The sequence below is a fragment of the uncultured Candidatus Kuenenia sp. genome, from assembly GCF_900696675.1.
Lineage (GTDB): Bacteria > Planctomycetota > Brocadiia > Brocadiales > Brocadiaceae > Kuenenia > Kuenenia stuttgartiensis_A.
The window spans coordinates 1-57,671 of record NZ_CAADGZ010000005.1 but is presented as its reverse complement, the minus strand read 5'-3'; the positions used below and the strand labels follow the sequence as shown (position 1 = coordinate 57,671).

The following is a 57,671-nucleotide window of genomic DNA, read 5'->3' as shown; positions in this document are numbered from 1 at the left end:
CGCCATGGCGCTGGACTACTTAAATAAGATTGCTTCCCGAAAGACGATTACCTTTATCGTGTCTGACTTCATTGCGGAAGAAAATGCTTATGCGCGTTCATTAAGAACCGCAAATAAGAAACATGATGTGATCGCGGTTAATATTATTGATCCGAGAGAACAGAAATTGCCCAATGTAGGTTTTATCGAATTAGAGGATGCGGAATCAGGCGAGAGAATAATAACAGATACCTCGAATTCAAGTGCAAGAAAAGAGTATAGCATGATGGCCCTACGGCAAAAAGAAGAACGGTCTCAATTATTTCGTTCAACAGGTGTTGATGAAGTTGTCGTTAATACTCAAAAAAATTACGTAGAACCCATAATTCGTTTTTTCAGAATAAGAGAGAAGAGGATTTAAAATCTTTTCACATGGTAGTTATATGCCCAACATAAAGCGCTTTATGCCCCTTTATAGACTATTTATCGTACTAATGGCAGCAGTATATACCTTACTTTCCTGGAGCGCAATCCAGGCAAGCGAATCGGGCGACCTTAATAACGTACCGATTGAGGTTGCAGCGAGTGTTGAGAAAAGCGATGTGACGATTGGCGACAAAATAAACGTAATAATTCAGGCAAAGAGTCCTGTTGGTGTAAATGTTACAATACCCGATCCCGGAGACCGTATCGGAGAATTTTTTGTAAAAGATGCGGGCGAGACAAAGGAAGCCGTCGGAGGAAAAGAGGGGGACAGGATTGTTGAACGCCGCTATATTTTGCGTTCTTACAAAACCGGGCTGCAAATAATTCCGCCAATAAAAATAAAATACCATGCAGAAGGTTACGGAGAGGGGGAAGTTGCTACAAATGAACTTGAAATAAACATCAAAGGCATGATAAAAGAAGGTGAAGAGATCACTGACATTCGTGACATTGCCCCTCCTCTCGGCGTTGACACAAACTATGTGCGTTTACTCCAATGGATTTTTGCAGGAGTTGCGGCAATTGCCCTGTTCATGCTCGCCTACCGGATATTGAAAAAGCAAAAGGGCGGAAAGCGTGTTCAAACAAGAGTAGCAGCAAAGAAGCTGCCACATGAGACAGCTTATGAATTGCTTGAGATATTATTAAAAGAAGACCTTGTCGGGAAAGGTCTGGTAAAAGAATATTATTACCGCATTACCAATATTTTGCGGCATTATATAGAAGACCGGTTTGGATTGTCCGCCCCCGAACGTACTACGGAAGAATTCCTGGTTGAAATGGCATATACAAATAAATTAAATACCGCTCATAAAAAATATATTCAGGAATTTCTTGAGAAATGTGACCGTGTAAAATATGCAAAATACGGCCCTTCTTTATTGGAAAGTCAGGAAACATACGATCTTGCAAGGCGGTTGGTAGACGAAACAAAGAGCGAAGGGGAAGAGAAAAAAGAAGAGGCAGTGATTGTTGATGCGAAATGATAATAGCAGATGTGTCGTTAATTACTGTTTTGTATCGCGTTAACCTTTTTAAAAAGGATGAAAAATGGTAAAAGCGCCGGAAAAATTTATGGAAACATATTTAAGTCGTGAAAAAGAGCTTAGTGGTAAAAAGGAAAGGAGACCTTCCCGTGAGCATGCAGCGGTATTCTCCCCGGAAAAAACGAACAGACTTAAAAGGAATATGCAAATAATCTGGGGAATTTATGGCACTCCGGAAATTAAGGAAATCCTGGCAAAAAAAGAGAGGATTCATTTTTTAGATTTGAAAAATGCCAGGGCTTGCCTGAATCTTTACTATGTAAACAGAGGGGTACTGGCTGAATACGAAGTAGATATGGGAGACCAAAGAGATCTTGCCGGCGCCAGGATATACAAGCAATCGGAAACGCTTATTAGTAGGTATTTCTATACGGAAAAGGGAGCGGAAGAACTATTGAAGTCAACAAATGAGGCGTACCAGGCTTTTGTCGATGCTCTTTCGGCAAATGATATAGAAGAAAATGCCCTATGGGATGCAATTGCAAAGCAAGAAAGCATTAAACTATCGCCGGGATATTAAAAACCTTCATGCATGCTGCTAAATCCTCTCTATCGAGAGGGGCCTGGGAGGGGTGTTATCTGTCCCGTTCCCAAACTCCAGCCTGAGAACGAGCATTTTTACATTTTCAAAAACCAAACTATTACCGTATATTTAATTTATATTATTAATACGTTTTTCCATGATATGTTGTTTTAAATGATTCTTCGAGACCCTTTATTACTACTGTTACTGGTTATTATTCCCTTTCTGCTGTATGTTTATTTCCGGCAAAAAGGAACACATCCGCTGATTTTTTCTTCAATAAGAAATCTAAAAAAATTAAAACCTTCACTTGCACAAAGGTATCGCCACATCATTGTTGTTTTACGCTCGCTGGCTATTGCATTATGTATTATTGCATTAGCGCGTCCGCAGCAAGGCAATGAACAAACAAAGGTAAAGACAGAAGGGATAGACATTGTTCTCGCCGTGGACATTTCAGGAAGTATGCTGGCGGAAGATTTCGAGATGGACGGCAAACGCCAGAACCGTTTGTATGTGGTAAAGCAGGTGGTAAAGGATTTTATAAACAAACGCTCAACCGACCCTATCGGCCTGGTGGTATTTTCGGCTAATGCCTACACACAATGCCCTTTAACGCTCGACTATGGGATATTACTGCAGTTTTTGGAAAAAACAGAGATTGGGCTACTTGAAGACGGCACAGCAATCGGCTCTGCGATTGCTTCCTCTGTAGACCGTTTGAGAAATACAAAAGCACAAAGCAAGGTGATTGTGCTTTTAACGGACGGCAGAAATAATTCAGGGCAAATTGACCCTCTTACCGCAGCGGAACTTGCACAGGCATTTAATATTAAAATTTATACGATCGGGGCAGGGTCAAAGGGATTGGTCCCTTATCCTGCAAGGGATTTATTTGGAAACAGGGTGATGAGACAGGTAAAGATAGATATTGATGATGAAAGCCTGGCGGAAATAGCAAATATTACCGGAGGCCGGTATTACCGGGCTACCGATACGGGGTCGCTCAAAGAAATTTACCAGCAAATAGATGCGCTCGAAAAAACAGAAACGGAAATAACCCATTACAAGGAATACAAGGAATTGTTTCATTATTTTCTGCTTCCGGCATTTGGGTGTTTATTGATTGAATTGTGCCTGAAAAAAACAAAATTAAGGAAAATTCCTTAATAACTGTGCCTGTTTTTACACATACTACAGAAAACAAAACTATTATATCGGGAATACAATTTACCACATATGCAATACGGCAATCTTAATTACTTATACCTGCTTTTCATTGTACCTGTTCTGGCTATAGGGTATATACTCTTCTTTCAAAGAAGAATGAGAGATTTAAACCGGTTTGCCAGTCTCGATCTGTTGAAGATGGCAGGCTTTTCCCTTAGCAGAAAAAAACAATGGCTCAAGGCTGTTCTGATGATTATTGGAGTCCTCTTTCTTATCATCACACTCATAGAGCCCAAATGGGGATATCATTGGGAAGAGGTGGAAAAAAAGGGCATTGATATTATGATTGCGGTTGATACTTCCCGAAGTATGCTGGCAGATGATGTAAAACCAAACCGCCTGGAAGTCGCAAAACGGGAAATTGAAGACCTGTTGAAAATACTGGAAGGCGACCGTGTCGGGTTGATTGCATTTGCGGGTAGGGCGTTTACTTATTGTCCACTCACCTCTGATTATAGCGCATTCCGGCTTTTTTTGAATGATTTGAATGTAAACATTATCCCCGTAGGCGGGACTGCAATAGCCGAGGCGATTTATAAGGGCATCGACGCCTTTGGCGAAAACGAGAACAACCATAAAGCAATGATAATAATTACCGATGGGGAAAACCACGAAACCGATCCATTAAAAGCGGCAAGTAAAGCAAAAGAAAAGGGGATAGTCATCTATACGGTCGGCGTTGGCAAAAAAGAAGGGTCGTACATCAAAATCATTGATGAACAGGGAAAAGAGACTTTATTAAAAGACGCACATGGGCAGGTAGTAAAATCAAGGCTGGACGAAATAACCCTGAATAAAATAGCGCTTGAAACAGGCGGACTTTATACACCCGCATATGGTACTAAATGGGGACTGGCGAAGATTTATAATGAAAGCTTCGCACAAATAGAAGGGTCTGTTTACAAGACACAAAGGGTTAAAAAATATGTAAACCGGTTTCAGATCCCCCTTTTCTTTGCCATTATTTTCATATGCCTCGAATGTTTTGTGAAAGAAACGAAATACTCTTGAGAGAAAAAAGGATTCTATGACGAATGTGCTGCCTTTCATTATAAGCGGTTGGTTGTTTCTCGGCTGGATAGACCCCTTTGCCGATCAGGTCCGGCAGGGAAATGAACTCTATAAAAACGGAAATTATGACCAAGCCCTGGAAAAATATCTTAACGTACAGGTAGATTCCCCAGATGTTCCGCAATTGAGTTTTAATGTTGCTGATACGCAATACAAGCGGGGTAAATACGATGAAGCACTTAAATCATTTGAGAAGGTGCTGAAAACGGGAACCCCGGAAATGCAGGCGAAAACCAGTTTTAACATAGGAAACACACTCTATAAGCAGGGGAAGATGGGCGAGGCATTAGACTGGTATAAAAAAACGGTTGATATTATTGATGAAATAGCACCAAAAAAAGGCGGTGAACTTGAACAATTAAAAAACGATGCAATGTATAATCATGAATTTGTCGAAAAAAAATTAGAGGAACAGCAACAACAGGGGCAGGATAATCAACAGGAACAGGAACAAGAACATAAACAAAGTGAACAGGAACAGCAAAATGACCAGAACGAAGGCGATGATCAATCTGCTGAAAATAAAGAACAAGAGGGTAAGGAACAAGAACCGGATGGAGGTAACCAGCCATCCGAAGATAAGCAGGAAGAAGATTTAAACAAGGAGAATGAACAACCTTCTCACGCGAATGAAGAGCAGCAGCAGCAGAAAGATAAACCTCCTACACAGCAGCAGGATGCGCAAACCCAGGAAGAGGGAAATCGACAAATGTCGAAAGAAGAAGCGGAGCGTATTCTTGATGCGTTGAATCAGGTTGAAAAAGAGGCGAGACCAGTAAACAGAGAAAAACAACACCAGCCACACAGGTCGGTAGAAAAAGACTGGTAATTCCTAAGCTGGTAAAGCCGGAACCAAAAAAGTACTAATACATCGTTCCGTTAAAATGTGTACGTAAAAAAATGTCATTGCGAGGAGTGGAGCGACTAAGCAATCTCTTGTTCCTAAAAGACTTAAGATTGCTTCGCTGTCGCTCGCAATGACGGTATCAATGTAGATATTTTAATTAAACATTATACTAGATAAAAAATATGAAGCACGAAATACGAAACAAATTCTAAATTTCAATTCCACCCCCTGCACCCCCGCCAGCAGGGGACATTTTCCCCTTTTGGAGGGGGTTGAGAGGGAGGATTTTAGAATTTGTTTCGCATTTCGGATTTTACCATTAAATGTTTTGCCAAAAAGCACGCACTGACGAATGGAAGTGTGCAAAGAAATTACTGATAAGGTGCTAATTCAGAGTGGAGCGGTAAATAGGAATTTATTTGGTATAGGAAATATTTTAAAATGAAGAAACTTACAGGCTTTGTTTGGCTTTTTATGTTACTGGCAATTATTTTCGGAGGCATGGAAAAGGTATATGCCTCGGAGATTGGTTTAACCGTCACGGTAGATAAAAACATATTAACATTGGACGATAAGTTGAAACTCACATTGACCGTCTACGGCGCACAGGATGTATCTCAGCCAACATTCCCGGAAATAGAAGGCTTTAGCGTGTTGTATGGACCTCAAATTACCGCACAGACGCGAATAATCAACGGGGAGGTATCGATAAGCAAGGGATACACCTATATGTTGCAACCCGTTGCAAAGGGCAAATACACCATCGGCTCATCAACTCTGACGCACAACGGAAGGCAATATACCTCAAATCCGATAAATATTGAAGTGATAGAATCAAAACCTTCCACAGGCACAAAAACGATTGATCTTGATAAGTTGGTTTTTGTGGAATTGTATACGGATAAAGATGCGGCATATTTATATGAACAGGTAACCCTTTACTTCCGGCTCTATTTCCAGAAAGGATTGCCGGTTGCTGATATTGATTACACTGCGCCTGCTACAAGAAATTTTATGGAAGAAAAACTGGGTGACCAGCGCCAATATGAAGTAGTAAGGGATGGCATACTCTATAGTGTACTGGAACTGCGCACCGCGATATTTCCAATAGTGTCTGGAGAATTGGCAATAACGCCGGCAAAAGTAAAATGTAACTTAATTGTTCAGGAACAGAGGAATCGCAGGGGGACGCCGTTTGATGATTTTTTTAACGATTCATTTTTTGATGACTTTTTTGGCAGTGGACAAAGGAAATATCCCGTAGAAAGGACAACAAACCCTGTTCTCTTAAAAATAAAACCTTTGCCGGAAGACGGAAAACCAAAGGAATTTAAAGGCGCCGTGGGAAATTTTAATATGGAAGCTTCCGTTAAAACATCCCGGGTAAGGATAGGAGACCCGATAACATTGTCTATTTCTGTATATGGAGACGGGTATATTCAGACCATAAATGAACCTGAGCTGGCATTCAATAATGACGAAGATTTTAAGGTTTATCCCGCAGAAGCAACTACACAAATTACCAATAGAGAAGAAGTTCTTCGCGGCAGAAAAGTATTCAGCAAGGTAATTGAACCACAAAATACAGAGGTAAGAAACATCCCTGCAATCGTATTCAGCTATTTCGATCCTCGTGAAAATCAATATAAAACAATTACAAAAGAACCGATTCCTATCACGGTGGATTCATGGGAACAGGAAATACCCATTCAATTGGCACACTCTCTGGAAAAATCGCCGTCTTCCCGGCGGCAGGTACAGTTGCTAACACAGGATATCCTCCCCATCATGACCAATCTTTCTTCTTTGAAGAATCAGGGAAATCCTCTCTATAAAAACCCCTTCATCGTAGGAGGCCTTTTTCTTCCCGCTATTGCCCTGGCAACCACTTTTTTTGTTGTACGGCATAAAGACCGTCTTCAAACGGATATCGGTTATGCGAGAAACAGAAGGGCACGTTCCGTGGCAAACAAAAGACTCACCCTTGCGCAATCTGCGCTTTTTGGGGATTCATCCCCCATGTTTTATGCATACCTTTCCAGGGGAATTACCGAATACCTTGCGGATAAATTCAATATTCCCGCCGCAAGCGCGTCGGGTGGAAAAGTGGAGGAATTGCTGCGAAATAACAGAGTTTCGGATGACGTCATTGCTGAAGTAGCCCAATGCCTGTCTGATTTTGATTACCGCAGGTTTTCCAGCGACGCCGGCACGATAAATGAGAGGGAAAACTCTTTAAAGGTTGCAGCGCAGCTCATTACAAAATTGGAGAAACAACTATGATTCGAACACAATTCCAAATATTCATTTTTGTTATACTGTTTATTTTCGGAGGGGTGGCATTTGCAGATGCCCTTTTGAAGGATGAGGTGATAAAAATGTTTACCGCTGCAAACGAAGACCATTTGCAGGCCATGAAGCTCATAGCGGAAAAGAAACTTCCGGAAGCAAATAAAAAACTCGAAGAAGCCGCGCTACAGTATGAGATAATCCTTTCCAAAGGTTTTCGGCACGGCCAGATTCACTATAACCTCGGAAATACTTACTATCGTTTGGGAGAAGTGGGCAAAGCAATTTTAAACTATCGAAAAGCCGAGAGGTTGATGCCGGGAAACGCAGAGATTAAAGCAAACCTGAGACTGGCAAAAAACTCCATCGAAGACAAAGAGGTTATTCATGAGACGCCGGCAGTCATTCAACGGATATTTTTCTGGTTTTTCCTCTTGAATCAGAGTGGACTCGCGGTCTTTTCGGTATTAATTTATGTAATGACCATGTTGTTACTTATTGCGTTGGTGATTTTAAAATATAGATGGTTGAAACGTCTTATCGTAGGCTTCGCGGTTGGATTGCTGATCGCTGTTGTATCGCTGGGAATAAAAATGTACGTGGAACGGGGCATTGATCACGGAGTGATAATAGCAAAAAATTGTTTGGTGCGGTATGGTCCAGGGGAAGAATATGAAACGAAATATGAAATTCACGAAGGGGCGGAATGTGTCATTGAACAAGTAAAAGGGCAATGGTATAAGGTATATGTGCATGTAGGTATAAAACAGGGAGATCCCCTGCGGGCTGATGCTGATAAAAAAGAGGATAAGGAAATAAGAAGGGGCTGGCTGCACAAAGACGCCGTGGGCATCATTTAGTAGCGACGTGCCGGGTCTTCAGGCAGATAGAGATATGGGGGGGTTAATAATCAGTGGATTTTAATCGTACAAAATCTGTGGTCACTGCAATTGTGAAAATCCAAAATACTAAACACGAAATCCGAAACAACTTCTAATGACAAAATGATTTGAAATTCTAAACGAGAGTATCTTTCGTATCTCGCTTTTCGTGCTTCATATTATTGCCTGCCTGTGCGTGATCTCATGCAGACAGGGATGTTTTGGATTTGTTTTGAATTTTATACTTTGTTATTCGGATTTGTTTCGTATTTCGGGAGCATTCCCGATTTTTTGTAAGCGTTCATGGAGTTGGAGCAAAACAACCCTGACAGGGTTTGAAACCCTGTCAGGGTTAACACTACTGTACGTTTTATTAAAACAGGCGGAAGTCACAAAAAATCGGGAATGCACCCCGTATTTCGTATTTTTTATTTCTTGTTTGTTTGGTTCTTGGCTATGCCATCTCAGGAATTTTAACATTTTTGGAGTTTATAATGGGCGGAATATACGGCAAATTAACGATTACCGCATTTATTTTATTTGTGGCAATCCAGGTCGGTTTTATTATCATGTGCGCAGCGTTTGGCAGAAGAAATAAAAATGTCTTAAAACCATAGAAATAGTAAAACGTAAGATAAAGTAAAAACGGCTGAATTATTTAGGGGATTTTTATGAAGACAATTAATTTAAAAGCTCATTTTGATGGCAAAAAAATACTTTTAGATGAACCATTTGACATTGAACCAGATACAAAACTCATCATAACTGTTTTGCCGAAGCACTTGGATGAAGAGCGGTAAGACTGGATGGTCATCTATACAAAGAGGCTTGCAACAGGCTTGTGGAAAAAATGAGCCAGAATATTCTACGGATTTAATAAAATTGGAGGAGAAAAATGACAGAGATTGATAAGCAAGACGAAAGAATTGGTTTCATCTTTGGTGGTGAGATTCCAGATGTCACGGAAGAATCTTTAGCGACATATCTGACCTACTTAAAGGAGCATATCGAATTGCCATGTGAGCTAACCGGCATCGAAGATTTTGATTGGGAAGAGTATTATGTGATTGGTCCAGGAGACCAAAAGGAGTATGAGAAGCTAAAAAAGACCAAACCCTCTTATACTGATAAGTACGATATGCTCTCGTTAGCAACTGAAGTAGATGAATGGGTGGGGATTTTGGTCAATTTGAAGCGAGTCTCAGATAAGAAGAAATTCACTTTACCATTAGCGGAGCTGAAAGCAACAGATGAGAAATTGAAGAACTATCAGTTGCTGGATGATTATTCTGTCTGGTTTGTAAATAATCGATAGCAAAGCGGTAAACAGGTATTGGTGATTGTGTGGTGAATCGCCGCATAACCGTTGCACACAGGTTGGGTCAAATGGGCAATTTTATCCTGTTTTTGCGATATGCATTCCCCACTTCAAAAAAATAGTACTGAATAGGGCATATGCTTCGTCCCTACTTACTTTTTGTTTAGGAGAAGGCCGCCATTTGCCCTGTAAAAGAGGGAATCCCCCCGTACAACATCACAAAAGACGTCGCTCTCTCCCTGGTTGTCAAGCAGCATGCCTATGCCGGTGATTTCTTCTGTTTTTGACGGAAAGGAAAAACCCTGGCTGCTGTCCTTTGCCCGGTAAACGTCATCTCCCTGAAAATCCGCCAACACTCCGATACCCTTCTCCATGCCCGCCCCCTGCGAGACGATTTCGCCCGTATAGATGTCATTCCCCATGGTATCAACAAGAAACCCTATGCCGGTATCGTGCCCACACCCCTGCGAAACGCCAAAAGAACACTCGTATTTGTCGTCACCCCCGTTATCCCCCAGTATTCCAATTGCAGAATGTATGCCGGCGCCCTGGGCATAGCGGCTTGCATAGTAGGTATCGCTCCCTTCGGAATCAAACAATAACCCCATTGAAAAATAATATCCGCTACCCTGAGAGAAATAGTCGCCATAATACCCGTCCGAGCCTTTTTTATCTATTAATATCCCTATGCCGCCGGAAGCCCCCACTATGGTCGTTTCAGGTCTGATGCCCATGCCCATTCCCTGCGACATGGATTGAAAGGATTTTTCAGGATCCCTGAAATCAGGGTATTTTCCGCCGGTAAAATAAAAATCGTTTCCATTATCATCTTCCAATATCCCGATTCCTTTTGTAAACCCGACTCCCTGCGAAAACTGGCGGCTGAAATAAACGTCGTTACCATTGGCGTCTATCAATTGTCCCAATCCAAAAAAACCAACCCCGCTATTCAACGCATTTCCGCTATAGAAATCATCGCCTTCGTTATCGAGTAATATCCCTACTCCAAATAACCCTGCTCCCTGCACAAAATCCCGTCCCAAATACTTGTCATCACCTTTAACATCCTCAAGAATGCCAATTCCAAATCTGCCGGTTCCCTGAGCAAATGGTTTTGCGGCATCATACGTGTCGTTGCCGGAAAAATCAATGCAAACGGAAACGGGTATTTCTTTACCCGATGCGCCTGCATTATTAGAATAATAATCATTTCCGCCAAGATCCACGATGACCGCTGCATCATTATAATAATAGGTAGCGCCGGTTCCACCGATGACGATCTTCCCTATGCTTGTATCCTGCACCAGTAAAACATCGCCGGCATAGTCATCGTCTCCCCCTGCTTCTTTACCGGAAGGAATTTTAATGTTATCTGCACCCTGGAGGAATGCTGGCAGGGTAAACGGCTGTAAAGCCGTTTGCGTCAGATCGCCGTCATATTTTTTTATATCTTCAATCCTGTGCAGCATCAGTGTTACGGCTTCAAATAATCCTGAAAGATCAACCTTTTGAGACAACTCAAGCACTCTTGCCATATCGGATGGCTCAATAGTTTCTTCCTGAACCCATATTTTTTGAGCGGATTGATACAAAAAATCAAACTCATCCTCTGTTAAAGCGTCAAACACTTCCTTGATAAGCGAAACACAGGGGACAATATCATTGATGAGCCTTTGTATGCTTGCCTGCAAGTCCCCCTCATGGTTTATTTCTTCTCTTTCTGAAAATTCAACATCTAATAACTTTGCCGCAGACAGCACCTGGCCGGCAATGCTTTCTTCCAGAAAAAGATCCCGGATAATTTTACCGGTTTCATACGTATTCATTGGATTTTGCAGCGAATAATCTATTATGGACAAACGAAACGGATTTGATGCTTCATTTGTCTGATATCCTTCCCTTACGTAAACTTCCTCCCCTATTCTTTGAATAGTATCGCTGCACATTTTTCTATATGCCCTGTTTTCCATTACAAAGTCCATAAACGATTGCCCTTGTCCTTTTTTGGCACCTTGGGTTAAAAATGTTTTCGGGGATAAAACAGGGAGACTAACGGGTTTTTTCACATTTTTTAAAAGTTTTGCGATAAGCTCCGGCCTGCACTCAATTACATTGCCATCCCTTAAGACCGTCAGTGTCGGAACGGCTCCGGCGCCCATAGTTTCTATACTATTTTTGAACCTGATTAAATTCTTCCCTTCATTATCGACAAGAGGTTCATTGTTAATCTTTGTTATAATATCTCCCGTTTTCATGCCTGCCTTTTCTGCCGGAGAACCTTTTGTTGTTTCTACAACCAAAATGCCTTTGTCCTTTTCATTTTCCATAAAGATGCCAATCCACCCCTTATTGAAATGTACCTTTTCCTTATCAAAGCCTGTCTCCGAAAGTTCAAAAAAATTTTCAGGAGAAAAGCTTACATCCCTGACTGATACCGGCACAGCCTCTTTTGCAAAGGCATGGTGAGGTAACATATTTACTGTAAGTGTACAAAAAAGGATTACCCTGTATAAAATTTTTATAACCATATTCATATTCATCCTCATTTATCTTCGTTCGTAACGAAGCAACCGCTTCGTTCTACAAGTTTGAAATTCCTAAGCCGGCATAGCCAGAACCAAACTAGAAATAAAAAACATGAAAACACTTTCCGGCAGCATAATCAACATTGTGTGTTTATACGCCCTTTATATTTGCTTGACAAGATAAATTAAAGCTAATATCATAACCAAACGTCACGTTTTTAACCCGCCGCGATGAGGCTTGCAGCATGGGTAAACCATCAGTACGCCCATCAAAAATAACATAACATTTAACCAATATACCTATACAATGGAACTTTTGTATCCGGAAAAAGAAAAACCACCATTAATCCTCGTTGTAGATGACGTTGAGGCACACCTTGAACTCATAGAAGCGGTATTGACCACAGAAAGATATAGGGTTGAAGCTACCACCGACGTAAAAAAAGCCATTCGGTTCACTGAAACTCATTCTCCTGAATTAGCCATTCTGGATGTAATGATGCCGGGGATGAATGGCTACGAATTGTGTAAAAGACTGAAGTCTACCTCCAGGAGAAAGTTCTTCCCTATAATCCTCGTGACAAGTCTCAATCAGGTAGAAGACAAAATAACAGGACTTGAGGCAGGGGCAGACGATTTTTTCAGCAAACCATTCAACACCCTCGAACTTATTACAAAGATTCGCTCCCTCATTAAACTTGAGAGACTCCAGGATGAACTGGAATGCTCAGAAGATATAATCTTTACCCTCGCAATTACCATCGAGGCTAAAGATTACTATACAAAAGGACATTCAGAAAGGGTTGGCAATTTGTCGGCGGAATTTGCCGGTTTTTTAGGATTTCCTGATAAAGATATCATTAGTATCAGAAAAGGCGGCATATTGCACGACATTGGAAAGATTGGAATAAATGAAGCAATACTTCTAAAAAGCGCCCGTCTTTCCGAAGATGAAACAACCCTGGTGAGAGACCACCCTGTGATCGGATCAAAAATCTGCAAACCATTATATTCCTTACGCCAGGCACTCCCTATTATAAGAAGCCACCACGAGAGATGGGACGGAAAAGGCTACCCTGACGGACTTACGGGCAATGAAATACCTGTTATGGCAAGAATGGTAAATATTATTGACACATTCGATGCGATGACGTCTATAAGACCTTACAGGAATGGTGTTTTTACGCGGGAAGAAGTCATAGCCACCATGAAGAAGGAAAAAATGTCAGGACAATGGGATCCCCATCTTACGGGAAAATTTATAGAAATGATGGAAAAGCAGTATCTGAATCAATGGCCGCTGAAAAGAGATTAACGTTAATGAGTCTGTGATTGGCTCATAGCAATCTGGCTAATGGCTATCGTTTTTAATCTGTACTACTATCCATCAACTCGTGGCTAAATAAAAAGGAGACTATGTGAAAAATATAACACTTGAAACTATTTGCAAAAAGATTACTGATCTGCAGCATGATATAAATCTGATTAAGAAGATTCTTTTAGAGGAGCCAGAGTTACGTGAAGATTTTATTTTACGGATAAGAGATATTGACCTGGAAAGGTCCATTATAGTTGATGACTTCAAAGAGAGATACGGACTAAAATAGTGTATAAGCTTGCCACTAAGGAAAGTCTTGACAAGAAGTTCAAAAGACTTCAGAAAAAAGACAAAGAAATGCTGCGGTTAATTAATCGGAAAGTACAAGAGATATTGGCAGATCCTTATCGTTTTAAACCGCTGAAAAAACCATTGCAAAATAAACAAAGAGTTCACGTCTGAGGATCATTCGTTTTGGTTTATGAGATAAATAAAAAAGAAAAGATTGTAACACTTTTCGATTTTGATCGTCATGATAATATCTATAAAGATTAACTACAGTGTTACGTTTTTTGACATTTGAATTTGTTTCGTATTTCGAATTTGGTTGCGGCCAAAGGCCGCGCCAGGAAATCTGTGGTTCCCTCGTCGGCAGTCTTCAGTCTACAATCGACAATCGGCAATCGGCAAATTGCAGATTGAGGACTGAGGATTGCAGATTGAGGATTGATGACTGTTAACAGATTGTTTCTTTAAATAATATGGAGTCTGGCAGTATGATAAAAATTGCCATAGCGGGTGCAGGAAAGGGCGGCAAAGCCCTTCTTGATATATTTCACAACAATGGCGAGACACAGGTAGTCGGCATAACCGATAAGGACAAGAATGCGCCCGCCCTGCGCCTCGCTAAAGAATGTGGAATTTTTAGTACAGATACCATTGATGAACTCTATTGTCAAAAACCAGACATTATTCTCAACGTTACCGGCAACGCTGAGATAAGTGAATATATCAGAAAATCTTCCCCCAATCCTGTAGAGGTTATAGAGGGTACAGGGGCAAGATTCCTCTGGGAATTAGTAAGTAAACAGCAAGAAGCCAGAAAGGACATGGAGGCACTGTATCAAAGCGGGCTACTCATTACACGATCTAAAAGTTTAACCGGCGCCCTTGACGAGGCGCTTGGTTCCGCCTTGAGGCTTACGGACACACCTGCCGGGAGCATTGCAATCATTGACGGCGAAGAAATGATTATGGCCTCTCAAAAAGGCTTAAGCCGCGATTTCCTGAAATCATTGCGATGGAAACCCAGAGGGGATGGCATTACCCGATATATACTGGAACAAACCAAGCCGGTCGAGTTTCAGGATGTTGAGAAGGAACCGATGTTTAATGATACGGTGATTTTAAAAGAAGGTATAAAATCTCTCCTTGCAGCGCCGCTCCTTCTAAACGGCAGTGTAGTCGGCATACTCTATTTAGACGATTTCAAGCCACGGGTATTTACCGAAAGACATAAAAACCTCATAAAACTCTTTTCTACAATGGCCGCCCAGACAATTGAAAAGTATAAATTACTCCACGACCTGGAAGCATCCTTAATGTATTTTCAGGGGATGCTGGATGATTCGGGCGACATAATTATCACCACTGACTGCGAAGGCAATATTGTGAAGTTTTCAAAGGGCGGCGAGAAAATTTTAGGCTACAAGGAACATGAGATCAGAGGCAAAAAATGCTCCGAACTCTACGTAAATAAAGGGGAACGGACGAATATCCTCGAAGCACTCAGGGGAAAGAGTTCTCTCTCCAATTATGAAACAACACTCCTCAAAAAAGATAACACCCCGGTTGATATAAGCCTCACTATTTCGGAGTTGCGGGATAAGACAGGTAACGTCATAGGCACCGTAGGGATAAGCAAAGACATTACCGAAGAAAAACGCATGAAAGGTGAACTGGAGAAGAAGAATAAGGAACTTGAGGAACTGACCAACAACCTGGAAGAAAAGGTGCTTGAGAGAACAAACGCGCTTGAAAAAATGAACAGGGAGCTTGTCAGGGCAAACGAACTGAAAGGACGTTTCATCGCAAACGCAAGCCACGAACTCAGGACACCTCTTCATTCCATAATAGGTTTCTCAGAAATACTGCTCCAAAAAACCTTTGGAGATTTAACCGAAAAACAACAAAGATACCTGAACACCATCTTTGGTTCTGCCAAACATCTCCTTTATCTGGTGAATAATATCCTGGATCTGGCAAAAATAGATGCTGGTAAGGCTGAAATTTCCTATCAGACATTTCCGGTGAAAAGCGTCATTGATGAAGTATTAGTGGTAATAAGGCCACTTGCGGACCGGAAGATGATAGTGCCTGAGACAGTGGTCCATCATGACGTCTATTTTACCGCAGACAAGATAAAGTTTAAGCAAATCCTCTACAACCTGATAAGCAATGCAATTAAGTTTACGGCGGATAGCGGCAATGTAGGCATTGCCATTGAAAAGATAATCAGCGATAAAAAAACCTTCCCATGGGTAACAGAATCGCAGGAGTTCCTTAAGGTCTCCGTGTGGGATACGGGAATAGGCATCAAACCGGAAGACAGAGAGCGGATCTTTGAGGAATTTGAGCAGATCGATTCCTCAAAATCCACGGAGGGCACGGGACTCGGCCTTTCGCTTACGAAAAAACTCGTGGAAATACACGGGGGACATATCACGGTTGAAGGCATTTATGGGCAGGGTTCGGTCTTTAATGTCTACATGCCCTTCATAGTCAGGGAAGGATACGGTGCTGTAAAGGCATCCATGACTTCCCTGACGGCCTTGCCAGAAGAAGAACAACAAGGGCCACTGATACTTGTGGTGGAAGATGATTTACCGACAGCCGAGATTCTGGACATCCATCTTACCCAGGCAGGTTACCGGGCAGCGCATGCCTATGACGGAGAAGAAGCATTACGTAAGGCAAAGGAACTCAGGCCATTTGCGATTACCCTTGATATTATGCTTCCAAAAAAAGACGGTTTGGCGGTACTTCAGGAGCTTAAGGCGGATGCGGAAACCAGAAATATTCCGGTAATAATCCATTCTATTGTGGAGAATAAAGAGCTGGCTTTTGCCTTGGGGGCAGCAGACTACCTGGTAAAACCAGTGGAAAAGACAACTCTTCTCGAGAAACTTTCGGAAATGTCTTTTGTCACAAAGAAAAGCCATTTTCCAGTAAACATTCTTGTTATTACCAGCGATGAAACCACCATGGGGACCCTTCATAGCACCATTGAAAATGAAGGGTTTCTGATGCAGACTGCCACTGATGTTGAAAGTGGACTTAGCCTTGCATTGGCGACAAAGCCGAATTCTATTATCATTGATTTGGGCATACAGGAGGGAGGATTTAAAATAATCAGAGAATTTCAGGAAAATCCCGCCTTGAAAGACATACCCATTTTTGCCATTGCCGCAGAAACACTTTCTCCAAACGAACGGTTGGAAATGGTAGATCAGATAGAATGGGTTTTATGGAGGGAATCATTAAGCTCAAAATCATTTATAAATCATTTGAAGGATATCGAGATCATGCACCCGAAAAGGGCGGGGCTTATTGATGAACTGACCATGATTTTCAATCACCGGTATTTTCAGATACGGCTGGTGCAGGAAACATTGAGGGCGGAACGATATAATCTGCCGCTGGCGCTTATACTTTTCGATATTGATCACTTTGACAACTATGTTGCCCGGAAGGGAGAGTACTATGGCAATCTCGTCATTAAAAAAACCTCCGGGCTTGTCAAGAAAAACACAAGGGGGTCTGATATTTTTATCCGGTACGGAAACAGCACTTTTGCCCTGCTGCTGACAAATACCATTATGTCGTCCGCAACCAACCTCGCAAAGAGATTTGTCTCAACAATCCACGATTATCCGTTCCTTTATGAAGAGGTTCAGCCTATGGGCAAGATCACCATAAGCCTGGGTCTTGTTGAATTTAAGGCGCAGTCTCCTGAAGAATTCGTCTATGCCGCCGAATTTTCACTCTCTGCTGCAGCAGCAAAGGGCAGAAACAGGGTAGAAGTGTATAGGAAAAGCGATAAAACATAAATACAGTATCAATTTAGAAATACAAGCAGTCATCATGTTTCATTTGCACAACACACAGAAACAATGAAAATGGTTTTATAACCATATCGTGTTGTAGTATATGTGCTTAAGCTATTTTTTGTAGTCTTACTTTCGAGGCAGAAGAATAGATGCTGATCAACCCTGTTTTACTGCATGCCGACAGGGGGGATTATTGGGGTGTTTGAAACTCCTAAACTTTAAATTAGGTTGGGTTTTTAAAAGACAAAAACCTAACGGCATTCATTTTTACCCACCCCTCCCAAAAGGAGGAATTTGATAATCCTTCTCTTGGGAGGGGTGGGTTTGTTCAAAGAAGGATAGAAATATGAAGTCTAAAGTATATTTTATAAAAACTGAAAATGGAGAAAAGGTCCCTTCCCTCGCTGAAAAAGCGGGAAAATTGTTTGATTATGCCAATTTTAAGGACGCCATTAAGAAAAATGACATGGTGGCGGTAAAAACAAGTTTCGGCGAAAAAGGGAATATCGGATACCTCAAACCACCAATTATTAAATCAATTGTCAACAAGGTAAAAGAGCATGACGGGAAACCTTTTTTAATTGAAACAAACACGTTGTACCTGGGGAGAAGGACAAATGCCGTTGATCATATCGCACATGCGCACGAACATGGTTTCAGTTATGAAAGTGTTGGCGCTCCGATCATCATCGGAGACGGCCTTTTCGGAGAACATGATGTGCAGGTAGAGATCAACCAGAAAATGTGCAAATATGCCCATGTTGCGGGAGTGGCAAGGGCGTCCAATGCAATCGTCTCTATTTCCCATGTAACAGGACACCTCGCAACCGGCATGGGGGCAACGTTGAAAAACATCGGGATGGGACTCTCTTCACGCGGTGGAAAATTATCACAACATTCTGGAGTCATACCGCAGATTCTTAAGAAAAAATGCACCACCTGCGGGGTATGCGGAAAGTGGTGTCCGGTTGGAGCGATTAAAATTGGGGAAGAATATGCAATCATTGACCCGCAAATATGCATCGGCTGCGGAGAATGCCTGGCAGTATGCCAGTTTCAGGCGGTAAAGATTGCATGGGACGAAAATGCCGTAAATCTCCAGAAAAAGGTGGCGGAACACTGTCTTGCTATTTTAAAGGGAAAAGAAGGGAAGGCGGTTTTCTTTAACTTCCTCACGCACATTACCCATCATTGCGATTGTATGGACAAACCCTTTGAGCCTGATATTGCAGACATCGGCATCATCGCCTCATGGGACCCCGTTGCAATTGAAAAAGCGACCACCGATCTAATCAGGGAACACATCGGCAAGGACTTTTTTAAGGAATCCTGGCCAAAAATAGATTACACCGTTCAGATGAATTACGCCCAGGAAATAGGTTTGGGGAGTATGGCGTATGAACTGGTGAGTTGTGGATAAAAAAATTTGCAACACTTTAATCTTTGAAAAAGTAGGGGCGAAGCATTTGCTGTAAATTGTAATAAATGTATCCATACCCAAAATGGCAAATGCTTCGCCCCCTGCTTTTTCAAAAAACCAAATTGTTATATTTCAACGACTTTCACTAATATTTCGACACATTTAATTCTTCCATTTCACCCGTAACCATATATACCGTCCTTTCCGCTATATTTGTCACCCTGTCCGCAATACGTTCCAGATTGTGAGAAACCCATGTAAGGTAGGTTGCCAGATTGATTATCTTTGGATTACCCATCATCAGCAGCAAAAGTTCGTGGTAAATCTGGTCGTGGAGCGCATCCACTTTATCATCTTCATCACATACACTCCTTGCCGCTTCCACATCTCTTTCCATAAAGGCCTTGAGAGATTTTTCCAGCATGGCAATGCCTATCTCCCCCATTCGTGGAATATCAACCAATGGTTTTATCAAAGGTTCCTCGCCAATCATAATATTTATCTTGGCATTGCCCTCCGCATGATCACCCATCCGTTCAAGGTCGGTTATTATGCTCAGAATAGCGGTCAACGTCCTTAAATCCACCGCCAGAGGCTGTTGTGTCGCAATGAGTACAATACATTTCTCCTCAATGTCAAACCGCTTTTTGTTAATCTCCAGGTCTTTTTTTATAATTTCCTTCGATGCCTCTATGTCTCTGGTTTGCAATGCCTGTATGGAATCCTGTATCGCCTGCGAAACCATTTTCCCCATATCAAGCACTTCGTCCTGCAGCGCTTTTAAAGCCTTGTGATATACTTCACGTACCATAACGTCCCCGCCTCCCCTCTCTTTTAAACCGGCAAAACCCGTCCTTTCCCAGCACCATAACATGGCGTAATTGTTCCAGGATACCCTGCGAAATAACCGCTGTTTTTGCAATGAAAATTGTTTTCACGTTTCTACCCGAACCTGCCCGTTATATAATCCTCTGTCCTTTGTTTTTTCGGTTTCGTAAATAATTCAGTCGTATCATCATACTCTACAAGTTCCCCCATCATAAAGAACCCGGTATAATCGGAAACCCTTGCCGCCTGCTGCATATTGTGGGTTACGATAACCACCGTGTAGTCCTTTTTCAGTTCGACAAGCATGTCCTCTATCTTTGCCGTGGCAATCGGGTCTAACGCGGAACAAGGTTCGTCGAGAAGTACAATTTCCGGTTCCATGGCGATTGCCCTTGCGATACACACCCTCTGTTGCTGTCCTCCTGACAGTTCAAGGGCGCTGAGATGGAGGCGGTCCTTTACCTCGTTCCATAGCGCCGCCTTTATAAGCGTCTTTTCGCAGATATCATCCAGTGTATTTTTTTTCTTTATTCCCAATACACGCGGACCGTACACCACATTCTCATAAATTGTTTTCGGGAACGGGTTTGGTTTCTGGAATACCATGCCAACCCGCTTCCTGAGTTCAGTGACATTGACAGAGGGGTCGTAAATGTCTTTTCCGGCAATCTTAATGGAACCCTCAATCCGCACCCCTTCTATAAGATCATTCATGCGGTTTAAACACCGGATTAACGTTGACTTTCCGCATCCGGAAGGCCCGATAAACGCTGTGATCATTTTTTCTGAAATATCCAGGTTTATGCCATTCAGGGCTAAATTGTCGCCGTAATACAATTTCAGGTCTGTAATATTAACTACCGGATTAGGTTTTTTTTTCATTTTACCGGGAGAAATGGTACACCTCTCTTGTTTTCAAAATTACTTCTTTAGAAACATACATCTCTTATACAGATGACATCCTGTATTTTTTTCTCAACTTGTTACGCACTATTATTGCCGTAATATTTAATACCAGCACGCTAAATAGTAATGCAAGGGTTGTGGTATATACCATGGGAATTGCAGCCTCGACATTTGGCGACTGAAACCCTACATCGTAAATGTGGAAACCCAGATGCATAAATTTTCTTTCTAAATGAAGAAAAGGAAAATGATGGTCTATGGGGAGAGAAGGTGCAAGTTTCACAACACCCGTAATCATAAGCGGTGCAACCTCTCCCGCTGCCCTAGCCATTGCCAGAATAGTACCGGTAAGTATGCCCGGGGCGGCCTGGGGAAGCACAACCCGCCATAACGTTTCAAATTTTGTTGCGCCAAGGGCGTAAGAACCTTCCCTTATCGATCCGGGCACGGAAGACAGCCCCTCTTCCGTAGAAACGACCACTACCGGCACCGTTAATAATGCCAACGTAAGCGCTGCCCACAAAATACCGCCCGTTCCAAACGTAGGGGACGGCAATGCAGATTTAAAAAACACATTGTCAATAGTACCCCCTATTAAATAGATAAAAAAGCCAAGCCCGAATACCCCGAAAACAATTGAGGGAACACCTGCCAGATTGTTGACCGAGATGCGTACTATCCGTGAAATAAAATTATCACCGGCATATTCTTTCAGATAGACTGCCGTCAATACTCCAAGGGGAACGACGGCAATACTCATGATAAATACCATCATGACCGTACCAAATATTGCAGGGAATATCCCCCCTTCCGTATTGGCCTCCCTTGGTTCATCGGCAATAAACTCCCACAATTTTGTCAGATAAAAACCTGTTTTTGCGAATACATGCATCGAATTGGGTGTGTACATACGTACTACCTGAAAAACAGGAAGTATTTTTTCTTCTCCACCGGCAAGACGTATGATGAATTCTTTCTCTCTTGCCTTTTGGTAAAGGTTTGAAAGCAAGGCCTCCTTTTCGCGATATATTTTCTCAAGGGCGTCAATTTTTATTTTGACGCCATCCATTTTTTTTTGAACTATATCAGACGGCGGCAGCGACTGTAATTGTTTTACGATAATTCGTTTTTTTTCCATCTGATAGTTAATGTCGCCAATTTCCTTTTTTTCGAGCCGCCTTATTTTTTTGAAAAGTTTTTTATTTTCGTTTATAAACCCCATTGCCCCTTCCGGTTGTATTGCTTCAATCCCGCCGTTCTTTCCTATAATGCCCTGCAAAAACCCATACATATTTCCCCACTCGCGCCTCTCGATGGCAACAGCATCGGCGGGATATTCCAGTAAAACTATTTTGTCATCATCAATCCATCTGAAATCAAGTCCGTAAATATCACGGTTGCCTATTTTGATCTTTGTCCGGTAACCATCTTTTTCGTAGGGAATAGGCTCTTTTTTTGCCACCTCCCCTAAAACCGTTGTCCCGTCTTTGAGATGAAAATGAACAATGGTATGCGGCCAAAATATACCAAGCCCTTTTATCATAATAAGCGTAATCAGCCCGCAAACCATCAAAAGGCATATGGTCAGAGAGCTTGCGGTTAACCACACATATGGATCACCTGACTTTAAAAACTTTTTCATAGTTTACTGTATTTTTTCTTCATCTTTTGCCGGACTACTTCGGCAAGGGTGTTAACAATAAATGTTGTCACAAAAAGCAGAAGTGATGCAAGAAAAAGCACCCGGTAAAGAGTTCCGCCAAACGGCGCTTCGGGTATTTCCACGGCAATATTTGCAGCCAATGCCCTGAATCCGCTGAAAAGATTCCAGTCCATCACAGGGGTATTACCCGTTGCCATAAGCACGATCATGGTTTCCCCCACTGCCCTCCCAAAACCGATCATAACTGCAGAAAAAATAGCCGGGCTTGCGGTGGGGAGCACAATCTTCATCGCGGTTTGCCACGGTGTAGCGCCAAGTGCCAAAGAAGCGAAAATAAGGCTTCCGGGAACATTGCTCATGGCATCTTCTGATATGGTAAAAACAAGCGGTATCACCGCAAATCCCATGGCAAACCCTACTACAACTGCATTTCTCTGGTCATAATGCAGCCCTAAAACATGTAATAACCACTGCCGGTAATCTCCTCCAAAAGCAAACGATTCAAATACCCCCGAAAGGCAAATAGATCCAAAAATTGCGCTGATGATAAATGGTATCAAAAATACCAATTCCACGCCATGTTTGTATTTACTTTTGCAGAATAGAGGAGTCACCTTCCAGATAATCATCGCGGCAGAAATGGAAAGTACAATGAAAAATGGCATAATTACCAAAGCCGGAAAGATTTTTTCAATTAACGGAGCAAGCCATAATCCTGCGAGAAAACCCAGAATCACACTGGGAAGTGCCGCCATTAATTCAATAACAGGCTTGATTACCTTTAAAGACCGGTGGAGAAATTGCGAAGTATAGAGCGCCCCGAATATGCCGATTGGCACGGCAATAAGCAGCGCATACACCGTGCCTTTGATCGTACCGAAGATTAAAGGAATCAGGCTGAACTTTGGCTCAAAATCGTCCGTACCGCCGGTTGATTGCCATATGTATTCAGGTTTTTCGTATCCCTCATACCATACCTTGCCAAACAGTGTCTTTAATGTAGTTTCAGGATGCGGGTTAGAAATGTTCCACAAATATAATGCGCCTGATGCATCGGCTGCCAGGATGCCGTTTGCCTTTTGAGAGAAGGCAAGTGCGGTTACAGGAGAAGACGTTTTCACATTTAACAATGTTTGTTCTGATGTGGCGTGGCGGAGAAGTACCAAACCGTTTGAATCGGCAGTAACAAAACCCTTGTCTCTCACAGACCCGGCAATAGCCACTACCGGGGCGTTATGGGATTGAAACGTATGTATTTTTTTCAGCGACCATCCCGAGAGAGACAATGCATCTCTCACCTTCATCCAGGAGGAAACTTTGCCTTCTGAGTCGCCAATCACCAGTGAAATATCGCCCAACAAAAACCTCATTGCGGAGACGACGCTGCCGGAAACCTTTACCCGTTCCAAAACTACGGGTTCCTCTTTCTCCCTTATGTCAATACATATTACCTCCCCTGAATCTGTGCCGACATAAAGATTATCCATAAAAATGTCAAGGGCAAGGGCAGTTATGGCAATCGTCCCTTCCCGCAGTGGCTGTTCCGTCTGATTATGTATAAAAGGGGTAATTCTACGTAACGATTTTTTAATGAGGCGGGTAATATCCTGGCATAAATCCCTCTTTTCCCCTTCTCCAAAAAGAGAGGTCTCTATTATTGAAGAAAGCAGCAACAACCGGCCATCGTCAGTATGTACCGCAGTAACACTTGTTTCTTCATCCTCCCGCGAAACAATGTGTTTCACTGCAAAAGGCAAAGAATCGCCTTCTTCATTCGTATGAATCGCTTTACGCGAAGAAATTACCGGGGATATTATCCGTTTTCCGTTTTCAAACGATTGGGTAAAACCAATGGAAACCGTTAAAATTCTCCCGTCATCCATTCCCATAACATGATGGTCTTTATATTTGTCAACCGATGTGATATGCGCGTTACCAATCCCGGGAAGATCGTGTTTCCTGATAATACTGCCGTCCCGCAGCGAGACAAATTCTGTTTTGCCATTATTATACACGACATACGCAATCTCCAGATGTTCATCAGCGCCAATACAAACCGCCGCCTTACGAATGGCAAATGTATTTTCTTTTACAACCTTCGCTCCTTTTAAAAGGGGAAGGACTTCCATGAAGATAAAGACAAAGAGGGCAAGTATTACAAATATGGTGGCTACACCGCTGCATGTGATCATCCAGCGGGCAGTTTTGTCGGTAAGTTTTCTGCTTTTCAGGCTTTTCATATGCGAACAAACAGTGCGGTCTAAAAGAAAACCACCCCTCTTCCCTAATTTTCAGTTTCTTAGGAATACAAAGGGGTGATTATTAAAACAATTTGATTGAATGCAGATATTGAGAATCGCAATGATGGATGCTATTCTATTTTTTTCAGTTCTTTTTCCACAACTGACGACGGCAATGGCATATATCCATCTTTTATCACTATTTGCTGGCCCTCATTGCTCAGGATAAATCTGACAAATTCTCGAATCAGAGGGTCAAGAGGCTGCCCCGGTTTTTTGTTAATATAGATATAGAGAAATCGTGCAAGGGGATAAGAACCGTTCAGCACGTTCTCTGATTTTGCCTCTACAAAATGCCTTCCCTCTTTCAACGCAACAGGCACGGTTTTGATACCCGATGTCTGATATCCTATACCGCTATATCCGATGCTATAACGGTCTTCAGTAATCCCCTGAACCACAGAGGCAGAACCAGGCTGTTCTTTTACCGTATTTTTAAAATCTCCTTTAAAAAGTGCATGTTCCTTGAAATAACCGTAGGTGCCGGAAGCGGAATTGCGCCCATAAAGACTTATCGGTTTTGACGCCCAATCTGCCGTCAGCCCAAGTTGTCCCCAGGTCTTAATATCTTCTTTATATCCGCCTCTTCTGGTACTTGAAAAAATCGCGTCTATCTGCGGCAGGCTCAGGCCTTTTATAGGATTATCCTTGTTTACATATACCGCCAATGCATCGAGCGCTGTTCTTATTTCTGTTGGTTTGTAACCATACTTTTTTTCAAATGCATCGATTTCCGTTGGTTTCATAGCCCTGCTCATAGGGCCAATCTGTGCTGTCCCTGAAATCAGCGCAGGAGGCGCTGTTGTAGACCCTTTGCCTTCAATCTGTACCTTCACGTTGGGGTATAACCTATTGAAACCCTCTGCCCAAAACGTCATGAGGTTATTCATGGTATCAGAACCGATGCTGTTCAGATTTCCCGAGACACCGCCTATCTTTGCATAGGATTTAATCTCCGGTTCAGCCGTTAATGGTTCTTCGGCATAGGCCGCACCTATTATTCCCCAACTTGCAATAGTTAACAATAACAATAATTTTTTCATCATTATAATCATTCCTCCTTAAATTATATGAGCGATATATTACTCGAATTTATATTGAAAATCGACTTATTTTTCTCCTTTTTAGAACATAATCTGGTATTGTACCCGTACCCTATTCTCCTCTTTATCCTCTTCTTCCCCCTCTGTTACAAGATGCCCGAAGTCCGCCTGAATTTTTGAGCGATGGCCGCGAAAGTAATAATTGACTCCAAAAGTATACTCTCGTTGAATATCATTTGAAATATCGTCATCGGGGTCTATCACGGAGTAACGTCCGGCAAGTTCCAGTTTTTTAGGTAATACAAAGTAACCAAGTTGCGTATGAAAGCCTTCTGATTCCAGGGATTCCCCGCCTGATTCAGGATCTCTTGACATAAGATAATATTCATTATTCCAGGAAATCCCTTTATATACTAATCCGCAATCAACTACACCCGTAATGTTGTCATAATCTTCCTCTTTAACATCTTTTCGTTTACCATTAAAGGCAACGGATGCGCCAATGGTTGCTTTTAATGTATCGGAATAAGCCAAATCGGTTTCATCATAATAGTTATACTTTCCAAACGGATTATACCGGGCGTTCAGAACAAACATAAGTTCATTGTCAAAATTTTCCTTGCCCTGAAACCAGTCCGCCTGATCCTCTCCCGCCCCCTGAAACACCGCTGCGTGATATTCCATATATCCATCAAAGGGTTTTCCATACAAATCTACACCGTAATCACGATCCTGGTCAAAAAACTCGCTGGCAATAGACCTTTCCTGAAGCAAAAGTGTTGCAGAGGATGCTAGCCGCTGCCTGTTAAACGGCACCTTAAAGTAACCAATTTTAGTGTTTAATTCATCAAAAGGCGTCCAGTACACGTAAAAATCTCTTACCCCTACGTCGAATTTATCCCCGTCTATACCAATATAATAATGCAGGTCTTTGCTGTAGATATTTCCGCCAAAGTTAAGCCTTGCACGGCGGATATCGATATTTTGTGTATCCGACTCGTCAAAATCATCGTCCTTGTCTTTATATTCATATTGCATTTGCAATAGTGCACCAATGTTAAGGGAATAATTGCCATCGGTCGTTCTGATACTTAAGGCTGATTTTTTATCGTCCGGCGTATACTCAACGATCATATCGGGCATGCCAACTCCCAAAATTTCTTTGGCCTCATCTGTGGAAAAATAGTCCTGCACTGCCTGCTTTGTCTCTTCTTTCACGACAACCTTGGTTTCCGTGCTGATTATCTCTATACGATTTTTTAAAACATCCATCTGTTCCTGTTGCCGTGCAAATGCCTCTTCCATCAGTTTTAATTGCTGCTTTAATTCTTCTACCTCACTTCTGGCATCGGTACTGGATTCTCCCTGTGCAAACACTATCGGAGATACACCGCCCATGCATAACACACAAAAAACAAAGAAATTTGGTAGCATAAAATTACGCCATTTACGGCCGATCATTTAAAATTTCTCCTTTTAAAAACAACACATATAAAATAAAAAAATACAAACTCTTTTCGGTTTCTCTATAGCACAATCATGCCTGCAACACGTCTTCTGTTATGTCTTTTTGTATTGTTACGATAGGCAACAGACTATAATGAAAACGCAAGGATTATAAATTACAAATATTAAGGCCATATAAAGAAATTATTAAGATTTTGTTAAGATTTTCCATGTATCAGAATTGCCAGAAAAGCGGGATTAACGCGACGGCCGTAATCCAGAGCATCAGGTTAAAGGAAAAATATTTAATGGTGAAATACGAAACGCGAAACAAATTCTAATTTTCAATTTTCAAATGTTCAAAACCAGGTTTTTTATTGGGATTTTGTATTTTTGAATTTGTATCGTATTTCGTACTTCGAATTTCGTATTTTTTCATCTTGCTTGTTTGGTTCTGGCTGCTATGCCACCTTGGGTGTAACAAGGTCAGGCAATGCTTGACATGACAATGAGAAAAGAATATATTCGAATACATGCATTAGTGTATATTGGCAGTGAAAATCTGTTTCTTATCAGTTGTAAAGAAAGGAATAAAAGGTGTGGGACTATTCTGAAAAGGTAAAAGACCATTTTTTGCATCCGAGAAATGTTGGCGATATCGAAAATCCGGATGCTGTGGGAGAAGTAGGCAGTTTAGCCTGCGGTGATGCGCTTAAACTGATGCTGAAAATAGATGCCGGGGGCGTTATATCGGATGTAAAATTTAAGACCTTCGGCTGCGGGAGCGCCATTGCCTCGGCAAGCGCCCTGACAGAGATGATAAAAGGGAAAACAATCGCTGAAGCAGAGAAGGTCGCTGATAGTGATATTGCAGAGTATCTTGACGGTTTGCCTGAACAAAAAATGCATTGTTCTGTTATGGGACGTGAGGCGCTGGAAGCTGCTATTGCGAATTATCGCGGGATAAAGCTGGAGAAAGCTGTTGATGAGGGAACAATTGTGTGTAAATGCTTTGGGGTAACCGACAATAAGATCGCTCATGAAGTCAGGGAGCATAAGCTGACGACTATTGACCAGGTAACAAACTATTGCAAAGCGGGAGGAGGCTGCCAGTCGTGTCATCCTCAAATCCAGGCTATTATCGATGAAATCTGGCACAAGGAAAAAGAGAAAGAAATTATTAAAAAGGTACAGAAACCCGTTAAAAAATTAACGAATATTCAAAAAATGAAGCTTGTGCAGGAGACGATAGAAAGGGAGATTCGCCCTGCCCTGCTGGCGGATGGAGGTGATATTGAATTGATTGATATCGACGGCGACCGGGTAATGGTTTCTTTCCGGGGAAGTTGTTCCGCATGCCCGAGTTCGGGAGTAACCTTAAAATCGACGGTAGAGGCTAAATTAAGAGAATTCGTCACCGATACGCTCATTGTGGAGGAGGTAATATCATGAAGGTTGTTTATGCGGATAACAATGCGACTACAAAGGTTGCTCCTGAGGTTTTGGAAGAAATGCTGCCTTTTTTTTCTGAATATTACGGCAATCCTTCCAGCATGCATATTTTTGGCGGTCAGGTTGCAAAGAAAATAGACAAGGCAAGGCAGCAGGTTGCGGACCTCATTGGCGCCGGGCCGGAAGAGATATTATTTACCAGTTGCGGCACGGAGAGTGATAATACTGCGATATTGGGCATCCTCCGGGCGAATCCGGGTAAAAAGCATATTGTGACGTCACGGGTCGAGCACCCTGCGGTTTATAACTTGTGTACATATCTCACCCAACATGGGTATCATGTCACAGAATTGGGGGTAGATAGAAATGGAATGCTCAATGTGGATGAATTGTCTGAAGCGGTGAGAGAAGATACGGCAATTGTGTCTATTATGCATGCAAACAATGAAACCGGCGTCATTTTCCCTATTGAGGAAGTTGCCGGCATTGTAAAACAAAAGGGGTCTTTTTTGCATACCGACGCGGTGCAGGCAGTAGGTAAAATACCGATAAATCTCGCTGATAGTGCAATTGATTTATTGACGCTTTCAGGGCATAAATTACATGCACCAAAAGGGGTTGGTGCCTTGTACATAAGGAAAGGCACATCCATCGCACCCTTTATTATCGGAGGGCATCAGGAGAAAAACCGCAGAGGAGGTACGGAGAATGTGCCTTCTATTATTGGACTTGGCAAGGCATGTGAACTGGCAAAAAAATTTATGCAGGAGGAACAGACAAGGGTAAAACAATTGTGCGACAGATTAGAGAGTGAAATTGTGGCAAAGGCCCCTGATGCGATAATAAACGGTTATAAATCTCCCAGGTTACCCAATACTACAAATATAAGTTTTGAATATGTTGAAGGCGAAGCTATTTTGTTGCTGCTTAATGAGAAGGGAATTTGTGCTTCTTCCGGTTCCGCCTGTACTTCTGGTTCACTGGAACCTTCGCATGTATTAAGGGCAATGGGCATTCCTTTTACCGCAGTACACGGTTCCATCCGGTTGAGCCTGAGCAGATATACGACAACAGACGATGTAGAATATATAATTGAACACCTTCCACCCGTTGTGAGGAGACTCAGGGAAATATCACCATACAACAGGGATTCTAAATTTCAGGGACACGTTTCTGCGGGTTATTGCTAGCGTAATCTATTAGACTACCGAGCGCGACTCGTTCCCAAACCTTGTGCTGAACATAGTGAAGTATCTGTTTGGGAACGTAATGGTGCTGGAAACTATGTGCGCGCAACCGAACGGTTGCAAACATGAACCCGCCTGGCCCGGGAACGAGATCTAAAAAACCAAAGTGTTAACAAAAATGGCAATCGTAACGATTGCCATTTTTGTTTTGTTTTTGTACTGGGAGAAGTTTTCTTACTCTTTATCTGATTTTACAATAATATATTGAGCGTATTCGCCGCGTTTCACAAGCAACAAAATGCCCTTTTTCTTGTCACCCTTCTGCACGGCGCTGTTAAATTCTTCCACGGTAGTTATTTTTTTACGGTTAACTTCCCTGATAATGTCTCCTTCTCTTATGCCTACCATTGCGGCAGGGCCTCCGGGCTGTACCGCGGAGACGATAATGCCTGTTTCATTTTCCAACCCCAGATTTTTTGCAATTTCACTTGTAATATTTTGCACCGTCATACCAAGTTCTTTTTCCGGCAATGTCCCGGCCGGCGCTGAAGCAAACAAATCGGAAGGTTGTTCGCCTATTTTTACTGTTAGTGTTTTTTCATTCCCTTCTCTCAGGACGGTTATCTTCACTTTTTTGCCTGCTTCCGTTTGCGCAACCGTATTGCGCAGGTGATTAACATCCCGTATTGGCTTGTCGTTAAACTTGATTATAATATCACCACGTTCAAGACCTGCTTCTTTTGCCGGGGAATTTTCCTGCACATCGCTGATGATAACGCCTTCTGCGATGGCTACCTCAAATGATTTTGCCAGATCCGGGCTGATATCCTGTATCGCAACACCGAGCCAACCACGCGTGACCTTCCCTTTCTCAATGAGGTCTTTCATGACGATTTTTACCATATTAACGGGTATGGCAAACCCAATACCCTGATAACCGCCGCTTCTGGTAAAAATTGCGGTGTTTATGCCAATCACTTCCCCGCTTAAATTGACCAGCGGCCCTCCGCTATTACCGGGGTTTATCGCTGCATCTGTCTGGATCATATCTTCGTACTGCGCAACACCAACATTAGCCCTTCCCATGGCGCTAATAACGCCCACGGAAACGGTCTGTGATAAACCAAAGGGATTTCCTATTGCAATAGCCCACTGCCCTACTTTAATGGAATCCGAATTCCCTAGCTTTGCAAAAGGCAAATCCTTTCCTTCGATCTTTACAATTGCTATATCCGTTTGCGGATCGGTGCCAACGATTGTGCCTTTAAATTCACGCCTATCTCCGAGGGCAACCGTTAGTTCGTCAGCATTTTCAACAACATGGTTATTGGTGACGATATACCCGTTTTCGCTGTCAACAATTACACCGGAACCTAGTCCCTGAACCTTGAAATCTTCTTCAGGATACCGGGGTTTTAAGTACTTGTCAAAAAAGTCATCTCCAAAAAAATCCCAAAAATCGCGAAATTGCTCCTGTTCCTGTCTCGGTTGAGGTTGGGGATGGTTACGGTCTCTCGGCATTTCACGCTGACGTTCTCTTTTGTGTTTAAAGCTTTTTACTGAAGTTATTGACACAACTGCAGGCTTTACCTGTTCCACCACTTGTGCGAAAATCTTCTCAAAGCTTTGTGCGGCTTCAACTACCGAAGTGTCGCTATTTGTCTTATTTGAAGCGAAGATGATTGATTTTTGGGGCAAACATAAATTTATGCCTGCAAATATCCCCAGAATGCATAGTATGCGTATACAGTTGCTTCGTGCTTTGTTCAACATTTATATGCTCCCTTTTTTTAAATGACTAACGTATAAAATACTGAGCTTCAATTCTATTTTAGGCAGTGTTTTTTGTCAATATAATTCAAAATACCTTGCAGGGCAAAAAGATGCGGACAGCCTTCCTAATTTCTTGCATTATTCTGTTTTCGCTGATATTATCTAAACAGTCATAATTTTCCATTCCGATAACATGCGCCGATATTATTCTCAATTATTTACAAACATCATCTCGCTACTATTGTTACCATCAATTTTTAAAGCAGCGCGTATGGCTTTTTTATGTAAGCACAGGTCGCCTCGTTCTTTCCGGGGAAATCTGAATAATCAATCCTTTCGGGTGTTTTATTTTAAAACTACCGGATACGCTGAATTCAACAATAAACAATGTGCATTTGTTCCTTAATAAAAAATTAAGAAAGGGTGTGGGTATGAAAAAGATTCATGCGGTTATTATTACAGGGATTGTAATCCTTATGTGTATTCAGGTGAAGGCATTTTCATCTGAAGTCTATTTTACTCCTGATGAAATTAAAGAGAAAATCCTTAGCGAGATAGACGCTTGCCGCGAATCTATTGATATTGCCACGAGAAACATCACTTCAGTCGATATAGTAAATGCACTTGCGAAGGCAAAGGAGAGAGGGGTAGAGATAAGGATTGTTATTGACAGAAAACGTTTTCTCTCGAAGGGGATACTATCACAATATTGCGGGGAAAACGGGTTTGCCGTGAAGATATTGATCCAGAAAGGTATTATGAACAATAACTATGCCATCTTTGATTCCAAACTGCTTGCAACAGGGTCTTATCTTTGGCATGAAAAAACAAGCAGGTTTAATTGCGAAAATGTCATTTTTATGGACAAAACTCCTGTATTGGTAAAATATCAAAGAGAATTTGACAGGTTATTTCATAAGGGTAAAGCCTCTCCTCTTAAAAAACAGACGTATATTGCGGAAGAAGCAGAGAAAAAGAGACCTGTAAAAGCGGTATCTGAAAACAGTGAAAAAAAGGCAGTTGAAGGAAAGGTGATAGCTTCAGGGTATGGCATAACAATTACAGAAAATGCGGATGGCTTTATTGATATGAATTTTGAGGAGTTTGATAAAATATTTGGGGTGATAAGCGATTTGTCGGATAATCAAAAGGAAAATTTGTGGCGGAAATGTGAGGGCAGAAAGGTTAAGTGGCGCGGAAGGGTCAAATATATTGGATGGACGATTATTAACGGATGGCTAATGAATACTACTCACGGACATACGAGTGTGGAAACAGACCTGAACCCTGAGCATAAGAAAAACTTTGCCGATGTTAAATATGGCAGTCTGGTAACGTACACAGGAGAACTTGCTTCGCTGGTAACAAAGGTATATCCTTATAAACTGAAAAACGGCAATGTAATCCGAATTGAAGACGATACTTCCAAACCATTAACAAAAGAGGAACTAACCGCTGACCCTTATACGACAGTTTTGTGTCAGGGACCCGGAAAAGAATATATAATAGAAACGCTTGCAGATTTGGAAAGTATGTTTGGCGAAGAGAGCGGTTTTTCCGCAGATCAAAAAAGGGACAAATGGGACAAATTTGAGGGCAAATACCTGAGCTGGATGGGGAAGATCATATACAAGCATCTGGCGGCAGAAAACGATTTGCGCATAGGGTTTGAACAACAGGAGGGCGGCCTGTGCAAATTAGAACTCAAGGTGAAAAAATCAAGAATAGATAATGTATCGGGATTTAATGAGGGTGATACAGTAATCTATCAGGGGATGCTAACCAAAAGGTGGGGATTAGATATCCCTTATATCATAGAAGATGGAGATATATTGACCTTCAAGTAACATGGTATGCGGGCAGGAGCACCATAAGCACTAAGTTGTTTTTGATATTTTTCAGATGGAGTCCAATACGAAAGTCGGCAGTCGGCAATCGAATATTGAACAATTAAACTGGATTTATTTAACAGGGTGAAATATTCGTTATTCATTCGCGTCTATTAGCGTGTATTCGCGGTTAATAAAGTAACCGCGAATACACGCTAATAAACGCGAATATGGAAATTTCATTACACGGTTAAATTAATCCGTGGTTTAGTTGCTTTCTGTTTTTTGCAATGAGGAGATGGTAGTTATGGCAAAAAATGTATTCATAATAAAAAGTCTTCTTTTTTTCATGCTTGCCGTGCTAAACACAGTAGCGTTTGGGGAAGAAAATTATGAAGAGTGTATCAATAAGGGGAATATCCTTATACATAAACAGAACTATCAGGATGCGCTTCACGAGTACGAACGCGCCATTTCCCTGAAACCCGATGCGCCGGAGGCATGGTATAACAAAGCAGCCGTACTTGATTATATGGGTGATTTTGAAAGAGCCATAGAAGCCGCTGATATGGCAGTTCAATCGAAACCTGATTACTGGGAAGCGTGGTATATGAAAGGAAGGGCTTCAGACCACACAGGAAAATATTATGAGGCAATTAAGGCATTCGACAAGGCATTAGAAATAAAACCGGATGCTTTGATGGTTTTATATAACAAGGGAAACGTACATGACCACATAGGCGATATCGAAGCATCGGTAAAGACGTATGACTCTATCCTGAAATTAAAACCTGATGAATATGAAGCATGGAATAATAAAGGATTGGCATTGGCGAGAATTCCGGAAAAAAGGGGCATAGCGCTGGAAGCTTATGATCAGGCAATAAGAATAAATCCGGTATATTATGAAGCCTGGATTAATAAGGGAAACTGTTTCGTTAGGTTGCGCAGGTATGGCGAAGCGATTGATGCATACGATACCGCAATAAAAATAAGGCCTAAGGAACATGCGGCATGGGCGAATAAAGGCTTTACACTCGCTGACATGGGAAAACATGAAGAGGCCGTAGACGCTTTTAATAAAGCAATTGAGCTGAGCCCGGGTTCGTATGCAGCATGGAATGGCAAAGGACTCGCATTGGACTCACTGTCCAGATACGAGGATGCCCTGAAAGCATATGAGAAGACCATTGAGATACAACCGGATTCTTATGGGGCATGGACAAATATGGGGTTGACCTTGTCCCGTTTAAAAAGACATGATGAAGCCGTTGCTGCATATGAAAAGGCATTGATAATACAGCCTGATTCGTATGAAACAATGACGAATAAAGGCTGCGAATTGTTTCACCTCGGAAACTATGTTGAAGCAATAAAGGCATTTGACCGGGCAATAGAATTGCAGCCGGATTACGCGGAGGCTTGGAAAAACAAGGGAAATGCCCTGGCCAGGATGGGGTGGCTTGAAGAGGCGACAGAATCATTTGCAAAGGTAGGACAAATTATTACTGATGAAGAAGCTGTGAACGTTCCCCGTTTATCAAAAATCAAACTGGAAGCGTTACAAAACAACGGCATTGCACTTATCCGTCTCAACAAGTATGCTGACGCCGTAAACGTTTACAATAATGCGTTACGGATTAAAAATGATGATTTTGATGTATGGATGAATAAAGGGATTTCCCATTCATTTTTAAATGAATACGAAGAGGCGTTAACCGCCTTTGATAAAGCGGCGTTATTAGAAAGCAATGCATATGAAGCATTTAATTACAAAGGGTACGTATTGGAAGAAATGGGAAAATATCAGGAGGCACTTGATGCTTATGACAATGCGCTCCGGTTAAAACCAGACTTTCCTGAAGCAATGAACAATAAGGGACTTTTGCTGGATAACATTGGCAATCACGAAGATGCTGTAAAAATGTATAACAACGCACTACGTATCAACCCCGATTTTGACGCAGTATTATTTAATAAGGCCTGCGCACTTTCATTGCTATCAAGAAAAGAAGAAGCCCTTGATTCATTAGAGAAAGCGGTGCAATTAAATCCCCTGCATAAGAATGCCGCCCGCAACAGCCCTGATTTTATAAAATATAAGGGAGATGCCGGCTTCGGGAAGATTGTAAGTGAATAGTATGGTCAAATAATATAATAATGGTTTTTTGTAACCCTTCGGCTAAGCTCACTACGAAGCCTGAACCACACGTTTTATACTTTCAAACCAGCCTTCGATTAGCACTACAAATTCAAAATTCGCAACACTTTAGCTTCCGGATGGTTGAAAGGTTAATTTGAGTATTTTTTTTGTATTGCCAGTAACCTTAACGCTGTTATCCAGACATATTCCGACGATCCATACCGGTTTATTATTCATAGCAATTATAGGTATGAGGCTGCGTTTTCCCTGGGGTATTTTTTTATCGATAAATAGTTTTTTCACTTTCTTACTGCCCCGAGTTCCCAATGGAGAAATGGTATCTCCGCTATTTCTCTTTCTTAAGAGAAGTGGTTCTTTAACGCTTTCGAAATCCAGTATCTCTTCATATCTTGTTTTCGTTAATATAAATTTTTCGAGCGACACATCCTTACTCTCCGGAAGCTCTGCGGTTAAACTGCCAAGACCCACAATTTGGGTTGTCCCGGGTATTTTCAAGGGAATCTCCGGTAATTCTGTAAATGTTTCCCGGGAAAACCCCTTTTCTAAAAAAAGCCTTCCCCGCTCATACCGTAAGGTAATTTTACCCGGTAATTGGAATTTCCTGGCATTCCCTTTTTGCGCCAGACCTTCGAGTATCATGGAATAATGTCCATAATGTATGGCTTTCAGAGGGATATGCATTACGTGCAACAATTTCTGCAGCAGCAGGAATTGCAGAATTTTTGGTTGTTTCAGGAGAAACCCGGCGTTAAGAACATATGCATTGTCTGGTTCTTTCACAATGGCGTTTTCAAATACTGATTCGCATGCTGCAAGGAGGTATTCATTGTTTATCGTAAGTATCTGCGATAATCGGGACAGGGCGTTTTTTATATTAGGATTGTATTTATGTTCCAATAAAGGAATGAGTTCATGACGTATCCTGTTCCTCGTGTATTCCTTTTCATAATTAGATGCGTCGACCCGGTATTTCGTCTTATCTTTATTGAGATATTCGAGAATCTCTTTTTTCCATGCAAATAACAGAGGCCGAATGATCAACTGCGGCGTACCCGGAGATAACAGACGTTTAATGGGTATTCCTCCAAGACCGGGAGCGCCGGTTCCCCTGATTATTCTGTGGAGAATGGTTTCTGCATTGTCATCGGCATTGTGTCCGGTTGCTACATGAGAAACATTGTAGTTTTGCGATGCCTCGGAATAAAATGTATATCTCTCTTTGCGTGCCATTTCTTCCAGCGAAAGTTTGGTTTCTGAAGCGATCTTTCCGATATTTACCCTTTTTGAAATAAATGGCAGTGAGAGTTTGTTTGCTAAATCCTGGACGAATTGTTCATCTTCTTCTGAAAAATCACCACGAAGCTGATGATTAAGGTGCGCCACATATAATCGCAAACGCAGGTTTTTTGCAGCATTAAGAAAATGAAGGGTTTTCAGTAGAGCGACAGAATCAGGCCCGCCGGAAACACCGACAATGACTGAATCATCTGGTTGAATAAGCTGGTATTTACAGATAATTTTGAATATGTTTTCGACAAATGGATACAGTTTCATAATTAATGGGAAGAAGACACTATTCTACTGTTTTTGGTTAAAATAGGATATAAGCATCATTTGATGAGAACTATATCCCTTCCCCCCTAATAAATCAAGCAGAGAAATGGATTGACTTTGCAGGTGAGGTGCGTAAAATATTCATACATAGTGAAATTGTTGATTTTAGTAATTTTCTAATTAAACAAATGTATTACATCCATCTCCGTGTATTGACGTTTTTTTGCTTCTTCATTACAGGTTTAGAAAAAGATATGCGTATGAACAGGACATTAAAATATTTTTTTCCTGCTGTACTTTCCCTTTGCATTATAGTATACCATTGCATAAAAAATGATTGCTACGGGAACCATGAAAAGAAAACAGAGCAAATAACGGTATCCGGAACAGACATAGAGGTAGAGTTGGCAATTACCCCTGAAGAACACATGGCAGGGCTAATGTATCGTAATACCTTAGAAGATAATAAAGGCATGCTCTTTGTCTTTCCGGATGAAAAGAGGCTTTCATTCTGGATGAAGAATACCTATGTGCCTCTTTCTGTTGCATTTATAGATGAGAATGGACGGATTACCCAGATAGAAACAATGAAACCCAGGAGCCTCGATCTTCATGACTCACGCGAAAAGGTTCGCTACGCCCTGGAAATGAAATCTAATTGGTTTGAAATACATAATGTGCGGGAAGGAGATGTAGTGAAAATGCCACCGCGCATTATCGCAAATGGAGAATCTCGTAATGGTAAGAATTGGTAACACTTTAGTTCTTTGAAAAATTCCAATAATCCCGAAGGGATGAAATGATTATAGAAATTATACAAAAAACCCATAATTAACCCCGAAGGGGTGATATAATTTTATCTTTCATGAAACACCGAACATTCTATAATCATATTACCCCTTCGGGGTTATTCTTTTTTCCCGGAATTTTTCAAAAAGCTAAAGTGTTACAAGAATTGAAATTTTAAGCAACAATGTAGTTTTTGAAAAATCTCCATTTTAACTATTTTTACAGAAAATATATGCATATGACACAGCAAAGTATTATTAACGAAAAAGATGGCTCTGAAATGGTGTATGTGTCTGCCGGTAATTTTGTTATGGGAGAGGACAGGAAGGTTGTGTATGTCGATGCATTTTATATTGATAAGTTTCCCATAACGAATTCCCAATATAAGAAGTTTATTGATGAAGCTGGCGCGAAACACCCTTCTTTCTGGAATAATGAACGATTTAACAAACCACTGCAACCAGTGGTAGGGGTAAGCTGGAGTGATGCGGTTGCATATGCGAAATGGGCGGGAAAACGACTCCCTAAAGAAAAAGAGTGGGGCAAGGCTGCCCGGGGGATTGACGGAAGGGAATACCCGTGGGGAAACATGCAGCCTGACCATACGCTGGCCGTATTTAATCTCGACCCTAATACCGGCGCCCCGGCGGCGGTAGGAGACAGAAAGGAAGGCGCAAGTCCTTATGGGTGCTATGATATGTCGGGGAATGTTTGGGAATGGTGCGAGGATTGGTATGAAGAAGGAAAATACCGTGTAGTGAGAGGAGGCTCATGGTTGAATCATCATTATATTCTCAGGAGCGCTTATCGTAGTTGCAGTTATCCCGAAGGACGGGATAACAACGTAGGTTTTCGTTGCGTAAAAGACGCTGAATAAAATACCAAGTATATATTGGGATGAGATATTTAACTTTTTTTGATACCAAGCGCACTTAATGACATCCGGATATCATAGTTGCCTTTAAATTCGTACTCTTCATCAAAGACCTTTTTAAAGTTATAAATATTTTTAAAATCATCTTTCGAATCCGTTTCTGTTTTCCCCATCAAACCGCTTTCAACAAGATTGAAGACGATATTCCCAAAATCAATATCCTCCTTTATACCCCATTGTTCAAATACAGTTAAGGCCATAAAACCAAATTGCTTCAAAGCATAACGTTTAATCCCCTCCAAAAGTTCTTTTCCCGTCACATGACGGCCTGAATCAGCGGCCTTATATTGAGTTTTGCCTAGCATGTTTGTGGTAAATTCCAGTGCCTCGAATACAAATTGATAAGCCATCGGGGAATAGCGCGGGTCTTTTTTTTCTATTTCCTTTATTTTGTTCCAGGGGTTTTTCATTTTCGTTTCTCTAAGAAAAAGCTTACCGTATTTCCGGGGAAAAATATTAATTATTGGTAACTTTTCAGCATTGTAAAACTAAGCGATTGCTTAGTTACGAGCGAAGTGGCACTTCGCTCTGCATTTCAGCCACAGAGCCGCAAAGTTTTTTAGAAAACATCACCTCTGTAGCTACATAGTTACAATTATTGTAACAATTTAATGTATGTTTCCTGCTCCGGCAATTAGCAGGTCTTTTAGATTTTTTATTAAGAGGTCAATTTCTTCCTGCGTTCCTATCGTAATGCGCAGGCAATCATCAAGCCGTCTTATGTTAAAGTATCTTACCAAAATCTTCCGTTTTTTTAATTCATTATATAAATTCTGTGCAGAAACCCCCTTCATACATCTGGCTAAAACAAAATTGGCATGAGATGGATAAATGAAAAAACCCATTCCCTGCAATGCCTTTGTAAGGTACTCTCTTGTTTTTATGATTTTCTCGACATGCTCCATCATGGTCTTTTGATCTTCCATAGCTGCCACTGCGGCTACTATGCCTAACCGGTCAACATTATATGAATCTTTTACCTTCATCATCCCTTGTATAAGAGATTCTTGCGCTACGCAAAAACCAAACCGAATGCCTGCAAGTGAATACGATTTTGAGAGTGTACGCAAAAGGAGTACATTATCATGCCTTTCTACCAATGGCAAGCAGTTCTCGTCGGAGAAATCCGCATATGCTTCATCAATAACAAGCACTCCATCAATTTCAGACGCCAGTCTTGATATTTCCCGGGGAGAAATCATTGTGCCCGAAGGCGAATTGGGGTTTGCGATAAAAGAAACTTTTGCCCCTTTTACGATGAAATCTTCAGGGAGGGTATAATCTTCCGTAAAATCAATAATACATGCGGCGCCGTTTTGTAATTCAGAAAGGGTTTTATAGAGCATGTAGGAAGGGTAGGGAAAGACTATCTTATCACCATGCCCTGCAAAACTGCGAACTATTATAGAAAGAAGATCGTCCGACCCATTCCCGGCCATGACACGTTCCGGTTTTGTTTTAAGTACTTCCGCAATTTTTAATCGCGCCGCCATTGCGACCGGGTCAGGATACAAACGAAGCGTTTCGTTTAATGAATTACGTATTGCTTCCAAAACATGCTGTGACGGAGGATAGGGATTTTCATTTGTATTTAGCTTTGTGTAAACACCATCCCTTGGTTGTTCACCCGGTATATAACCGGTCATTTTTTCAATATGTTCTTTAAAATAACTCAAGAGAATGCTCCAATGAATAAAACAGTAGTGATAGTGAGCCAAGAACTACGTTACTTTCAACGCACGGACGGCTTTTTCCTGCCTGAATCCAATCTGATTTTAACCGATTTTGCATGCGCATCAAGTCCCTCAGATGCTGAAATTTCAGACACATCCTGCTGTACGCTCCTCAGCGCTGATTGTGAATAGGTGATAACACTTGTCCTCTTAATGAAATCATTTACCGATAAACCGGATGAAAAACGCGCAGTGCCTCCGGTAGGGAGCACATGGGATGGTCCGGCGATATAATCTCCCAGAGCCACAGGGGTGTAATCTCCCACAAATACCGCGCCGGCGTGTTTAATGCCTGATAACACGGCTTTTGGATTCTGCGTCATAATCTGCAAATGCTCTGGAGCAATGGCATTGGAGAGCGCTATGCATTCGTTCATATTTTTTGTGATAAAAATTACTCCATATTTGCTGAGGCATTCATTTGTGCCGGCGGAACGGCTGAGTGTTTTTATCTGCAGGGTTATTTCTGCTAAAACTTGCTTTGCCAACAATTTTGAAGAAGTGACTAAAAGAGAAATACCCGGAGTATGTTCCGCCTGAGAAAGCAAATCAGAAGCGATATATGATGGGTTTGCATGGTTATCGGCAATAATTAACACCTCGCTCGGGCCGGCAAGCATGTCTATTCCCGCATATCCGAAAATTTCTTTTTTGGCAAGCGTCACAAACACATTTCCAGGGCCTACGATTTTGTCCACACTTGGAATGGTTTTCGTTCCAAAAGCGAGCGCAGCAATTGCCTGAACACCGCCGATTTTGTATATCTCACTAACGCCTGCCTCTTTTGCCGCCACCAATCTCTCCGGAGGAATGTTTCCGTCTTCCTTTGGGGGAGAGACCATGACTATTTTCTCCACTCCGGCAACCTGGGCGGGAATAGCGTTCATCAATACGGTAGAGGGGTACGAAGCCGCCCCCCCGGGGACATATATCCCTGCGCTGTCTATTGGGGTATAGATTGTGTCAAGAATCACCCCTTTAGACCTTAGCGGTTTTACGTTTTGAATGCGAATATGGTTCTGATATGTTTGAATATTTTTTATTGCAAGGCGTATTGCCTTTATAAATTTACCGGTTACATATTTATAAGCGTCTTCAATTTCCTCTTCTTTTACCCTGAATTGTTCCGGCGAAAGAGGTGCCTTGTCAAAACGTTTGCCATATGCGGCAATGGCCTTGTCGCCATTTTTTTTTACATCCTGAATGATTTTGAGTACGGTTGTTCTGATGTCTGAAGAACTGTTTAAAGGGTCTAAGCCTTGTTTGATTTTTTCAATCTCCAGGCTTGCATCGCATTCCCATGTTTTAAGTATCCGCATCATTCATCATCCAAAAAATTAACGAGGCCGTTGGCCTCGTGTTATAAAGACGTAGAAAGAAATTATTGAAAAAAATTATATTTACTATGGTAAATGTTGTCAAGGAAAATGAAAAGACGTTCATCAACAACAAGGACTGGTAGTTCATGGATATTGTCTGATGCCGGATTATTGTCATCTTGAAGTGAGAAGTCCGGCCATTACTACACGAAACAAATAAGCTTGCAAATCAGAAATAGGGTTTCTATAATGCAACCATGCCACTGGTAAAATGATCAATCCCGGCAAAATTGTACAAACATCTCAACAAGTTAAATCGGGCATTTTCAGCTATTTTCCTCTCCCACGTTTAAATAATTCCGCTTGTATAAAGGCTAATAGCATATAAACAAGTACCATGGATAATGTATACCACTTAGACCTGAATAGCAAAAACATACAAGGGGCGAAGATCGCTTTATTGCCAGGCGACCCCTTTCGATCCCAAATTATTGCAGAGAGCATTTCGAAGACATACGGAACCGGCAACGAGAGACTCGCCTGGAAACGCGAGTATTGCTCATATCTTACTGAGGTGAGTGGACAAAAAATCCTCATTACCTCAACGGGAATCGGGGGTCCCTCCGCATCAATCGCCGTAGACGAGTTGGCACAATTGGGGATACAAACTTTTATCAGAGTGGGGACATCAGGTGCAATACAGGAATATATCGATATTGGAGACGTTATTATCACTACCGGAGCGGTTAGGCTTGATGGCGCATCGACGCATTATGCCCCCATTGAATACCCCGCAGTTGCCAACCATGAAATTATTTATTCCCTGATAGAAGGCGCAAAATATTCCCGGATAAAATATCATGTCGGTATCACCGCATCATCGGATACTTTTTATCAGGGCGAAGAAAGAAGCGATTCGTTTAGAAAATATACCTTAAGAAAATTTCAGGGAATAACAAAGGAATTGCAGTCCCTTAATGTACTCAATTACGAAATGGAGGCGTCCACGGTATTAACCCTGACCGCATCCATGGGGTTGAAAGGGGGATGTATTACCGGGGTGGTAAATAAAAGAGGCATGGAGAAGATAACGGAACAATGTCTTAAAACAGGGGAAACTCATTTAATTAAGGCGGCAATCGCATCCCTGAAATATCTGACAGATCTCTCCGGTTAATTGCAGACAGAGACGCATTGTCCTGCGTTGGTACTATTTTCCGAAACATCTTATTATAAACATTTAGAAAAAAGAGAAGATTGCTATTTATGCAAAACAAAAAAGATTTCAGATCAGGATATGTTGCGGTAATAGGGGAGCCAAATGTAGGCAAATCCACCCTCATTAACAATTATATGGGGTGTAAATTATCCATCGTTACTCATAAACCCCAAACGACAAGAAAAAAAATTATGGGTATATTAACGAAGGAAGATTACCAGATTATCTTTTTTGATACGCCGGGCATTATAGAACCAACATACGAACTACAAAAATACATGGTGAAAACCGCTTACAGTGTTATTAAAGAAGCGGATATACTCCTTATGATGGTGGAACCTTTTAAACAACCTGCAAAAATACACAGAGATGTAGTGAAGAAACTCGCCACCTTTAACAAGCCGATACTGCTGGTAATCAATAAAGTGGATATGGTAGAAAAGGATAAACTCCTTCCCATTATCGCTTCATATAATACGTTAATGAAGTTTTCCGAAATTATTCCCATTTCCGCAAAGGAAGGAACTAATCTTGAACGCCTGCTTTCTCTTATTGTGCAGTATTTGCCAGAAGGCGAGCCGCTGTATCCGGAGGATTCTATTACCGATTACAATGAGAGATTCCTTGCCGCCGAAATTATCAGGGAAAAGGTCTTTGAGTTTTATGGAGAAGAAATTCCTTATTCTTCAACGGTGGAAATTGAAGAATTCAAGGAGAGGGAAAAAGGCAGGGACTATATCAAGGCGATTATTTATGTTGAACGGAAATCGCAGAAGGGAATTATTATCGGCGAAGAGGGCAAGGCAATCAAGCACGTGGGCGTCATTGCACGAAAAGATATCGAGGATCAACTGGGAAGGGAAGTATTTCTTGAACTGCACGTTAAGGTCATGGAGAAATGGCGAAAAGATACACATAAGTTAAAAAGGTTGGGTTATCAATAACAATGTTGGATATTGAATCGTTTTCCACAGAAAATTTTTCGACGGCTTACCGTAATATAGTTGCCATGTGCAGCGCTGCCGCACGTCATGAAAACATCTCTTTCATACTGGAAGGCACAGAAAAATTAATAAAGGAAGAACTTGTCCGGTGTATCTGGTTCGGACAGCACATTGAAAAGAAAAATTTGCGCACGGACGATGGCCTCCGCCTGGAAATCCTTTCTCCGGGATGGTGGAACAATGAAGAAGGGCCTGATTTCAAGCACGCGGAGTTTTTTCTGGAGGGAAAGGGGTTAATAAGAGGCAGTGTCGAAATCCATGTATTTGCCTCCGACTGGATACATCACAAACATGAAAACCAAAAAACCTACGATGCCGTATGCCTGCACGTGGTTATGTGGAATGATCTGAAGGGGAGATGCGTCAAAAACTTCTCCGGAAAAGTAATCCCACAAATAACATTATCACTCTATCTGGAGGCAGAACTTGATGAGATAATCGAAACCATTGATGTTGGCTCTTACATCGGCAACAAACAGGTTATCCCGGGATATTGCAATCTGGAGATGCGAAAACAAAAAATAACACAACAATGGATCGGGGGTTTTCTTGATTACGCAGGAGATGAACGCATCCTTCAAAAGGCAAAAAAATATGAAAAATGGATTGAAAACAAACCTTTCGAACGGGTTCTTTATGAAGCAATAATGGAATCGCTGGGATACAAAAACAATAAAAAACCTTTTCTGATGCTGGCCTCACTCGTTACCGCAGAAACGATTCAATCTTTTGTGCCGGAATATACTCCTGCTCAGGAGAAAAAAATCATAGCCCAGTCCCTGTTGCTGGGTATGGCAGGATTATTACCCCTGAATGAGGAGGAGACAAAAAGATTTGATGATGAAACCATACAGTATTTTGACCGTATTTTCTCAACATGGCAGGGCATAAAACCAAAGATACATCAGACGCCCCTGACCAGGGAAAGCTGGTCGTATACAGGGATCAGGCCTGCAAATTTTCCCGACAGGAGAATTGTTGCCATTGCCAACATCCTATCAGAACACCTTGACAATGGCCTCTTCCGGTATATATTGCGTATCTTCCAAAAAAGAGATGATACGAAAAAAAACACGCGGGGATTTAAATCATTCGTCAATGAATTCCTCTCTCCCTTTCTGGAAACCCATGACGCATATTGGTCGTATCGTTACACCCCCGGTGGCAAGAAGCTGAACAAACCGCAAAAACTCCTTGGAAAAGAAAGGACATCAAACATTTTTGTTAATGTGATCATCCCGGTCATGCTCGTATACGCAAGAAAGCATAACGACAAGGCATTAGAAGAAAGATTGCACTACATTTACAGAAACTACACACCTCATCCTTCCACCAGCGTTACAAAATTTATGGGTACTCGTATATTTGGAACATCAATGGTTTCAAATAAAGTGATACATTCCGCAAGAAGACAGCAAGGGCTTTATCAGCTATTTAAGGACTTTTGTGAAAACGATACGATCAGTTGTAACAAATGCGCCTTATATGCAGCCATGAACAAAGAATAACGTATTAAAAAACAGAGTACCAAAATGAAAAATCTAAAGTTCTACATTACAGGGATACTTGGCTGTTTTTTAGTCAGGATATTGCTGTTTACCCTGCGAATAGAACACGAACCAGGGGGAAGTCTGGAAAAGGTAAAAAAGTCATTAAATATTTATGCTATATGGCACTGTACGCTGCTTTGCCTTGCCTATATTGGCCGCAATGCAAATATACAAGTACTTGTCAGCCAGCATTCTGATGGTGAATACATTGCAGGGGTAATTAAACGGCTTGGCTTCGGCGTTGTCAGAGGCTCTACCACCAGGGGAGGCGCCAGGGCAGTAAAGGCGCTAATGGATAAAACAAAGGCAGGGTATTCAATTGCAATTACACCTGACGGGCCCAGAGGGCCGCGATGCGTGGTGCAATCAGGGTGTATATACCTTGGCAAAAAAACAGGCGTACCCATTCTCCCTGTTACAGTCGGAATGTCAAATTACTGGAAACTTCCAAGTTGGGACGAATTTCGCATACCAAAGCCGTTTTCCCGTGTGTTAATACTCTATGGCAAACCCTTGTTTATCCCCCCACAACTTAACGATGAAGAAATGGAAGCATACCGTCTATTGCTGGAAAGAACCATGTGCGAAATGATGAAAAAAGCAGATTTACTGGCACAACAAAAATAACCCGTGTTTAGCACCTTCTCAATAGTTTCTTTGTATTTTTTGTAACTATTCAGCGTAAACATTACACGACTCCCGGCGGGTTCCGGTTTGCAAGCCTGAACTCTCGAAGGTAATGGGTAATTGGGGACACTTCCCATATTTTCAAATCAAATCAAGTTGGAAAATATGGGAAGTGGCCCTACATTTACTTTTTATTTAGCTCATCGTAAAGGGCTATTTGTTCTTCCACGCTAAGCTGTCTTGGTTTTTTCTTGTTGCACAAGCACATGGAACAGCGTTCATCGCTGCAAAACTGACAACTAAAGCAGTCGTCGCACGGATATTTTTTGTCTTTACAATTTCCCATTATCGTATAACCATGCCTGCCAAGAAAATCTTACGGGCACAAATATTTAATTTTTTTAACACTTTAGTCTTTTGAAAAATCTGACCACGCATTAACTCCCATGCTTCAGCATGGAAAATAGCTCGAACTTGTTCCCCAAGCCGGGGCTTAGGAACGATCATTTTTAATTTAAAATTCAAAATTCCTAATCTAACATTTCAAAGAAATACCTTTTAAACTACTATCCTTCACCTGGCAAACTGCTCAGGAAGATTCTCCCTAACACTGTTGAGGGAGCATTCCTGATTTTTTGTAACAGTTTAGATTTTTGGAAAACAAAAATGCTCGTTCCCAAGCTCCGGCTTGGGAACGTAATTGCGTTGGAAGCTCTAGCTTCCATTTAGCCGGCAAGCGAAGCTTCGTGTATTATTCGATTCAAAAGATGTTTCTAAATATCTTGGGTAACATACTGAAAAGCCTCCAAGCTGACATCATGGGTTCATTCCCTTTTCCATTCGAAGCTGGAGCTTCTCAAACAATCCCGTTCCCAAGCCGGAGCTTGGGAACGAGCGGTTTTTTTCATAGGACTAAAGTATTACAATTCTTTGTAAAAAAACAAAATGTGTGAAGATATACAAAAAATCTGGAATGCACCCCACTGTTGAAATATTCTTCAGTTCACCGGGGGGCAGCGCATAAAAACCTTTCCGCATCCCTTCTTTATCACACCGCAATGATACGTCAAAAATATCATTTATTCCGCCATCTCGGATAATCTCAAATCTCTCCCCTTTTTTATCTTCTCCCTGATACGGCACTATTTTCCCCATGACATAATTCTGCAGACTCTCTTTAAAATCTTTATGTGACGTCGCCATTAAACGATCCGTTGTCGCTCTGCCAAATTTTCTAAAATACATTACTTTGTCTTCAACACTAAGCGCATGGTCCATTGACGCCGGCAAATCCATCGCAAGATACCTGTTCACCCTTCCTGACAACGGGAACAAAAAATCTCCATTTCCGCTGCCGCCTTTTGCACTGTTAAACCCCTGAAAAACAATCGATGTCCCCTGTTTCCACTTCCCCGTTGTTTGATCAAAGGAATAGCCCATTGCGCCAGCATCCTGTTCAGGCATTTCATGGCGAAGGCCTTCCCTTCCACCGCCGGATTCACCATAAAAGGCAACCGGTTCCAAATAGGGAAAGAAATGACTCTTTCCCCTGTAATTCATAGTAAATGCATCCTGCAGAAACATTGACTCTTGTGTTTCGTTTATCTCAGACCTCTTTGCCTCCCACTCCCAACAACCGCTGTAATCCCCCGGCATACGCTGGCTAACCATCGCAAACACCATGTCGGATTGTTTTTTGCGCAGCGCACAATGATTAATGAATTCTCTTTCCCGGCGGGCAATGGCGTCTGACGGCCTTGTTTTTAAATAGAGATCATACCATTTCTGCGATTCCTCAAATTCATGCATCTGCCTGTTCAGTTTCCCCATCCATATCATAGCGCGGGTATCTCTGGAATTTGATTCCCACATTGCCAAAAATTGTTTCTTTGCCATTTCATACTCTTCGTGCAAAGCCAGGAACCTTGCATACTGATACTGAATGCCGGTATTTTCAGGATATAATTCCACGGCATCGTTCAGCCAGTTTTTTGCAAACTGATAGTGTTTCCCCTCCCGCCCTTTGTCAAAATCTCCCGCCTTATCCATGATTAACTGAAAGAGGGAGAGAGAGATCTGATTATTTAAGAGATATTCCGTTACTATATTATTTGCAAGAAAGTAGTCGCCGTAATGAATATTTGCCATTGCTATCGCTGTTATGACACGCGTGTTTTTTGTCAAATCCTCCGGCAATTCCATGATTATCCTGTAAAACGCCTCTCTTTCAATGCCACATTTCACCACATTTTCCAAATAACGGGGCATTTCCTGGCGAGGCAGATTCGATAATTGTATTTCATCACATACTTCCTTCGCCTTCTTTTTATTGTTCATTGCCATGAAACATTCCATCATGCCCAGTTTATATGATGCATCTTCACGCATACAATAGAGTTGTTCATAAACCTCCAGCGCCTCCTGAAAATTCCCTGCTCTATATTCAGCCATTGCCAACTGCTCCGTTATGTCTGCATTATTATGCCCGGACAGTTCATCCGCAATTTTCCAGGCATGAAGCATGCGGAGGGCAGTCACCTTTGATGCATCAAAGAATAATTCATCCTCAAAAAATTGCTGCGGCATCGTATCAAACCAAGAAGAAGATTCTGCCAGTGATGCTCCAAGCGCCTGAATGGATTGGTAATGTTCTTCCATTTGTCCGCTTGAAGCGAACAACGATATTGAAAAAACCGCCGAACCATAATCGGCATTCTCCAGCGCTGCTAGCAATTCAACACCTTTGTATGCATAGAGCAAAACGGAAAGCATTGCGGCTGTATATTTTTCTTTCTGCGTTTCTAAAAGCACCCCAATCTCTCTTTCCGCTTCCCTATGCAAGCCCACTTTGATTTGCGAAAGTATCCGCAATGCCGACACCCTTGATTTAGGAAAAGATTCATCCGCGCCCCATTTTTGCAATAATGAAGCGGATTTTTTGATAAGTGCCTCGTAATCTTCCAGGCCATAATAACATTCCAGTTCAATAAGCTGCGCCTTGTAATCATTGCCGGTATTTTGTTCAAAAGCTTGTAACATTGACAATGCTGTTTCATAATTTTTTACAATAGAGAAAAGCCCTGCCTTTGCAATATTCAGTGCGCTACTGGTCTCCGGCGTGTTTTCAAATTGACGCAAAATTTCCATACCGTTCTCCGGCATATCCATGGAAGCGTATTGAAGAGACAACTCCCCGGCGATAAGGCTATTCGCACCGTCCATTTCCAATGCCTGCTTCAGAACCTGAACAGCCGCTTCCCGTTTCTTATTGGCAGTTAATGTGTTCACTATGGCGAAAAGAGTCTTCCTCCATCGTTCCGAAGCAACCTCCATACCTCTCCATAAACATAGCGCTTTCTCTGTCTCCTCCAAAGACAAATACATCTCCACCAGGAAATCCCGCCTGTCATCGGACATTTCTATTTTGTCTATTCCTTCTTTTATCGCCTTTGACAGCAGCGACCATTCCTGCGCTGATGAAAGTGCTTTAAAATACCCAAACCAGATATCGCCATTTTCCGGCCATCTACTGATCAAATCCTGATAGAGGACAATAGCGCTCCCATAATTCCCCAGCCAAAACTCAAGGTCCGCGCGAAGTTGCAACGTCTTCAATGTGTCGTTTTCCTTTGGCATATGGGCAAGTATCATCCTCGCTTCCCTAAATTGCCAGGTTTGCACGAGTATGTTCAATTTCAAACATAAGACTTCCCTGTTAGAAGGATCAAAAAATAACATCGTGTCGCACAATTCAAGTGCTTCGTCAAATTGTCCTGTTCTGAAAAAAGCGTCTGCAAGTTTTTCTAACGCATAATTCTTTTCCTTTAGCTCATTTAATAGGGGAACAGCCTTTGTGGAGTCATTTTGCATCACAAAACAACACGCCTTGCCCAGTTTTGCCTCTAACACCGTTTCAGAATAAGAAAGAACCCTGTGAAAAAGTTCCAATGCCTGCGCATAATCGCCAGACCGGTAATAGTCCCATGCCCGCACGATATCCTCATTTTCCCTGCCGTTTCCGCCTTCGTCAGAAACCCCCATTCCTTCTATTGAATAATGCGGGGCGTCCATTTCGTCAAACACGCCATAATCATCCTCCCCATAATGAGTTTTCCGTACAATCGATAACAGGTTCGACTGTCTTTCCTTCGTTACCGCGATATGAGGCGAATTTTCCGTCGCTTCCTGAGGCTTCGCACGATGATTGTTGATAATAGTCGTCTGGGGATATCCGTTTTTCCGCAACATATCAATATCTCGCTGCAAATCCGACCGTTTCCCTGCCACTCCTGCAAGAAGAAGAGAGTAGTTGCCGTCCTCCTTTATCCGTGTGCGAATACCGAAGGTATGAGAGATATGTTTCGCGCGCTTTTCCGCTTCTTCCCGATTGGTGATATGGGCAACCCGGATGGCATAGAAAGCGGCGGAATCATCCGCTCTTTCCGGTGTATTCTTTGATATTGGCGGCCTGGCGTTTGTTTGATCCGGCAATATTTCCATAATAACAGGAATCGCTCCGTATGGGTCATTCACCACAGATGCCTGTGGATATCCATTCGCCCTGATAATGCTTTCAGACTCCGACAGATCAGAACGTCTCTCCGCTTTCCCCGCAAGGATGACATAATAATTTTGAGCGGTTCTTTTTATACAAACGGGAAGAAATATGCGTTGCGACAACTGCTTCGCACGCTTCTTTGCTTCTTCCGGATCAGTGACATAAGCGACTTGAATGGTGTACAAACGGGACGCCGGCTTTTGCGCTGATGTATCGGGACTACTGAAAGAAGCGTATCCACCCGGCAAACCCAAAGAATATGCAATGGTTCTCTGTGCCGCAAAAAAGATACAACATAAAATGAAGAAACCGATATTTACTTTCATTCGTATAGACAATATATTTTAAATTCCAAATTACAATTTCTGTAACTTCTCAATAAGTTATTATAGTCACTCTTCCGCCAGGAGGTACAGACAATACGAATAATAATCTTTTTTATCATACGCCAGCCTTTCACTCGCTTCTTTGAACAATTTCTTGCTTAACGTTTTTTCACCCATCTTCTCCGCCGCCCTGGCAAATACAGCGTAAAAACCCGGTGGAGCATTTTGCAGCGAAATGCTGTCGCTGGCAACATCTACCCAAAGGGGAATAAAGCCCAGCTTATTATAAATATCCAGCATCTTAGCCAAACCTTCCGGAAACAGAGGATTTTCTTCCCACGAGAGATAGAGGAATACACGGATTGCCTCATAACCGAAATACGGTTTTCTTTCATTACAAACATCTATGTCCCTGCCCTCCAGCATTACCCAGTCTGCAGGCATTTTCAGCGACCCAAAACAAGATTTTGCAACGAGCAGCATGCTGTCTTTGTAAACCTTTTGCCAGAATGCTTCGGCGTCAACCTTTGCAAACGCACGATACGCTGAAAAAATAACATAGGAGGGGTTTACGATAAAACGATCATTCTCCCTTATAAATCCGTGATAACCGGGCAAAAGAAGCTGATGTCCGTTCCACTCCACCGCAAGATTCTCCCGCACACTTCTGACGATTTTCAAGGCGGTATTTTTATAATTATTGTTGGGCCATTCTTCATCGGCCTTGATCAGTGCGTATGCGATGAGAATATCGCCGTCAGTGGCATTATTATAATCGACTACCCCCCAGGCGCCACTCGTTCTCTCCCCCCATTTCCACGCAAACAGATGATCGTTCCTTACCGCAATATTATCCTGCGTCCACTGCAAAAGCTTATCAAACACGGCCTTATCATCATACTTTACCGCCAACAACATTCCGTATCCCTGCCCTTCGGAATGACTGATACGGCCATTGTAATGATCGACCACCCTGCCGTCCTGTCCGATAAAATTCGTCTTAAATGCTTCCCAAACAGCCGGCTGCCGCCCGTATGTCATTTTACACATACCCAGCATAAAAAACACACATATAACAATGCAACTCAATTTCTTATGCACTTTTCAACCTCCTCTTTCTAAAGCGATATAACAGATAGAAAACGGTTATCCCCAAAAACAGAAAGATAAAAACTAACAGGTAAGCATAATACTTACTCATGGAATATATATATGCCTTTACCCGGGATATCTTTCCGCCTTTACCGCTGAAATATTTTTTCCCTATATCAAAAGAATAGACCTTGTAATGAGGGGCGGAAGCAAGGTCAACCAATGCCAGATCGCCTTTGCACGCGCCTTCTACCGCAGGTTCTGTCAGCATTTCGCTAAAGGCATACAGCTCTTTTGGAGAAAACGCCGTGACCATCAATATCGTGCGTCCCACCCTGTAGGGGGATTTGAATTGCATTACGGCGCCTTTCGCCTTTCCAAAATCACTTATTTGCCCACTGAAAGCAAGGGTTTTTTCATCCCGCCAGCTCTTCACCACCGGGTAAGGGACAGATGTATTTTTTGTAAGTTTCAAAGGTGCGAGTTCCTTTAAATCGTCCGGAATGCTTTCTGCGCTTCCCAAAATAATAATCTCACCGTCCCATGCGTCTGGTTTGCGAAAACCCATTTTAATTTCCAGGAGGGGAAATCCGTTTTTTTGAGTGATAGAACCAATGATGTTAAAGGCGGAGGCTATCACGCTGGACGTTGGCTGCGTCATAAAGAGAAGGGTTTCGTGTCCGTCAGGCCAGCGGGTAAAAGGAAATCCGTTTAAAAAAAACAGCTCCAGCCTGGGCAATTCAACGAGATGCGGCATTGGCGGAAAAATAAATGTTGAATTATCGAATAGGGTGAAGAAGAGATTGTCTATGGGCTTCGGTTCACAATTGCTACTCATTGACGGGGCGAGCATCGGCGCAAAGGAAATAACGTTCGTTCCTGCCTGGAACAAATAGGTAGGGATTGTGAGGTTGTATCCTGCCACAATAGCCCCCAATTCGTTATCAAGGCGAATAGCCCGTATATGTATTCCATTCAGCAACACATTCAGAACGGAAAAATTCCTCATGCCGGCGCCATATGCAAAATGCAGGGAAAGATTTGCATATTGATTTTGTTTCACCAAAAAATCGGGCGACAGACGAAAGGTGATTTCTTTCGGATTAGGGGATAATCCTTTAAAAGTATATGTTTCAAGGTTAAGGGTTTTAAGGGTATATTTTTTATCGGGAACCAGCATGTGTTTGCCGCTGTACAGTGCAACACCAGGGAGTTCAAACTTCACCGGCGTCATTTCGTCTGTGTCGGGAAAGGGAAAAGACATAATGGCAAACGTTTCCGCGGCCAATTTCACCTGCTCAATATTATCTCCGGTAATTATAATCAAGGCGTGATGAGGGTCGCGTACGAATTTTTCCAGCGGAAGGTGTGTTATTTTCAAAAGGGCGCCGGCACCTTCATTGATTTCAACGCCCTTTTTTCTTAAAAAATCGTAGATAAAATCCTTTTTCCCCAAAAGTATATTGTCCACGTTGGGCTTGATATCTTTACTCACACTGAAAAATACCTGCCGGTAATCATATCGCAGCGCAATTCCGGAAGCCACGATGCCCGCATAATTGATTAACTCCTCGGAAGTAAGTCCCTCAGCAATGAAATTCACCCTTCCGTGGGGAAAGATTTTCGGGTCAAAGAGGAATTCAGGAATCACCGATAACTGTAAGGGAACCGGTTTTAAGCAGTATTCCACGCGTAAAATGGATTCGTCAACGTTAATGGTTGTCCAGAGACCGGGAGCGCACGGGTCTTCACATTCATCGGTATAATGCTGCGTGACGGCAAAACTGATGTTGTTATAGCCGGTATCCAGTAAAACAGGAGGAATGGTCATCTTTACCTCCCCCTCCGGAACAATGGGGCTTAGCTTGATCTGCGCAATCGGATACTCATTTACTTTCACTACCAGTGTGGACTTGTTTTCCAGCAAAGAAGATGAATTTACATATTGAAAACGCATAACTGCCTTTTCAATTTCCCATCGTTCAGGAACACTGACCGGGATTGTGTATTCAGCGCTAATACATTTTAAATCGATGCTTTTAACAAGGGTATTGGTAAATTTATATAAGGGCACTTCTACTACTGCCGCATGCGCCAGATGTGCCAGGCAGAAGATGGTTGCTATACAGAGAAATAATTGTTTCATTTTGTATGCAATCCCTCAAGCTTCATCTTTTTCAGCCACAATGACTGCATTTTCCCATATATTACAAAAAAACTTTTTTTCAGTACGCTATACAATAATTTCGACGAAAGTGTAACGCAGTCCCTGCTCCCCTTTATACCCATACGCACAATAAAATAGAAGATCCCCCACGGACTTACACGCTTAAACCGCTTCTGCAAAAAATCTTCCCATCTTTGACTGTCGCCATACACATATTTAATCAAACGCAATTGCGCCGCTTTTCCTTTTGCAACAAAATCACATCCGCAGAAAACATACTCTTTCTTTTTTATCTTACGGAATATTCTTGCATCAAATGCATATTTTTCCCCATAAATATCTCTGACGTTTAATACAACATCCTCTTCCGGTTTTATAGGAAACGGCGTTTTCAACTGCACCCCCATCCCTGAATACGAGATATCCTTTATTTCACCCTGCAAAATATACTTCATGCGCGGAAAATACACATTGACCTCGCCTCGCGCCCACATGCGATGATGACGGCGTATCTGCCTTCTCTCTACAAACGCACCCAGCGACGCCACAGCGATAAAAAGATTAAACATCGTCCAAAACAGGGTAATAAGGATAATATCCCGGTATAATGGGAATTGTATCCACTTTATTATCCCCACTGGAACACACGCTGCAATTATAAATACCATAAAAAGAAAGGGCACTGCCTGCAAGGTGAGCACCGTTTCGCCCAGACTCTGTCCTTTAGGGGTAACCTTAAAGGTGGGATGCCGTGGGTTTCTGATAACGGAAAATATCACGGGCATAAGGAATATGGACAACACGCTTTCATATATCTCGGAAAAAAACGGCCATCTGAATTTGCCGTGGAGAAAGTCCGTCACAACAATACACCCAATAACGTGGGGCAATGCATATGCCACTATCTCTGCAAAAGATGCATGGTATACCTTCAATCCGAATAATAAAAATGCCGCAGGGACAATATAAAAAATAAACCTCGAAAACCCAAAAAACCAGAATAGGGAAGCGCTCATATAACAGAGACGCTGATACCATTTCATTCCTTTTGCGAATAAGGGATTCTTCAGTATGAAAATTTGTATCATACCCTGCGCCCAGCGGCTCCTTTGTACAAGCATATCATCAAAACTCTCAGGCGACAATCCGCATACCATTGGCCTGTCGATATACACGCTATTATAGCCCTTGCTATGTAAAGCAACGGTTGTTTCCGCGTCTTCAGTTATCGTTTCGCCGGCAATTCCCCCAACCTCCATTAAATATTTTCTACGCAAAAGGGCGGCGGAACCGCAGAAATACGAAGCATTCCAGGAATCAAGGCCATGATGGATACCGTGATAAAACATCTCATTCTCGCCGGGGGCTTCGCCAAATATCGCAAGATTTTTTTCAAACGGGTCAGGATTTATGAAAAAATGAGGTGTTTGCACAAGAAAAAGCATTTTCATCTTTCAGAAACCATCCTGCCGTATTCCGTAAAATATCCCTTGTGGGCACATGGTCGCAATCCAATATGAGGACAAGCTCTGCGCTTGTGTACCACAGGGCATGGTTCAGATTCCCCGCCTTGGCATGTGCATTTTGCTGCCGCGTAATATAACTGATACCCAGTTCCTTCGCCATCCTCTTCAGGGAATAGTGCCTTTTCCACGCATCCATTCCCTTTTCGGGATGATTCCTTTTGGCGACAGTGCCGCCGTCATCCAGTATATAAACATTAAACTTGTCCTTTGGGTAGTCAATCTGCATACACGAAACGGCAGTAGTTCTTATAACATCTTCAGGTTCATGGTAAGTGGGGATAAAAATATCCACCGTGGGATACAGCCGGGAGTCGGCAGGCAAGGGCGCTATCTTGTGGTTAAGCGGCCATATATTGACAAATAAACCGAAAAAGTGAATGGCAACCGCATATGCCTCCGCAAGATAAAGCAAAATGGTTGCCGCATAATCCAATGGCCCCGTGTACACCAAACTCTGGAAAGTACGCCAGAGCAAATACCGCAGGGTAATAAACACAATGATCAGGATGAAGAGGATTCGCAAGGGCGGGCGTTTAAATACCTCTATTTTACCAGCAACTATTATAAAACCTATAAGACCCCAGAATATCCCAAGCTGGTAGTAAATATCCAGATAACATCCCGCCATGAAAATAAAAAAAATGCCCCCACACCCGCAAAAATACACATCAGATAAAAAATGGATTTTTCGGCATCAAACTTTCCGGTTTTTATTTTTGGCATATTTCCAATAGGAAGCATGGTGTTTATTTACGTTTTACGATTTACGATTTGAGAGAGAGAGAGTAGGGACACGCCATGGCGTGTCTCAAAAGAAACCACAGATTTCACCGATTAAAAAATCGTAACAGTTCACCCCCCCCTGCTGTGGAAAAAACCTTTTCTGTTTATACCTCGTTCTTTATCCAATCATTTTTTGTAATCCCTGCTTGCCTGATTATTCTTGTTAACAGATCAATACTTATTTCTTTCCTGTGAGGATTTGGAATTGTTAGTCTTAAACTGCCCTTTACCATAATAAAGGTGCTTTCCGCCTCCATAAGGACCTTCAAAGCCGAACATTCTTAGTTTCTTCACAAGTTCATTATAAGAAGTGGGAGTAAGTTTAGGCATTTATATACTTACTTCCTCTACTTCTTTAATTTCAGTATTACCAAGTTTTGGCATAGAAAGCCCTTTTCTAATACTAATAAGAATCCAACCCTCTATAACTTCTTTCAAGTTATTTCTGCATTCTTCAAGTGTTTTGCCCGTAGCCCAGACACCGTTAAGCCCATGCACCTCACCATAGTAAGGTTCTTCGTCTTCTATTATCTCATAATGTGCCTTTTTTAATGCCTCGTTTATATATTCAGTAATCATAAGTATTTATCCCCAAAAAGTTCTTTTTCAATCCACAGAGCGCAGACTTCGTCGTGAGCTCAGTCGAACGATTAACACCGATTTTAACCAAGCTTTTCTCTTCTTTTTAACATTCCTAAACACTTTGGTTTTTTGAAAAATTCCAATAATACCTAAATCCTGCAAACAAGGCAAAGCCTTGTTGCAGGAATAGGATTGAAATGGTAGGATTTCCAAGGTATTCGGCGGTATATTGATAACAAAAAACACCTGAAAGGAGATTCACCATTTCGATGAAG

The 57,671-nt window shown here is 42.0% G+C and carries 44 protein-coding genes (1 of these 44 running past the window's edge); 25 read left to right on the top strand and 19 right to left on the bottom strand.

What is annotated here, in order from left to right; genetic code table 11:
• The 11 genes from QZT26_RS01895 to QZT26_RS01845 all read left to right on the top strand — a co-directional run.
• Nucleotides 1-400 carry the final stretch of a DUF58 domain-containing protein gene (locus tag QZT26_RS01895; RefSeq protein WP_099324083.1) on the top strand. 482 nt of this gene lie to the left of the window's left edge, so the window shows 400 of its 882 coding nt (coding positions 483-882); its start codon lies off the left edge, out of view; the stop codon is at nucleotides 398-400.
• Nucleotides 401-422: 22 nt separating this feature from the next.
• Complete coding sequence (locus QZT26_RS01890; RefSeq protein ID WP_295100216.1) at nucleotides 423-1,451, top strand: hypothetical protein; 1,029 nt, start codon at nucleotides 423-425, stop codon at nucleotides 1,449-1,451.
• 88 nt (nucleotides 1,452-1,539) lie between these two features.
• Nucleotides 1,540-2,031, top strand: a complete 492-nt coding sequence (locus QZT26_RS01885) for a hypothetical protein (protein WP_295100215.1) — start codon at nucleotides 1,540-1,542, stop codon at nucleotides 2,029-2,031.
• A gap of 177 nt (nucleotides 2,032-2,208) precedes the next feature.
• A complete protein-coding gene (locus QZT26_RS01880; protein ID WP_099324086.1) occupies nucleotides 2,209-3,204 on the top strand; it encodes a VWA domain-containing protein in 996 nt (331 codons plus the stop codon).
• Between the two features lie 156 nt (nucleotides 3,205-3,360).
• Nucleotides 3,361-4,275, top strand: coding sequence for a VWA domain-containing protein (locus tag QZT26_RS01875; protein ID WP_157820360.1), 915 nt, complete (start codon nucleotides 3,361-3,363; stop codon nucleotides 4,273-4,275).
• Nucleotides 4,276-4,291: 16 nt separating this feature from the next.
• Nucleotides 4,292-5,164 carry a tetratricopeptide repeat protein gene (locus tag QZT26_RS01870; RefSeq protein ID WP_295100212.1) on the top strand — a complete coding sequence of 291 codons (873 nt, stop codon included), beginning with the start codon at nucleotides 4,292-4,294 and terminating at the stop codon, nucleotides 5,162-5,164.
• A gap of 459 nt (nucleotides 5,165-5,623) precedes the next feature.
• The gene (locus QZT26_RS01865; RefSeq protein ID WP_099324089.1) at nucleotides 5,624-7,465 is read left to right on the top strand and encodes a BatD family protein; all 1,842 of its coding nucleotides are present in this window, start codon (nucleotides 5,624-5,626) and stop codon (nucleotides 7,463-7,465) included.
• Nucleotides 7,462-8,331 (top strand): tetratricopeptide repeat protein, encoded by an 870-nt coding sequence (locus QZT26_RS01860; RefSeq protein ID WP_099324090.1) that lies wholly within the window; start codon nucleotides 7,462-7,464, stop codon nucleotides 8,329-8,331. Before QZT26_RS01865 ends, QZT26_RS01860 begins: the two co-directional genes overlap by 4 nt.
• A gap of 515 nt (nucleotides 8,332-8,846) precedes the next feature.
• Nucleotides 8,847-8,969, top strand: a complete 123-nt coding sequence (locus QZT26_RS01855; protein ID WP_261341080.1) for a hypothetical protein — start codon at nucleotides 8,847-8,849, stop codon at nucleotides 8,967-8,969.
• 54 nt (nucleotides 8,970-9,023) lie between these two features.
• Nucleotides 9,024-9,152 (top strand): hypothetical protein, encoded by a 129-nt coding sequence (locus QZT26_RS01850; protein ID WP_261341081.1) that lies wholly within the window; start codon nucleotides 9,024-9,026, stop codon nucleotides 9,150-9,152.
• A 95-nt stretch (nucleotides 9,153-9,247) separates the two neighbouring features.
• The gene (locus QZT26_RS01845; protein ID WP_099324092.1) at nucleotides 9,248-9,667 is read left to right on the top strand and encodes a hypothetical protein; all 420 of its coding nucleotides are present in this window, start codon (nucleotides 9,248-9,250) and stop codon (nucleotides 9,665-9,667) included.
• A 155-nt stretch (nucleotides 9,668-9,822) separates the two neighbouring features.
• Here QZT26_RS01845 and QZT26_RS01840 read toward each other — a convergent pair whose 3' ends face one another.
• Nucleotides 9,823-12,198, bottom strand: a complete 2,376-nt coding sequence (locus QZT26_RS01840) for a PDZ domain-containing protein (RefSeq protein ID WP_295100209.1) — start codon at nucleotides 12,196-12,198, stop codon at nucleotides 9,823-9,825.
• A 304-nt stretch (nucleotides 12,199-12,502) separates the two neighbouring features.
• Between QZT26_RS01840 and QZT26_RS01835 the strand changes: the two genes are divergently transcribed.
• The 4 genes from QZT26_RS01835 (at nucleotide 12,503) to QZT26_RS01820 (ending at nucleotide 19,042) form a co-directional block, all read left to right on the top strand.
• On the top strand, nucleotides 12,503-13,510 hold the full coding sequence (locus tag QZT26_RS01835) for an HD domain-containing phosphohydrolase (RefSeq protein WP_099324094.1): 1,008 nt from the start codon (nucleotides 12,503-12,505) through the stop codon (nucleotides 13,508-13,510).
• A gap of 103 nt (nucleotides 13,511-13,613) precedes the next feature.
• Entirely contained in the window at nucleotides 13,614-13,802 is a 189-nt protein-coding gene (locus QZT26_RS01830) for a hypothetical protein (RefSeq protein ID WP_099324095.1), read from the top strand.
• A gap of 487 nt (nucleotides 13,803-14,289) precedes the next feature.
• Nucleotides 14,290-17,622 (top strand): diguanylate cyclase, encoded by a 3,333-nt coding sequence (locus QZT26_RS01825; RefSeq protein ID WP_295100206.1) that lies wholly within the window; start codon nucleotides 14,290-14,292, stop codon nucleotides 17,620-17,622.
• A 346-nt stretch (nucleotides 17,623-17,968) separates the two neighbouring features.
• Nucleotides 17,969-19,042 (top strand): DUF362 domain-containing protein, encoded by a 1,074-nt coding sequence (locus tag QZT26_RS01820; RefSeq protein WP_295100204.1) that lies wholly within the window; start codon nucleotides 17,969-17,971, stop codon nucleotides 19,040-19,042.
• Nucleotides 19,043-19,187: 145 nt separating this feature from the next.
• On the opposite strand, the gene phoU is transcribed toward QZT26_RS01820, so the two are convergent.
• The 6 genes from phoU to QZT26_RS01790 form a co-directional block, all read right to left on the bottom strand.
• Nucleotides 19,188-19,916, bottom strand: coding sequence for a phosphate signaling complex protein PhoU (gene phoU, locus QZT26_RS01815; protein ID WP_295100202.1), 729 nt, complete (start codon nucleotides 19,914-19,916; stop codon nucleotides 19,188-19,190).
• Between the two features lie 68 nt (nucleotides 19,917-19,984).
• Nucleotides 19,985-20,752 carry a phosphate ABC transporter ATP-binding protein PstB gene (gene pstB / locus QZT26_RS01810; protein ID WP_099324098.1) on the bottom strand — a complete coding sequence of 256 codons (768 nt, stop codon included), beginning with the start codon at nucleotides 20,750-20,752 and terminating at the stop codon, nucleotides 19,985-19,987.
• Between the two features lie 64 nt (nucleotides 20,753-20,816).
• Complete coding sequence (gene pstA / locus QZT26_RS01805; RefSeq protein WP_099324099.1) at nucleotides 20,817-22,418, bottom strand: phosphate ABC transporter permease PstA; 1,602 nt, start codon at nucleotides 22,416-22,418, stop codon at nucleotides 20,817-20,819.
• Nucleotides 22,415-24,679 (bottom strand): ABC transporter permease subunit, encoded by a 2,265-nt coding sequence (locus tag QZT26_RS01800; RefSeq protein ID WP_099324100.1) that lies wholly within the window; start codon nucleotides 24,677-24,679, stop codon nucleotides 22,415-22,417. Before QZT26_RS01800 ends, pstA begins: the two co-directional genes overlap by 4 nt.
• Before the next feature lie 131 nt (nucleotides 24,680-24,810).
• Nucleotides 24,811-25,785 carry a PstS family phosphate ABC transporter substrate-binding protein gene (locus tag QZT26_RS01795; RefSeq protein WP_099324101.1) on the bottom strand — a complete coding sequence of 325 codons (975 nt, stop codon included), beginning with the start codon at nucleotides 25,783-25,785 and terminating at the stop codon, nucleotides 24,811-24,813.
• Nucleotides 25,786-25,863: 78 nt separating this feature from the next.
• Nucleotides 25,864-27,243, bottom strand: a complete 1,380-nt coding sequence (locus QZT26_RS01790) for a porin (protein ID WP_295100198.1) — start codon at nucleotides 27,241-27,243, stop codon at nucleotides 25,864-25,866.
• A 582-nt stretch (nucleotides 27,244-27,825) separates the two neighbouring features.
• Between QZT26_RS01790 and nifU the strand changes: the two genes are divergently transcribed.
• Together nifU and nifS are read left to right on the top strand one after the other, a co-directional pair.
• Complete coding sequence (gene nifU / locus QZT26_RS01785; RefSeq protein ID WP_099324103.1) at nucleotides 27,826-28,680, top strand: Fe-S cluster assembly protein NifU; 855 nt, start codon at nucleotides 27,826-27,828, stop codon at nucleotides 28,678-28,680.
• Nucleotides 28,677-29,870 carry a cysteine desulfurase NifS gene (gene nifS / locus QZT26_RS01780; protein WP_099324104.1) on the top strand — a complete coding sequence of 398 codons (1,194 nt, stop codon included), beginning with the start codon at nucleotides 28,677-28,679 and terminating at the stop codon, nucleotides 29,868-29,870. The genes nifU and nifS overlap by 4 nt, the downstream gene beginning before the upstream one ends.
• 231 nt (nucleotides 29,871-30,101) lie before the next feature.
• Here the strand turns inward: nifS and QZT26_RS01775 are convergent, their stop codons facing one another.
• Nucleotides 30,102-31,640: a DegQ family serine endoprotease gene (locus tag QZT26_RS01775; RefSeq protein WP_099324105.1), complete on the bottom strand. Its 1,539-nt coding sequence runs from the start codon at nucleotides 31,638-31,640 to the stop codon at nucleotides 30,102-30,104.
• A gap of 431 nt (nucleotides 31,641-32,071) precedes the next feature.
• Here QZT26_RS01775 and QZT26_RS01770 point away from each other — a divergent pair, with 431 nt between their 5' ends.
• On the top strand, nucleotides 32,072-33,487 hold the full coding sequence (locus QZT26_RS01770; RefSeq protein ID WP_099324106.1) for a phospholipase D-like domain-containing protein: 1,416 nt from the start codon (nucleotides 32,072-32,074) through the stop codon (nucleotides 33,485-33,487).
• A 289-nt stretch (nucleotides 33,488-33,776) separates the two neighbouring features.
• Nucleotides 33,777-35,609, top strand: coding sequence for a tetratricopeptide repeat protein (locus tag QZT26_RS01765; protein WP_169703550.1), 1,833 nt, complete (start codon nucleotides 33,777-33,779; stop codon nucleotides 35,607-35,609).
• A 129-nt stretch (nucleotides 35,610-35,738) separates the two neighbouring features.
• On the opposite strand, the gene tilS is transcribed toward QZT26_RS01765, so the two are convergent.
• Complete coding sequence (gene tilS / locus QZT26_RS01760) at nucleotides 35,739-37,187, bottom strand: tRNA lysidine(34) synthetase TilS (protein WP_099324108.1); 1,449 nt, start codon at nucleotides 37,185-37,187, stop codon at nucleotides 35,739-35,741.
• A gap of 260 nt (nucleotides 37,188-37,447) precedes the next feature.
• Between tilS and QZT26_RS01755 the strand changes: the two genes are divergently transcribed.
• A complete protein-coding gene (locus QZT26_RS01755) occupies nucleotides 37,448-37,942 on the top strand; it encodes a DUF192 domain-containing protein (RefSeq protein ID WP_197705320.1) in 495 nt (164 codons plus the stop codon).
• A gap of 272 nt (nucleotides 37,943-38,214) precedes the next feature.
• Entirely contained in the window at nucleotides 38,215-38,853 is a 639-nt protein-coding gene (locus QZT26_RS01750; RefSeq protein WP_295100191.1) for an SUMF1/EgtB/PvdO family nonheme iron enzyme, read from the top strand.
• A gap of 29 nt (nucleotides 38,854-38,882) precedes the next feature.
• Here the strand turns inward: QZT26_RS01750 and QZT26_RS01745 are convergent, their stop codons facing one another.
• The 3 genes from QZT26_RS01745 to hisD all read right to left on the bottom strand — a co-directional run bounded on the left by QZT26_RS01745 (nucleotide 38,883) and on the right by hisD (nucleotide 41,965).
• Nucleotides 38,883-39,320 carry a Minf_1886 family protein gene (locus tag QZT26_RS01745; RefSeq protein ID WP_099324110.1) on the bottom strand — a complete coding sequence of 146 codons (438 nt, stop codon included), beginning with the start codon at nucleotides 39,318-39,320 and terminating at the stop codon, nucleotides 38,883-38,885.
• Nucleotides 39,321-39,518: 198 nt separating this feature from the next.
• Nucleotides 39,519-40,586 carry a histidinol-phosphate transaminase gene (gene hisC / locus QZT26_RS01740; RefSeq protein ID WP_295100188.1) on the bottom strand — a complete coding sequence of 356 codons (1,068 nt, stop codon included), beginning with the start codon at nucleotides 40,584-40,586 and terminating at the stop codon, nucleotides 39,519-39,521.
• Between the two features lie 56 nt (nucleotides 40,587-40,642).
• Nucleotides 40,643-41,965 carry a histidinol dehydrogenase gene (hisD, locus tag QZT26_RS01735; RefSeq protein ID WP_169703824.1) on the bottom strand — a complete coding sequence of 441 codons (1,323 nt, stop codon included), beginning with the start codon at nucleotides 41,963-41,965 and terminating at the stop codon, nucleotides 40,643-40,645.
• A 394-nt stretch (nucleotides 41,966-42,359) separates the two neighbouring features.
• Between hisD and udp the strand changes: the two genes are divergently transcribed.
• The 4 genes from udp to QZT26_RS01715 all read left to right on the top strand — a co-directional run bounded on the left by udp (nucleotide 42,360) and on the right by QZT26_RS01715 (nucleotide 46,362).
• Nucleotides 42,360-43,139 carry a uridine phosphorylase gene (gene udp / locus QZT26_RS01730; RefSeq protein ID WP_099324113.1) on the top strand — a complete coding sequence of 260 codons (780 nt, stop codon included), beginning with the start codon at nucleotides 42,360-42,362 and terminating at the stop codon, nucleotides 43,137-43,139.
• An 89-nt stretch (nucleotides 43,140-43,228) separates the two neighbouring features.
• Nucleotides 43,229-44,125 carry a GTPase Era gene (gene era, locus QZT26_RS01725; RefSeq protein WP_099324114.1) on the top strand — a complete coding sequence of 299 codons (897 nt, stop codon included), beginning with the start codon at nucleotides 43,229-43,231 and terminating at the stop codon, nucleotides 44,123-44,125.
• Between the two features lie 2 nt (nucleotides 44,126-44,127).
• Complete coding sequence (locus QZT26_RS01720) at nucleotides 44,128-45,693, top strand: DUF2851 family protein (RefSeq protein WP_099324115.1); 1,566 nt, start codon at nucleotides 44,128-44,130, stop codon at nucleotides 45,691-45,693.
• Nucleotides 45,694-45,717: 24 nt separating this feature from the next.
• On the top strand, nucleotides 45,718-46,362 hold the full coding sequence (locus tag QZT26_RS01715; RefSeq protein WP_164994764.1) for a lysophospholipid acyltransferase family protein: 645 nt from the start codon (nucleotides 45,718-45,720) through the stop codon (nucleotides 46,360-46,362).
• Nucleotides 46,363-47,274: 912 nt separating this feature from the next.
• On the opposite strand, the gene QZT26_RS01710 is transcribed toward QZT26_RS01715, so the two are convergent.
• The 7 genes from QZT26_RS01710 to QZT26_RS01680 all read right to left on the bottom strand — a co-directional run bounded on the left by QZT26_RS01710 (nucleotide 47,275) and on the right by QZT26_RS01680 (nucleotide 57,393).
• Nucleotides 47,275-51,258, bottom strand: a complete 3,984-nt coding sequence (locus QZT26_RS01710; protein WP_295100183.1) for a tetratricopeptide repeat protein — start codon at nucleotides 51,256-51,258, stop codon at nucleotides 47,275-47,277.
• 54 nt (nucleotides 51,259-51,312) lie between these two features.
• On the bottom strand, nucleotides 51,313-52,347 hold the full coding sequence (locus QZT26_RS01705) for a glycosyl hydrolase family 8 (protein WP_295100182.1): 1,035 nt from the start codon (nucleotides 52,345-52,347) through the stop codon (nucleotides 51,313-51,315).
• Nucleotides 52,340-54,484: a cellulose biosynthesis cyclic di-GMP-binding regulatory protein BcsB gene (locus tag QZT26_RS01700; RefSeq protein ID WP_295100180.1), complete on the bottom strand. Its 2,145-nt coding sequence runs from the start codon at nucleotides 54,482-54,484 to the stop codon at nucleotides 52,340-52,342. The genes QZT26_RS01705 and QZT26_RS01700 overlap by 8 nt, the downstream gene beginning before the upstream one ends.
• Nucleotides 54,481-55,956 carry a glycosyltransferase family 2 protein gene (locus QZT26_RS01695; protein ID WP_295100179.1) on the bottom strand — a complete coding sequence of 492 codons (1,476 nt, stop codon included), beginning with the start codon at nucleotides 55,954-55,956 and terminating at the stop codon, nucleotides 54,481-54,483. Before QZT26_RS01695 ends, QZT26_RS01700 begins: the two co-directional genes overlap by 4 nt.
• Nucleotides 55,907-56,659: a glycosyltransferase gene (locus QZT26_RS01690; protein WP_295100177.1), complete on the bottom strand. Its 753-nt coding sequence runs from the start codon at nucleotides 56,657-56,659 to the stop codon at nucleotides 55,907-55,909. The genes QZT26_RS01695 and QZT26_RS01690 overlap by 50 nt, the downstream gene beginning before the upstream one ends.
• 259 nt (nucleotides 56,660-56,918) lie before the next feature.
• Nucleotides 56,919-57,083: a type II toxin-antitoxin system HicA family toxin gene (locus tag QZT26_RS01685; protein WP_295100176.1), complete on the bottom strand. Its 165-nt coding sequence runs from the start codon at nucleotides 57,081-57,083 to the stop codon at nucleotides 56,919-56,921.
• A gap of 61 nt (nucleotides 57,084-57,144) precedes the next feature.
• Nucleotides 57,145-57,393, bottom strand: coding sequence for a type II toxin-antitoxin system HicB family antitoxin (locus QZT26_RS01680; protein WP_099324121.1), 249 nt, complete (start codon nucleotides 57,391-57,393; stop codon nucleotides 57,145-57,147).
• Nucleotides 57,394-57,671: the final 278 nt, after the last annotated feature.

What these genes read in the sequence shown, in the direction of transcription:
- QZT26_RS01890 (WP_295100216.1), top strand. Translation starts at nt 423, where the DNA reads ATGCCCAACATAAAGCGCTTTATGCCCCTTTATAGACTATTTATCGTA.
- QZT26_RS01885 (WP_295100215.1), top strand. Translation starts at nt 1,540, where the DNA reads ATGGAAACATATTTAAGTCGTGAAAAAGAGCTTAGTGGTAAAAAGGAA.
- QZT26_RS01880 (WP_099324086.1), top strand. Translation starts at nt 2,209, where the DNA reads ATGATTCTTCGAGACCCTTTATTACTACTGTTACTGGTTATTATTCCC.
- QZT26_RS01875 (WP_157820360.1), top strand. Translation starts at nt 3,361, where the DNA reads ATGAGAGATTTAAACCGGTTTGCCAGTCTCGATCTGTTGAAGATGGCA.
- QZT26_RS01870 (WP_295100212.1), top strand. Translation starts at nt 4,292, where the DNA reads ATGACGAATGTGCTGCCTTTCATTATAAGCGGTTGGTTGTTTCTCGGC.
- QZT26_RS01865 (WP_099324089.1), top strand. Translation starts at nt 5,624, where the DNA reads ATGAAGAAACTTACAGGCTTTGTTTGGCTTTTTATGTTACTGGCAATT.
- QZT26_RS01860 (WP_099324090.1), top strand. Translation starts at nt 7,462, where the DNA reads ATGATTCGAACACAATTCCAAATATTCATTTTTGTTATACTGTTTATT.
- QZT26_RS01855 (WP_261341080.1), top strand. Translation starts at nt 8,847, where the DNA reads ATGGGCGGAATATACGGCAAATTAACGATTACCGCATTTATTTTATTT.
- QZT26_RS01850 (WP_261341081.1), top strand. Translation starts at nt 9,024, where the DNA reads ATGAAGACAATTAATTTAAAAGCTCATTTTGATGGCAAAAAAATACTT.
- QZT26_RS01845 (WP_099324092.1), top strand. Translation starts at nt 9,248, where the DNA reads ATGACAGAGATTGATAAGCAAGACGAAAGAATTGGTTTCATCTTTGGT.
- QZT26_RS01840 (WP_295100209.1), bottom strand. Translation starts at nt 12,198, where the DNA reads ATGGTTATAAAAATTTTATACAGGGTAATCCTTTTTTGTACACTTACA.
- QZT26_RS01835 (WP_099324094.1), top strand. Translation starts at nt 12,503, where the DNA reads ATGGAACTTTTGTATCCGGAAAAAGAAAAACCACCATTAATCCTCGTT.
- QZT26_RS01825 (WP_295100206.1), top strand. Translation starts at nt 14,290, where the DNA reads ATGATAAAAATTGCCATAGCGGGTGCAGGAAAGGGCGGCAAAGCCCTT.
- QZT26_RS01820 (WP_295100204.1), top strand. Translation starts at nt 17,969, where the DNA reads ATGAAGTCTAAAGTATATTTTATAAAAACTGAAAATGGAGAAAAGGTC.
- phoU (WP_295100202.1), bottom strand. Translation starts at nt 19,916, where the DNA reads ATGTTATGGTGCTGGGAAAGGACGGGTTTTGCCGGTTTAAAAGAGAGG.
- pstB (WP_099324098.1), bottom strand. Translation starts at nt 20,752, where the DNA reads ATGAAAAAAAAACCTAATCCGGTAGTTAATATTACAGACCTGAAATTG.
- pstA (WP_099324099.1), bottom strand. Translation starts at nt 22,418, where the DNA reads ATGAAAAAGTTTTTAAAGTCAGGTGATCCATATGTGTGGTTAACCGCA.
- QZT26_RS01800 (WP_099324100.1), bottom strand. Translation starts at nt 24,679, where the DNA reads ATGAAAAGCCTGAAAAGCAGAAAACTTACCGACAAAACTGCCCGCTGG.
- QZT26_RS01795 (WP_099324101.1), bottom strand. Translation starts at nt 25,785, where the DNA reads ATGATGAAAAAATTATTGTTATTGTTAACTATTGCAAGTTGGGGAATA.
- QZT26_RS01790 (WP_295100198.1), bottom strand. Translation starts at nt 27,243, where the DNA reads ATGATCGGCCGTAAATGGCGTAATTTTATGCTACCAAATTTCTTTGTT.
- nifS (WP_099324104.1), top strand. Translation starts at nt 28,677, where the DNA reads ATGAAGGTTGTTTATGCGGATAACAATGCGACTACAAAGGTTGCTCCT.
- QZT26_RS01775 (WP_099324105.1), bottom strand. Translation starts at nt 31,640, where the DNA reads ATGTTGAACAAAGCACGAAGCAACTGTATACGCATACTATGCATTCTG.
- QZT26_RS01770 (WP_099324106.1), top strand. Translation starts at nt 32,072, where the DNA reads ATGAAAAAGATTCATGCGGTTATTATTACAGGGATTGTAATCCTTATG.
- QZT26_RS01765 (WP_169703550.1), top strand. Translation starts at nt 33,777, where the DNA reads ATGGCAAAAAATGTATTCATAATAAAAAGTCTTCTTTTTTTCATGCTT.
- tilS (WP_099324108.1), bottom strand. Translation starts at nt 37,187, where the DNA reads ATGAAACTGTATCCATTTGTCGAAAACATATTCAAAATTATCTGTAAA.
- QZT26_RS01755 (WP_197705320.1), top strand. Translation starts at nt 37,448, where the DNA reads ATGAACAGGACATTAAAATATTTTTTTCCTGCTGTACTTTCCCTTTGC.
- QZT26_RS01750 (WP_295100191.1), top strand. Translation starts at nt 38,215, where the DNA reads ATGACACAGCAAAGTATTATTAACGAAAAAGATGGCTCTGAAATGGTG.
- QZT26_RS01745 (WP_099324110.1), bottom strand. Translation starts at nt 39,320, where the DNA reads ATGAAAAACCCCTGGAACAAAATAAAGGAAATAGAAAAAAAAGACCCG.
- hisD (WP_169703824.1), bottom strand. Translation starts at nt 41,965, where the DNA reads ATGATGCGGATACTTAAAACATGGGAATGCGATGCAAGCCTGGAGATT.
- udp (WP_099324113.1), top strand. Translation starts at nt 42,360, where the DNA reads ATGGATAATGTATACCACTTAGACCTGAATAGCAAAAACATACAAGGG.
- era (WP_099324114.1), top strand. Translation starts at nt 43,229, where the DNA reads ATGCAAAACAAAAAAGATTTCAGATCAGGATATGTTGCGGTAATAGGG.
- QZT26_RS01720 (WP_099324115.1), top strand. Translation starts at nt 44,128, where the DNA reads ATGTTGGATATTGAATCGTTTTCCACAGAAAATTTTTCGACGGCTTAC.
- QZT26_RS01715 (WP_164994764.1), top strand. Translation starts at nt 45,718, where the DNA reads ATGAAAAATCTAAAGTTCTACATTACAGGGATACTTGGCTGTTTTTTA.
- QZT26_RS01700 (WP_295100180.1), bottom strand. Translation starts at nt 54,484, where the DNA reads ATGAAACAATTATTTCTCTGTATAGCAACCATCTTCTGCCTGGCACAT.
- QZT26_RS01695 (WP_295100179.1), bottom strand. Translation starts at nt 55,956, where the DNA reads ATGAAAATGCTTTTTCTTGTGCAAACACCTCATTTTTTCATAAATCCT.
- QZT26_RS01690 (WP_295100177.1), bottom strand. Translation starts at nt 56,659, where the DNA reads ATGGCGGGATGTTATCTGGATATTTACTACCAGCTTGGGATATTCTGG.
- QZT26_RS01680 (WP_099324121.1), bottom strand. Translation starts at nt 57,393, where the DNA reads ATGATTACTGAATATATAAACGAGGCATTAAAAAAGGCACATTATGAG.